Genomic DNA, 56,213 nt, shown 5'->3' on the forward strand with positions numbered 1-56,213 from the left:
GCGCCCCGGCCCCCCCCCCACAAGGCTCCGGCGCCCCCCGAGATCGACACTAATTACTACGTCGCCAGCGTCAGATCTGTATAAGAGCCAGGATGGGGCGCGGCCCGTACCGCCCGCACCGCGCCGCCCCGGTGCGTGCGGCGCTGCGTGCCGCCGCCCGTCTCCGCCGGCGGCAGGGCGTCCCCCGCGCCGCCCATGAGGCCCGCCGTACGGAGTTCGGCCTCGAAGCCGGCCAGCCGTGCCAGGAACTGCCGGGTCGGCGCCGTCAGGTCCGTGCCGCGCGAACTGCGCAGCAGCAGCCCTGCACCGAGACGGAGTTCGAGCCGGTGGATGCGACGGGTGAGAGCCGACTGGCTGATGGACAGGACGGTCGCGGCACGGTTGATGCTGCCGTGGGCGGACACCGCGCGCAGCAGATGGAGGTCCTCCACATCGACCTGGACGGACTCGTCGGGCAGCGCCGGCGGGGCCTGGAGGCTGCGTGCGGCGTCGGTGCGCCGCTCCAGCCCCGCTCGCTGACCGCGTAGCCAGTCGGCCCACCACGGATCGCACAGCATGTCCCCGTGGTGCCGGGTGAACCTGCTCAGGCAGCGGGCGGTGAGCAGCGCGGCCAGCTGCTGGGCCAGGGCGCCGGGGACGACGGTGGGATCGACCAGTAGTCCGGCGGCCCGCCGGGGCCGCTCGACCAGCGAGCGTCGGACCAGCGAGGGGGCGAACACGGCCGGGCAGGCCGGGGAGCCGAGGCCGATGGCGTCCCCGCGCCGCAGCATCCCCCGGGCCACCGACGCTCCGGTGACCTGGATGCGGGCGGGCGGGGTGAGACCTGCGAGCTGGTAGACGCGGCTCACCAGTACCTCGGCCTGGGGCCCGGCCTCGGACACCCAGTTGTCGTCACGCAGATCGGCGAGGGAGACCGTGTCGCGGCCCGCCAGCGGGTGCCCGAGGGGCAGCGTCACCCAGAGCGGGTCGTCCAGGACTTCGTACGTGCGCACGGTGCGCTCGACCGCGTCGGAGAGGGCGTTCAGGCCCCAGGTGTGCGCGGCGTCCACCCGGTACCCGGCGAGCTGACGGAGCACCTGGTGGGGTGTGTCGTGGCTGACGGAGAGGAGGATGCCCAGCGTGTCGGCCGCGTCCTCGACCAGGTCCTCCATGAGCGGTTCGGCGGTGGCGATGTTCAGGATGCGGGGTGCGTTCAGCGCCTCGCTGCCGCGCCCGTAGATCTCGGTCTGCACGGCCTGGTCGACCTGGCGGAAGAACCGCCGGCCCGCCACGAGCACGCGGGCGCCGTCCGGGCTCAGCCGTGCGGTACGCGCGCCGCGCAGCGTCAGCCCCAGGCCGGTGGCCTGGTCCAGCCGGTCGAGCCGGCGCTGGGCGGCTGCCGTTCTCAGTCCCGCCCTGCGGGCGGCTTCGGGGAGGTCACCGCACTGTCCGATCGCGTCCAGCAGCCGAAGATCCGAACGCGAGAGGGGCAACCGCGTCAACCGGTCGGGAACGGAGGGCACGTGTATCGCAGAAGGCACGGACGGCTTCCTTACGGTTATGGATGACGCCTCTTCTTCACCTGTGACGGCCTGTTGCGGCTCACGTTAGGCAGGCGTTCTCTCCTCTCGCTCCCCTCGCCGGAGGCGGCCCCGGACAGCACGACGGCGGGCACCGCGCAGTGCGGCGCCCGCCGGGAGGAGCGTGGTTCAGGCCTGGTCGGTGGGGCGGATGAAGATCTCGTTGACGGTGGCGTGCGGGGGCGCGGTGACGGCGTACAGGACCGCGTCGGCGATGTCCTCGCTCTGCAACTGCCGTATTTTGGCCACGCGTTCGGCGATCGCCGCCTTGGACGGGGCGTGCGTGATGTGGTCGCGCAGTTCGGTCTCCACGGTGCCCGGCTCGATGACCACCACGCGTACTCCGCGCTCGGTGACCTCCTGGCGCAGCCCCTCGCTGAAGCCGTTGACGGCGAACTTGCTGGCGTTGTAGACGGCGCTGCCGCGTCCGACGACGCGGGCGGCGATGGACGAGATCTGGACGATGGTGCCTTGGTTCCTGATCAGTTCCGGGAGGGCCGCGTGCGTCATGTACATCAGGCCCATGACGTTGGTGTCCATCATCCGGACCCAGTCGGTGGTGTCGGCGTTCTCCACCGGTCCCAGCAGCATCAGCCCGGCGTTGTTCACCAGGATGTCGAGTCGGCCGAGCGTGTCGACGGTGGAGCGTACGGCGGCGGCCACGGCCTGCTCGTCGGTGACGTCCAGGTCGAGCACCTGGACCACGGCGCCTTCCGCCTCCAGTTCGCCGCGCAGTGCTTCGAGGCGGTCGACGCGGCGGGCGGCGAGGGCTACCGATGCTCCGGCTGCGGCGAGGGCGCGTGCGGTGGCCCGGCCGATTCCCGAGCCGGCGCCTGTGACGAGTGCGACTTGTCCCTGTAGCGATGAACTCATGTGGTCCTCGTTCTCGGGGTGGTGGGCCGGACCGGCAATCCGGCCGACACAGGGCGTCCGACGGTGCGGCGCGCCGACGGTACCAGGGGGCCGACGCCCGGTGAACGGCTCCCGGTGGCCGTTGTTATGTGCGTTCGTGGCTGGTTATGCGGGTCGGTCCGCCCCGTAGGGGAGGTCGCGGTGCGGGCGGTGAGGATGGGGCCGCTACTTCATGTCGGCATGCCCGTGCAGCGATAGGTGGGACCCATGACGCAGGACGCAGCATCCCCGAAGGTGACGGCCGCGCCGTCCTACCCGATGGAGCGCGTCTCCCCGATCGATCCGCCCCCTCCGCTCGCCCTTCTGAGGTCCGGCCCCGCCGCCAGCCGCATCACGATGTGGGACGGCAGCCAGGTGTGGCTGGTGACGGCGCATCCGCACGTCCGCGCGGTTCTCGCGGACCGCAGGTTCACCGCGGTGACCAGCGCCCCCGGCTTCCCGATGATGACGACCACGTCCGTCCTGGTGCGGGACAAGCCGCACACCGCCTCGTTCATCCGCATGGACGACCCCGACCACACGCGGCTGCGGTCCATGCTCACCCGTGACTTCCTGCACGGCAGGGCCGAGGCGATGCGGCCCGTGCTGCGGGAGCACCTGGACGGGATGCTCGGCGAACTGGTCGGGGGCGAGCGTCCGGTGGACCTGGTGCGCGGGCTGACGATCCCCGTCCCCTCCCGTGTGATCGCCCTGCTCTTCGGCGTGTCCGACGAGCAGCGTGAGCTGATCGAGAACCGCGCGGGGATTCTCATCGACCGCGGGTACCGGCCGGAGCAGGTCGCCGCCGCCCGCGACGAGCTGGACGGCCTCCTGCGCGACGTGGTCGAGGAGCGTATGCGGACGCCCGAGCCGGGCGAGGACCTGCTGAGCCGTCTCGTCGTCGACCAGGTACGCAAGGGCAGTCTGACCGTCGAGGAGATGGTCCCGATGTGCCGGCTGCTGCTGGTCGCCGGGCACGGTACGACGACCAGCCAGGCCAGTCTCGGCCTGCTGAGCCTGGTCACCGACCAGGGCCTGGCCGAGGCGCTGACCAAGGACCCCGAGCTGCTGCCCAAGGCGGTCGAGGAACTGCTGCGGTACCACTCCATCGTGCAGAACGGCCTCGCCCGCGCCGCGCTGGAGGACGTGGAACTCGGCGAGGTGACGATCCGGGCGGGCGAGGGCGTGGTCGTGTCCCTGTCGGCGGGCAACCGCGACGAATCGGTCTTCCCCGACCCCGACACCCTGGACCCGCACCGGGACGCCCGCCGCCACCTGGCCTTCGGCCACGGCATCCACCAGTGCCTCGGCCAGTGGCTGGCCAAGGTGGAGCTGGAGGAGATGCTGGCCGCCGTGCTGCGCTGGATGCCCGGCGCCCGGCTCGCCGTCCCGTTCGACGAACTGGACTTCAGGCACGAGGTGTCCAGCTACGGGCTCGGCTCGCTGCCGGTGACCTGGTGAGCGCCGGTCGGCTGACCGTGGCCGTGGACACGGACGCCTGCTGTGCGATGGGCCGCTGCGCGGCGACGGAACCGCGGGTCTTCGACCAGGACCCGGACACCGGCACCGTGGTCCTGCTGGCGGCCGAACCGCGGCCCGAACTGCACGAGACGGTCCGGCTGTGCGCCGAACTCTGCCCCTGCACGGCCATCACTGTCACCGAGGACTGACACCACCGGTCGGCAACGGCCGTCGAGGAGCGATGATGATCGATCTGCCCGGTTCCGACGGCTCCGTGCACCCGGACGCGCGGGCGGCGCTCGACGGGGACGACACCCCGCTCGGCCGCCGCAGCCGCTGGGCGGTGGAGCTGCTCACCACCTCCGGGGCGCCCCGGGACGAGGACCTGTCCGAGAACTTCGTCCCGGTGTTCCTGGCCCGGCATCCGCAGGGTTTCGCCGCGACGCTCGAACAGTGGCGCGACCTGGGCCCGTTCACGGTCGTCGACTACCAGCCTGTGGCCCACAAGTCGTGGGTGACCCTGGAAGGTCCGCCGGGGGTCCGCTCCACGCTGTCGCTGACGCTCGACTCCACGGGGCTGATCCGGGTCCTGCATCTGGGCCCTGAAGTGGTGACGCCGCCGGTGCGCGCGTGGGACGACCTGGCGCGGGCACTGGAGCAACCAGGAGTGACCTGGTCGGCGCTGGTGACCCGGGTGGCCGGCGGGGTGACGGAGACGCTGTACGCCAAGGACGCGGACCGGCCGATGCCCAACGGCTCCTCGTACAAGTTGTATCTGATGCGGGCACTGGCGGAGGCGGTGGCCGCAGGCACCGTGCGGTGGGACGACGAGGTGACGATCTCCCCTGCCCTGCGGAGCCTGCCCACCGGTGACATGCAGGAGCTGCCGGACGGCTCCCGGGTGTCGGTGCGCGAGACGGCGTACAAGATGATCGCGATGAGCGACAACACCGCCGCCGACCTGATTCAGGACCTGCTGGGCCGGGACGCGGTGGAGCGGGCCGTACTGGACGCCGCGCACGGCGATCCGTCGCTGCTGCGTCCGTTCCTGACGAGCCATGAGGTCTTCGAGATCGGCTGGGGCGCACCGGAGCTGCGGGCCGAGTGGGTCGGCTCCGGTGAGGCGGGCCGCAGGCGTCTGCTGGAGCGGATCGCCGGCCCGATGACCGTGCGCGGCTCCGAGCTCGGGCCTGCTGTGCACCGGTTGGGTCTGGACTGGCACATGAGCGCCTGGGACGTGGCACGGGTCCTGGGCGCACTGGTGGAGGACGGGATACGGGACGCGAGCGGGGTCGTCGATGCCGTCCTGACGGCGTACCCGGGAGTCCCGATCGACTCGGCCCGCTGGCCCCGCGCGGTGTTCAAGGGCGGTTCGTGCCCCGGGGTGATGATGTTCTGCTGGCTGCTGGAGGACGCCGGCGGCGTCCGGTACACGGTCGTGCTCCAGCAGTGTGCCGACGACCAGAAGCTCATCGGCGACGGGCAGTTCCTGCGGGGCATGGGCGGCCGCGTCATCGAATCCGGCCTGCTCTCCGGTACTTCCCGGTGACCCCCCGGGACCGGTCGCTGGCCGTGCTGGTGGCCGTGCTCTGGGGACTGAACTTCCTTGCGGTACGGGTCGGCCTCGACCACTTCCCGCCGTTCTTCCTGGCAGCGCTGCGCTATCTGGTGCTGGCCGTGCCGGTGGTCCTGTTCGTGCCGCGTCCGCAGGTGCGGCTGCGCTGGCTGCTCGGGTACGGACTGGGCTTCGGCGTCGCCCAGTTCGGGCTGCTGTTCCTCGCCATCGAGCAGGGCATGCCGTCGGGTCTGGCGTCCGTGGTGGTGCAGGCGTCGGCACCGTTCACCGTGCTGCTGGGGGCGCTGCTGCTGCGCGAGCGCGTCTCCGGGCGGCAGCTGGCCGGCATCGGTCTGGCGGTGCTGGGGATGGCGGTGATCGCGGTGGACCGGGCGCGGACGGCGCCGCTGCTGCCGCTGGTACTGACGGTCCTCGCGGCGCTCGGCTGGGCGGCCGGCAACCTGGCGAGCCGCCGGGCGAAGCCCCCGTACCCCTTGCGTTTCGCGCTGTGGATGGCGGTGATCCCGCCGCTGCCGCTGCTGGCGCTGTCGGCCGTGATGGAAGGACCGGGCACGGGATGGCGGGCCTTGGGGTCGGCGTTCGGCCCCGACGGCTGGCCGGGCCTGGTCGCGCTCGTCTACATCGCGGTGCTGGGCAGCGTCGTGGGATCCGGGATCTGGACGGCGCTGCTCAAGCGCTACCCGGCCGGTGTGGTGGCGCCGTTCTCGATGCTGGTGCCGGTGGTCGGTATGGCCGGTGCCTGGCTCGCGCTGCACGAGCGGCCCACCGGATGGGCGGTGGCCGGCGGAGTGGCCGTGGTCGCCGGGGTGCTGCTCGGAACGGGCTGGCTGCCGCGCTTCCTGCGCGAGCGTACGGGCGGTACGGCTGCCCCCCGCGTCCACGAGGGGCGCGGGGGGCAGCCACCGGACGGTCAGCCGGCCGGGGCGACCGGTGCCTCCCAGGAGACCCATCGCTCCTGAGGGACGAAACCCATTGCCTCGTTGAGGGCGATCATCGGGTGGTTGTCGTCGGCGTTGGCCGTCTCGATCAGCCGTACCCGGGGCTCGTACTCCCGTACATGGGCGAGGTTGGCGAGCTTGAGCAGCAGACCCAGGTGGTGGCCCCGGTGGGCGGAGGCCACCACCGTCATGCCCTGGAGTGCGTGCTCCGGATTGCCCGTGGTCTTGGAGACGCTGGTGAAGCCGGCCAGTTCGCCTGTCTCCTCGTGGACGGCGCCCACGTGGTAGGCGCGCCGCCCGCGGCCCACCCGCATGCGCTCGAAGCGCCGCACATGACTGGTGCGGACCGCCTCGGGCCCCCGGTCCCAGGTTTCCGGGCCTGCCTCGCCGAGGGACTGGCCGAGTTCGGACACGGCGATCGCGAACGCGTCGGGCGTGACGGTCCCCCACCGCTGGAGCCGGTAGCCGGCCGGGACCTCGGGAAGGTTGTCGGCCGGCGGGTCGTGCGCGTCCAGGTCGAGCCACTGGTGGACGCCCTCCGGGCCGTCGGACGGGGTGGCGCCCAGCGCCGCCGCGAACACGGCCGGGCCCTCGTCCCGGGGCGGCCCGCCGTGCAGCGCCTGGACCAGATCGGCGACCAGGAGTGTGCGGCCGTGCTGTCCGGCCAGGGCACGGGCCCGCCGGAACAGGGCGGTCCCGATCCCCTGGCGGCGCTCCTTCGGTGCGGTCAGCAGTTGGTCGACGACGGCGACGGGCGCCCCGTCCGGGAGCACGAGGCGCAGCGCGCCGACGGCCTGGCCGCCGAGGAGGGCGACCTCGCCGGCCAGGGTGGTGTCCGGCGGTGCGAAGCGCACCGACCCGGTCAGGTCCGCCACGCAGGGCGGTGCGGCGGACAGCGGGACGTCCTCGGCGCTGTCCGTGGTCAGCCGGACCCAGGCGTCGAGTGTGGCCGTGTCACCGGCGTCCAGCGGGACGAAGCGGAGATCCGCTGCTGCGTTGTTCATACGGTGTCGTTCTCCCGGTCGGTGCGGGTATCGGTGACGCCCATGGCCTGGATGTCGTACAGGCCGAAGGCGGGGTGCACATAGACGTTGGTGGCGCGGGGGCCCCGGTAGTGCAGGGTCTTGTCGTGGACCAGCGGGAGGATGACCGCATGGTCCATGACCCGGCGCTCCACCTCGCGCCACAGTTCGGCGCGGGAGGCGGGCTCGGCGGTGTGCAGCCCCGTGTCGATCAGTTCGTTGATCTTCGGGTCGTCGAGTTCGGCGATGTTCCAGTTGCCGCCGCCGGGACGGATCAGCCGGCCGTCCACCAGGGGTGCCAGGAAGCCGTACTCGGTGGGGAAGTCGGCGCCCCAGTCGGTGACGATCAGGCCGAGCCCGTGCTTGCGGATGGTCTCCGGTGAACCCGCGCCCTGGCTGAAGTAGGTGGCGACGTCGAGTTCCTTGACGGTCAGCCGGATGCCTACCCGGGCGACGGACTCCACGACCGCGTCGGCGACCAGCCGGAACTTGCCGCGCTGGGTGCCGATGACCGCGTCGAAACCGTGGGGCAGTCCGGCGGCCCGGAGTTCGGCACGGGCGGCATCGAGGTCTCCGCGCAGATCCGGGCCGGTCGGGTAGCGGTCCAGCGGCTGGTGGGCGGCGAGCCTCGGAGGGAAGAGCGCGGTGGTCAGATCGCCTCCGGTGACGGGCCCGCCGCGTGCCTCCTGGAGAAGGATCTTGTCGGCCGCGTAGTGCACGGCCCGGCGTACGTGCACGTTGTCGAAGGGCGGTATGTGGGGCTGGAGCGAGACGAAGTGCAGGAAGCTCGTTCTCGGGTTGTCGGTGCGTGAGCGCAGTACGGGGTCATCGGCCAGGCGGTGCTGGGCGGCGTGCTGGAGGCCGCGGCCCTCCAGGTTGATGTCGAACTCCCCCGCCGTCAGCCGCTCGTCCATCTCGTCCGGGTCGAGGCCGATGGTGACGTCCACCCGGTCCGGGAGGGCGGGCCGCACGGGGTCGGTGGACCGGTCCCAGTGGGGGTTGCGTTCCAGCAGGAGCCTGCTGCCCGGCCGGTGACGGGCCACACGATAGGGACCGGTGCAGCGCGGGTCCTCGCCGTAGAGGGCGCCGGTGTCGGCCTGTCGGGGCACCGGGGAGACGCAGGGCTGGGCCATCAGATGGTCGAAGTCGGAGAACGGGGTGCGCAGCCGGAAGACGATCGTGCGCGGGTCGGGGGTGAGCACGGCGGGCAGGCCGTCCTCGCTGTCGTCCCGGTAGGGCCCGGAGTACGGGCGGTCCTGGTCGTCCAGGAGCGGCACCAGGTAGGTCGGGCCGCCGGGGAGCACGTCCTGGGCGAAGATCCGTTGGACGGCGTAGCGCACGTCGGCCGAGGTCACCGGGGTGCCGTCGTCGAAGCGGACGCCTTCGCGGAGCCGGTAGGTCCAGGTCCGGTTGCCGTCGCTCGGTACCCCGGGCGCCTCGGCGAGGTCGGGTACGGGGACGAGGCCCGCCGGTCCCGGGTCGGTGGGGTAGGCCATCAGGGTTCGGTTGAGCAGGCGTTGCAGCAGCCACACCCAGACGTAGTAGGTCCGTGCGGGGTCGAGGGAGTCGACGTCGGCGGAGGACACCAGCCGCAGGGTGCCCCCGCGACGGACGGAGGGGCTGACGCTCGCTCCGACGGCGGCGTTCCAGCCGCCGCCTTCCTGGAGGTCGGTCACGGCGCTCATCGTGTGGTCGTCTCCCGGTCGTCGGCGGGCGCGCCCGCGTTGCCTTCGGTACGGGGTATCGGCAGCAGGTAGGAGCGCTGTTCGCTGACCTGGCAGCCGCGGGCGAGCTTCGCCTTGACGCTGCCGATCCCGGCGTGCAGGACGGTGGCGCCCTCCTTGGCGGCGGCGTCCAGCACCTGGTAGTACAGGACGTCGTAGTAGAGCGGCAGCTTGCCCTGGGCCTCGTAGTCGAACCCGGCGCGGTGTCCGTACCACTGCTCCTCGCCGCGGGCCCGGGACCGCAGCACCATGCCGAAGCCGATGATGCTGCCGCGCTGCCGCGCCACGGACACCAGGACGTCGTCGCCCATGATCTCGGCGATCCGTCCGATCATGCGGGCGGAGCCCTCGTCGCTGGCCGGATTCCCGTACTTGCGCAGGAGGTTGGCGTCGAGCTGTCCGAGGCGGGTGCAGAGCGCCTGGGTCAGCGGCTCGACGTTCACCTCGACGCCGGCCTCGGTGAGCGCCCGGCGTTCCAGGCGTACCCGGCGGCGGCGGTGGGCGCTCATCTCCTCGACGAACTGCTCGAAGCCGCCCGGCGGGATGTCCAGCCATGCGTAGTGGTCGGAGGGGTGGTTGCTGTATCCGCGGCGCTCCAGCAGGGCGACCAGAGAGGTGTCACGTACGTCGACGTGCGGGAAGCAGACGGTGGCCGCGTTCCGGTCCGCCGCCATCGTCTCGGCCCTGTCCAGCAGGGCGGCGAGGTCCTCCTCCGTGGCGTCGGCGGAAGCGAGCGTCCGGGTCCGGCCCAGGTGTCGTCCTCCGCACACCAAAGAGGGCAGCAGGGTGTCCGGGCCACCCGCGGCGACATCGCGAAGCACGCCGGCGGCCTCCGGAACGTCCTGTTCCAGGGCGCGCTTCAGCATGGCGTCCGGCCGGGCGAGGAGCCAGGCGACGGAGGTGTCGGCCCATGCGGTCACCAGCCCGGCGACCGGGGTGCCGGCCCGGTCGCGTACGAGGAAGTCCATCGCCGTACCGGAGTTGTGCTCCTGCACGGTGAGCCACCGGGGGGTCTGGAAGAAGTCCTCCGCCCCCAGCAGCGAGTTCCAGCCCGCCGCCTCCAGCCCGTCGGCGTTGACGACCGCGCGTACGCCGTCCGGGCCCGCCGGTGCGACGGGTTCGGTATACGGGCTCACCGAAGGTCTTCCTCGACGACGAAGTCCAGCAGGGCGGCGGCCTTGTCCGCGAGTTCCTGGGCGGCCACCCGGTCGGGGCCGTTGCAGTAGGTGAATCCGACGCAGGAGGAGTTGTCCATGCGCTGGAGCAGGTGGTCGCCCTTCTCCACGTGCAGCAGCACCTGGACGCCCGCCACGGCCGCCGCGGCATCCAGCCCGTCGATGCGCGCGAGGGTCCCGCGCCGGGTGGGGTAGATCATGCGGACGGCGGCGCCGCCGCGGTGGACGACCGGCTCGATCGGCGGGGTGACGCCGATGGTGAGCAGCCAGGCGTCCAGGATCGGGCTGCGGCCGGTGACGTCGGTCACCAGCATGGTCATGCAGCTGGACGGGGTGCGCGGGTTGGCCTCGATGATCCGCCAGCCGGACTCGGTGCGCCGGACCTCGGTGTGGCAGGGGCCGTGCCGGTAGCCGATCATCTCCAGGGTCGTGCGGACCACCCTGTACAGCTCGTCGCGCTCGTCGTCGGGGAGCGGTACGGGAAAGGTGTGCCCGCACTCGATGTACGCGGGGTCGCCGAAGAGGTCCTTGGAGGTGACGCCGAAGACATGGGTGTGCCCGTCCACGGTCATCGTCTCGACGCTGACCTCCTCGCCCTCGACGTACTGCTCGAGCAGGACGTCACCGGAGCGGGGCTGGCCGCGGAGGCTGTGCCGGACGGTGGAGAGTTCCTCCCACGCCTCGATGAGCCCCGCGAGGTCGTCGACCCTGCGCACCCCGTAACTGATCGCTTCGGCCGGGGGCTTGGCGATCATCGGGAAGCCGAGCCTGCGGGCCGCCTCCTCGAGCTGGCCCCGGTGGCTGACCAGCACATGGGGGATGTTGAACGGCTGGTCGCCGAGCGCGATCCGCAGGTGGTCCTTGATGTTGGCGGTGCGCACTGCGTCCGGGTCGGGCCCCGGCAGGCCGAGGCGGCGCGCGGCGTGCGCCGCAAGCTCGGTGTGGTAGTCGGAGAACGAGGTGAGGCCGTCCACCAGGGGCGCACCGTCCTCGCCGGTGGTTGCGGCCAGCACGGCGTCGAGGTCGGTGGTGTCGACGTCGATCACACGGTCCACGATGGACAGCGGGTGGGTGTCCCAGTCGTGTCCATGGGTGTACCAGGACCGGTCACCCGTCAGCAGCCACACTTCGAGGCCGTGTTCCTGAGCCTGCTTCAGGCCCAGGACGAAGGGGTGGTTCTGCATGTGCTCGACGATCGCGATCCGCTTTCCGGCGAACTGAGCGTAGTCGGCCAGAGGTGTTGTCATCGGACGCCTCCCGTGTGGGTGATGTGCAATCGACCGGTTCCGGGTTCTCTGGGTTCAGTTGAACCGCCTCCGGCCGGGCGGTGCCATGCATCGGGCGGCAGGACGCATAGGCGGCGGGCGAGGCGCATAGGAAGGGCCGGGGTGCTCATGACGTGGGGTACGGCCAGGTGCCGGGGCATGACGCCCTGTCAGCGTCTGCTCCCCGGCAGCCCCGGCGGCTTCGCGGGGGGTGATCGCCGGCGCGACGTACGACACCCGCTCGTTCAACCCTCGGTGGGCGTGATCCTTGCCCGCAGAATGGGCGGGTGAACGAAACCGTGATGACTGCCGCCGTTCTGTTCCGGCACGGAGGCCCGGAGGCACTCGAGCTTCGGGCCGACTGGCCGCTCCCCGTCGTGGGGCCCGGGCAGGTGCTGGTGCGCGTGGGCGCGGCGGCTGTCAACAACACTGACGTGTGGACCAGGGAGGGCGCCTACGGGCTTCCTGGTCGTCCCGAGGCGAAGGCCGGCTGGCGCGGAGTCTTGGACTTCCCCCGCATCCAGGGCGGCGACATCGCGGGCGTCATCAGCGAAACAGCCCAGGACGTGCCCGACGCGTGGGTGGGTCGCCGGGTTCTGGTCGATCCAGCCTTCTACGCGGATGAGCGCGACGACGCCGTGCCCGTCGGACTGCTCGGCAGCGAAGCGGACGGCGGCTTCGCCTCCTATGTCGCAGTCGATGCCGCCCGCGTCCACGACATGAGTGCCTCCCCGCTCTCGGACCAGGAACTCGCCGCCCTCCGGTGGCCTACGGCACGGCCTTGGGCATGCTGGAACGCTCCCGCGTCAGGGGCGGGGAGACGGTGCTGGTGACCGGTGCTTCCGGTGGCGTCGGACTCGCGCTCGTCCAGCTCGCCGCGGCACGAGGCGCACGGGTGGTGGCGCTCACCAGCGCGTCCAAAGCGGCCGCGGTGCGGGAGGCAGGCGCCGCGGCCGTCGTCTCCCGGGAGGCAGACCCCGAAGAGCTACGACGCCGGCTGAGGGAGTTGGCGCCCGAGGGACTGGATGCCGTCGCGGACGTGGCCGGCGGACCGTGGCTCGAGCACCTCCTGCCCGCGCTGCGCGATGGTGCCCGCTGGGTCATCGCCGGAGCTGTCGCCGGACCCGTCGTCACCTTCGACCTGCGCCGCCTGTACCTGCACAACCTCAGCCTCATCGGCTCCTCGATGCACACCCGCGCCCACTTCGCCTCCTTGGCCGATCTGGCTCGGGCCGGCACCGTACGGCCGCGTATCGCCGGGAACTACCGACTGACCGAACTCCGTGCCGCCCAGAAGGAATTTCGGCGCGGCACTCACGTAGGGAAGATCACCATCACTCCGTGATGTTCGACGGCACGCCTGCGACACGGCCGGCACTGCCGGGCGGCTTGACCCGAAGCCCGCTGGAATTCGTTGATCGTGCCGCAGAGTGGACCGGAACGGCCGACGGTACCTGCGAGCTGGGTGCGGCGCCCGGGCGCCCAGCGACTGACCGCGTCCTCGGGAAGGCAGGCGAAGAGCGGCGTGCGGGACAGTCCGGGAGCCAGGTGACCACCCTGCTTCCAGGCTCGCGACGTCGGCGGCGATCGGCGGAATCATCCCGAAGATGCTGCCCCTTGGAGTTTCATTTCGCCCCACCACTCGATTCGGTGACATAAAGCCACAACCCACACACGTAGAGTTATGGTGATTCTGCCGGTGAGTGGCTGCGCAATTGGTGTCGTGGCGCCGCCGAATGCAATCAGCTCGTCGTCCATCGTTATGGCTCGCCGTAAGGAATGTTCGTGAAGCTCTCCCTGACCAAATCTCCTCGAGTCGCCGTCGCACTGGCGTCGAGCGCGCTCATCGCCACTGCAATGGCGACCTCCGTGGGTCCGTCCTTTGCAGAATCCGTCCTTGGTCCGGAAGTGCGGCAAGCAGGTGCGAGCTCTGCCCCGCAGTGCGGCTTCTTCCGGTACAGCGTCCGGGAGTCCCAGTTCGCCGCATACAACCACTGCGGTGAGACCACGGTGCTGGTCCATGTCGATGTCAGAGGGGGCGGCAGCGGGAACGACTTCCATCTCTGTGTCAGCCCCGGACCTACGCAACTGCCAGGTGCGGGTCCGAACTACCTCAACGCCTACTACATCGGCGGTGCCGGGTGCCGGAGCGGAGATCGCACCGGACACTCACCTCACTGATGCCGATGTGACTGAGTGCCGCGAACGGCCCGGCGGCGGGCTCCCGGGCTGGACGCAGCCAGTACCTCCAGGCCGTCGAACCCCCGCTATGAAGGGCGAAGAACGGGATCGATCCCTGCCAGGCTCTCGTGCAGCCGACGGGCCCCCCGGGCAACGCGATCGTCCTTGTCGCCCGCCATCTCCTCGTAGATCCGTAGCGCCTCGTCCAGGTCGTCCGAGAAGATGCTGAAGACATCGACGACTGCGGTGTGGATCCAATCGGCATGGTTGTCGTTGGCGACTGCCAGTGCGGACGCGACGATCGTCAGTCCGGCCGTGTCCTTTCGCCGAAGCAAGCCCTCCGCGGTCCGCCGGGTGACGAAGGTGTCACCAGAGTCGAGCACAAGCCCCAGCAGGGGCTCTACGGCCTCCGGCATCTCGGCGAACCCTGCCAGGCTGTGACCGGCGTCCGCCCGGTCACGCCAGTCATCGCTTCGTCCGAGTTCGGCCAGCGCCACGGCAGCCGCGCGCCGCAGGTCAACGTCCACTGACTCGTCCGCCCCTCCACGATTCCGGTCAAAATATCATCGAGGCGCAGGGACGGGTGATCGCCTGGACAAGCCCTAGTAAAGGGACAGGCCGTACACCGACAGCCACTCCACGACCGGCTGGTAGTAGGTGGCGCCTCCTGTCGCACAGTTTCCGGTGATGGCGACGATGACCCCGAGTGCGGTGCTGCCGGCAAACGCGGGGCCACCCACGTCGCCCGGCTCGGAGCAGATGTTCGAGCGGAACAGTCCGCTCACAGCCCCCTCGGGGTAGCTGACCGTGACGTTCACGGCCGTGACCGTGCCGCAGTGGTATCCAGTCACCCGGCCGACGTGGCAGACGGACTGACCGACCGTCGGATGCGCGGCGCCCGTGATGTCCTGCACCCGGCCGACGGTGCCGAGCGAGACCTCGCCGGGGAAGACCACCGACGAACTCGAGTAGCGGACGAGCGCGTAGTCGTTGCCGGGGAAGCTCGCGCTCGCGGTGGTGCCGACGAACACACTCAGGCTCGCGTCCGCGTACCAATTGCCGGCTCCCTGGGCACAGCGACCCGTCACCAGCCCGTAGAGGGTGCTGCCGCTGCGGGCGTTGAAGCCGACGGTGCAGCGCGTTCCGGCGTTGCTGTAGATGACGTCTCCGCCACGTACCTCGAGGGCATTGCCGACCGCCCGGGTGGCCGTGCCGCCCGACTCCTGCGCGTACGCCGCCGATGCGGTGACGGTGAACCAGCCGAGCAGCAGGGCCATCGCGGCAACCGCCGAGGTGGCTGCGCGGAACGCTCCGCGGAATGGTCTACCTGTCCGGTGCGCATTCATGTTCCCTCCCCGTGGTGCGACGACGTCATGTCACTCATGTCATGCGCCTGCCATTGTGGGCGGTCGGGGGAGGGTTCCGTCAGTCGGAAAGGCGCCATTCGAGCTACCCAGGACCGGGACGGAAAGCGGAGGGAAGCGGACGGGCCACGGCTTCGATAGCCCGTCCGGGCTGCCGAAGCGAGACCTGTCAGAACGTTCAAGCCGAACGCCGCCGACGGTGCCATGGTGGATCCATGACTGCAGACCTCTCCGCGGCCACCTCGTTCATGGCCATGCACGCCCGCGTACTCGATCGTCGGCGCTTCGAACTGCTCCTCGGCGAAGCCGACGCCGGCTCCGCACTCGCCGCCGTGGACGGCTACCGCAATCCGGACGGCGGGTACGGCTGGGGGCTCGAACCGGACCTGCGTGCGCCCGAGAGCCAGCCCGCAGGCGCGCTGCACGCGTTCGAGGTGTTCCAGGACATCGCTCCTGTCACCACACCCCACGCGGTTCAATTGTGCGACTGGCTCGCGTCGGTCTCCCTACCCGACGGCGGCCTGCCCTTGGCGCTGCCGGTCAAGGACGCAAGCGGCTGCGCACCGTTCTGGGCGCAGGCCGATCCGAAGGTCTCCACCCTGCAGAGCACCTCGTTCGCAGCCGGCGCGGCCCTGCGGGTGGCCGCGCACGACTCCGACGTCGCCGCCCATCCATGGCTCGACCGTGCGACGCAGTACTGCCTGACCGCAATCGAAGCGATCGGAGACAGCCCCCACGCGGTCGAGTTGTCGTTCGCGATCCGTTTCCTCGACGCCGCGTCCGAGACCCGCCAGGAAGCGGGAGCCCTGCTCGACGGCCTCCGCCGGTTCATCCCCGCCGGCGGCCTGCTGCCCGTCGCGGGCGGTTCCGTGGACGAGGTGATCCGGCCGCTCGACATCGCCCCCGCTCCAGGCCGTCCCGCACGCACGCTGTACGACGCGGACGTCATCGACGCCGAACTGAGCCGCCTGGCTGCCGAACAGCAGGACGACGGCGGCTGGTTGGTCGATTTCGCAAGTTACTCGCCGGCAGCCGCCCTCGAGTGGCGCGGATACCGGACCGTAGCCGCTGTGTCGGTCCTGAAGCAGAACTCCGCAATCTGACGGCGGCCACCGGACGGTGTGCAAACGTACGCAACCGACTGACAGCATGGCCCTCATGGCCGTAGAGGATCTCGGGAAGTTCGCCGTGCGCCGCGCGAGTGAGTTGGACGCGGACGCGCTGCTGCAGATCGACTCGGTGGCAGCGGAGGGCACCGGCGAACGGCACCTGAGTATCGAGCGGTGGTGCCGAAAGGGCCTTGTCGCCATGGCCGAGGACGCGTCGGGAGCCCTGGGCTACTGCGTGGTGGAGTACACATTCTTCGAGCAGGGGTTTGTCACGATGCTCATGGTGGCACCCGACGCCCGTGGCCGGGGCGTGGGTGCCCGCCTGCTGGACCACGCGGCGGCCTCACGCACCACCCCGAAGCTGTTCACCTCGACGAACGTGTCCAACCAGCCGATGCAGCGGCTGCTCCAGCGTGCGGGTTGGAGCCCGGTCGGCCTGCTCCACGGTCTGGACGAGGGCGACCCCGAGCTGTTCTACCTCTGCCCGCGCGACCCGTCCGCTGCTCGCCCCTGACGGCTAGAGGCTGGTGAGCAGGTCGTCGAGCGGGGCGGGTACACGGTCGGGCTCGAGGGCCTCGACGAGGACGTGGCCGTAGCGGATCTTGCGCCCCTTCTTCGTTCCGAGGAAGCGCCGGAACTGCTGCTGCGAGGTGCGGCCCTGCTGTGCGGGCTGGCGCAGGAAGGTCTGCAGGGAACGCAGGTCGCCCTCCGCGCGGACGAGTTCCTCCACCCGTCTCACGCCCAGTGCGCGGATGAGCTCGTCCTCCAGATCAGCGGCGCAGACGAAGAACCCCTCCTGTGCCGCACCCGCCCGCTCCCAGCCCCGTGCGTAGTAGCGGGTCTCCGCCTCGTCACACAGTCCGGTGAGCCGGAGGCCGAGGCCCGGGGGCCCGAGGATCTGTGCGAAGCGCCCGACGCTCATCGCGCCGCCCATCGACAGTACGCAGACTCCTTCGGCTGCCAGGTTCCGGCCGCGGCTCGCGGCCAGCGCGCTGACCGCTGCGACGTCGCTCGGTCCTTCGAGCAGGACGACCGCCCGGACAGCCAGTCCCGCGGCGAGCTCCCGCGCGGGGTCGCCGGGACCACCCGCCGCCCATGCGGTGACCGCCTCCCGGAACAATCCCATGTCAGCCATGGGAGGAGTCTCCGCCCTTTCCGGCTGGCACGGTAGGGAGTTTCAGTCGGCGCGCCGGTCGTCGGCGGGCATTTGGGCACGTCCGACGGGTTCATGGGCGGCGGGCCGCCCAAGTGGTCCGGGTGGTCCGGACAGTGAGGTCTTCACGCCTCAGGACTCCGTGGGGGCCGTCACCGTCGATGACGGCATCAAGTGCGGCCCGGTCATCGGCGGGCAACCGGCCATCGAGGTGCGAGCTCAGCTTCCGCAGGCACACCTGCGCGTAGCGGGCCGTGGCGGCGGGCAGCGGGGCCGGCAGGTTGACGACGAAGGGCCGCTCGGCTTCCAGGACGAATCCCGCACGGGCCAGGTGATCGGTCCAGTCGGCGGCCGGGCCCGGGTTCAGCAGGGTGTGGATGCGCGCTTCCAGGCCCGGGCGGCCTACCCCGATGTCGTCGGGCAGGAAGCGGGGGAAGAAGTCCATCTCGGTGACGGCCAGGAGTCCTCCCGGCCGCAGGCCCGCGAATGCTCCGGCCAGAACGCTGTCGGGGTCCTCCATGTGGTGCAGGGAGGCGGCCGCCCAGACGAGGTCACTGGGGTCGAGCGCCGGCCAGCCCTCGTTCAGATCAGCCTGAACCCCCCGCACCCGGTCGGCGAGCCCGAGCGTGAGCGCTTTGTTCGACAGTCGCCGGAGCATCTGAGGGGACAGGTCCACAGCGGTGACGTCGGCCTGGGCGAAACGCTGCGCCAGTGCGATGGCACCGGTCCCGGTCCCGCTGCCCAGGTCGACGATGTGACCGGGTTCCCGGACGGCCAGTTCCCCGAGCCAGGCGGTCAGCTCCGAGACGTAGCCCTCCAGCACTTCGGCGTCGAGCTCCAGGAGCTCGGCCATCGCGACGGTGCCTGCATCGTCCCCGGCGTGATGCGGGTGCGCGTGCGCGTGAAGGTCGCCGGTGTCGGTGGTGTTCATGCTTCGACGATAGTCGCGCCTTGCGGTAACGGCATATGCTCTTGCGTATGACGCAAGAAAGCGACTTGGACAGCACGGTCCGCATGCGCATCAGGAGCCTGCGGCAGGCACGCGGCTGGTCGCTCGACAGCCTCGCGGAGCGCGCTTTCCTGAGCCCGTCCACCCTGAGCCGCATCGAGACCGGCCACCGGCGCATCGGCCTCGACCAGCTCACCTCACTGGCCCGGGCACTCGGCACCTCGCTCGACCAGCTGGTGGAGACCGTCGATGACGACGACGTCGTGATCAGGCCCCAGCGCGACGAGCAGCGCGGGCTGACCACCTGGCTCCTGAACCGCGGATCCGGTCCGGCCGGAATGACGGTCGCCAAGATGCGCATCACCGACGAAGCGCAAGGCCCGGGAGTCGACCAGCTCGGGGTCCACCCCGGCAAGGACTGGTTCACCGTCCTGTCGGGGACCGTCACGCTGATCCTCGGCGAGCGCGCCATGCGGGTCGAGACAGGCCAGGCAGCCGAGTTCTCCACCATGATCCCCCATGCCATCAAGGCCCACGGCGGACCGGCCGAGATCCTGTGCATCCTCGATCACGACGGGAAGCGCAACCACCTCCACACCCAGACCTGAACCTGGCCGCCACCCGTCATGGTGACCCTGGGCAGTCTCGGAATCGGAAGCACTGCTTGCGACTTCGCACCGCTGCGGGGAAGGGGAACCGGTGCAGGAGTACTCCCATTCCGTTTCGCACAGCCGAAGGCACGCGGAACGCAGCGAACAGGCCCATGCCGTACCGGCGTTCTTCGCCCCCCGCCTTCTGTTTCGGGCAGGCGCGTGCCGGTCGGTCACGGCGCCCCCCCACGTCGGCCGCTCCCGAGCGCAGGGGCGCAGGGCGATACCCGGTGGCTTTCGCGGTCCTTGCACCGCAGAGTGATCGCATGATGCATCCCGCTCCCGAGTTCCTTCCCGGCCTTGAGCTGTCGCGGATCCTCTACGAGGAAGCGGTGCGGCCGATCCTCGATGAGGCGTATCCGGGCCTTCAGCACTCCGCCGCGAGGGTCGGTGCCGGATCGGAGGTGCTTGGTTTTGATACCGCACGGTCGGCGGATCACGAGTGGGGCCCGCGCCTGGATCTCTTCCTCGCACCGAAGGAGGCTGCCGATCTCGGGGCCGACCTGCACAAGCTCCTGGGGGAACGACTGCCCAAGGACGTGCGGGGCTGGCCGACCCATTTCCGTCATGGTGACCCGGCCGACCCGATCGGTCTCATGGAGCGCACGGACGGCCCGGTGGACCACCGTGTCGCGGTGAACGACGTCGGCGCGTGGCTGACCGGTCAGCTCGGCCCCGGTGCGGCGTCCGGCGAACCGACGGTGGGTGACTGGCTGGCGATGCCGCAGCAGAGGCTCGCCGAGGTCACCGGCGGCGCAGTGTTCCACGACGGGCTCGGCACGCTCACGGCAGCCCGTCGGAGGCTGGCCTGGTACCCCGATGAGGTGTGGCGGTACCTGCTGGCCTGCCAGTGGCAGCGGATCTCCCAGGAGGAAGCATTCGTCGGGCGCTGCGCCGAGGTGGGGGACGATCTCGGATCGGCCGTGGTCACCGGGCGGCTGGTGCGTGACCTGATGCGACTGTGCCTGCTCCTCGGCCGACGGTACGCACCCTACGGCAAGTGGCTGGGGAGTGCGTTCGGCCGACTGCCGGTCGCCGAGGGCCTGATGCCGTCCCTGCGGGGTGCGGTGACGGCAACGGAATACCCGGCGCGCGAGCAGCACCTCTGCGACGCCTACGAGATCGTGGCCGCTCTGCAGAACGACACGGGGCTCGCCGAGTACGTGGACCCGACACGGCGGCGGTACCACAGCCGCCCGTTCCAGGTGCTGCACGCCGAACGTTTCGCGCAGGCTCTGGAACGGACGATCACCGATCCGGTTCTGCGGGGCATGCCCCTGTCCGGGAGCGTGGACCAGTGGGCGGACAACACGGATTTCCTCGGTCGCCAAGATCCGGTTCGTGCGGCGATCAACGCCCTCGGGTGAGGGTGAGGGGGAACGCGAAGGGCTCGAGAGACTCCGGGTCCGGCGGGCCGCCCTGAGGAGGCTCTCGAGGGCGTGGGTGCTCCGGCGTGGAGTCGGCGAGTAGCGCCGGATCGGGTGGACGCGAGAATCCGCCGCGGGCGAGCAGGTCGTGCGGCGCTCACGCGACGTCGTGGCGCCCCTCCCCACCCACTTGAGCGCCAGCACACCGACCCCCAACTTGGCCAATATGTCCGTATATTCAGCATGCGCAACCGGGGGTTGACCATTCCATCAAGCGCCTCTAGGTTTCTCGCAGCCCACTGGTACATCGATTAACCACATGGTTAACGTCCTGGTTGGAGACATCCCGCTGTGCGCTCATCCCTGAGTCGGCGCGGTTTCCTCGCAGCAGGCTCCGGCCTCGCCGCCGCTACCGCAATTCCCGCTCTGTCCGGCTGTTCCACACTCGCCTCGGCCGATTCCGACCCCGACACCCTGCTCGTCCACACCCAGCTCGGCACCACCGCACCGGGCTCCCCCACCTACAAGGCCGTCGTGAAGACGTTCGAGGACGAGAACCCCGGCCTCCGGGTCAAGAACCTCGTCAACGGCGACGATCTTCCGCAGGTGTACGAGACCTCCCGGCTGGCCCGCAAGGAGCCGGACGTGGTCATGGTCAATCTCTACGACAAGACGCTGGCCTGGACCGATGTCGGCGCCACCGTCGATGTGAAGGGGTACCTCGACGACTGGGGGCTGCGCGAGCGCGTCCTGCCCGCCGCTCTGGCGGAGTGGACCGACGGCAAGGGCAGGCTGCGCGCCTTCCCGTACTTCGCCACCAACTGGCCCGTCGCCTACAACACCGCCCTGCTGGACCGCGCCGGCGTCGGCTCCGTCCCCACCACCGGGGACCAGCTGATCGGTGCCGCGCGCAGGCTGCGCGCCAAGGGCATAGCCCCGGTCACCGTCGGCGGCAACGACTGGACCGGGCAGAAGCTGCTGGCCCAGATCATCCAGACCTTCCTCACGCCCGACGAGGCCAGGAAGGTCTACACGAGCGGCGACTTCAGCGGCAGCAGGGGCGCCCGCGAGGGCATCGACTACTTCGTCCAGCTGCGCGACGCCGGTGTCTTCGCCGACAAGGCGCAGGGGCTGACCTCCGACACGATGACCACGCAGTACAACACCGAGGCGGCGGCCATCCAGTCCGCGATGTCCTCGGCGCTGGCGAAGGTCGCCCCGAAGCCGGCGAGCCACACCGAGGTCGGCGGCTGGCCGCTGGCCCCCGGCGCCTCTCACAGCAAGCCGACGATCCTGCGCTCGTACACCCTCATCGGCTTCTGGATCAGCCCCAACGGCGTCAAGAAGCTGTCTTCCGTCGAGAAGTTCCTGCGCTTCATGTACCGGCCCGAGGTGGTCTCGCGCTTCATCACCGAGAGCGGGCGGGACATGGCTCTGGTGACGGACACGGTCAGCAAGGACTTCCCGCTGGTGGCCAAGGCACAGCAGCTCGGTGACCGGGTCGGCCAGGTCCTCCTGCCCGACCTGTATGTACCTCCGACGGCCACCCAGCCACTGATCACGGCGACCAGCACCGCATTCACCCGGGGGACGAGCGCGGCCGCCGTGCGCTCCGCCCTGGAATCCGCCTACCGCACGGCCTGATCCGCGCGCCCGAGCCCTCTGCGAGTCCCCTCATGACGTTGCTCTCGTCCGCCCCGGGCGGCGCCTCGGTCCGCCGGCCGGATCCGCCGTCGCCGTCTCCCGCCGCACCTGCGCGCCGCAAGCAGGGCGGGGTCATCCTCGCCGTGCCGGCGCTGGTCTGGTACCTCGTCTTCATGGTCGGCCCGCTGGTCGCCATCTTCGTCATCGCCGCCCTGCACTGGCCCGGCATGCTCCAGCCGGTCTCCTTCGCCGGTCTCGACAACGTGCGCGCCGTACTCGACGACCCGGTCTTCTGGGACGCGGTGGGCAACACGGCCGTCCAGCTCGTCGTCGCACTGCCCGTGATGATCGTGTGCGCGTACATGCTGGGGTACTACGTCGCCCAGAAGCCGCCGGGCCACCGCGTCCTGCGGTACCTGCTCTTCATCCCCGGCCTGATCTCCACCCCGGCCAAGGCCATGGTGTTCTACGCGGTCCTGTCGCCGGACGGTCTGCTCAACGGCGGGCTGGACAAGGTCGGTCTGGGATCGATGGCCGACGCCTGGCTCGCCTCGCCGTCCACCGCCCTCTACTGCCTGATCGTCCTCGACGTATGGAGCGGCATCGGATTCACGGCGGTGCTGTTCGCCGCCCGGCTGGGCAGTGTGCCGGACGAGATCGGTGAGGCCGCCCAGCTCGACGGCGCCGGACACTGGCGTGCCATGTGGCGCATCCACTTCCCCGTCATCCGTGACTTCGTCGGTGTCGTGACGATGCTTCAGTTCCTGTGGACGCTCTTCGGCTCCGCGCAGAACGTGCTGCTGCTCACCCAGGGCGGCCCGGGAAGTTCGTCGACAACGTTGTCCTTCCTCGTGTACCAGAAGGCGTTCATCGCGGCCGACCTGGGTTACAGCCAGACCGTCGGTGTGGTCCTGTTCCTGGTCGGTCTGGCCGGGCTGCTGACCATCCGTCGCGTCTTCCGCCAGAACTACTGATCGGAGCGGTTCCATGAAGTTCGGAAGGTCCTGGCTGCCGGCCCACGTCCTCGCGTGGCTGTACGCGGCGCTGCTGGTGGTCCCCCTCTACTACCTGCTGGTCTCGGCGTTCAAGACGAACGACCAGATCTTCGGGAGCCCGTTCTCCCTGCCGACCTCGTTCTCCCTGCACAATTTCGGGGAGGCCTTCTCGTCCGCGGACCTGGGGCCGGCCGTCGTCAACTCCGTGCTGGTCACGGTGCTGGCGCTGGCTCTCACCCTGGGGCTCGCCATTCCGGCGGCCTTCGCCATCGCCCGTACGGAGGGACGGCTCGGGGCGTTCGTGGAGCGGGTGTTCTCGCTGGGTTTCCTGGTGCCGACGTTCGCGGCGCTCTTCCCCACGTTCCTGCTCGCCGCGGCGACCGGACTGTTCCATACCCGCGCCTTCATGGTGCTGTTCCTGCCGGCCACGGCGATGCCGCTCTCCGTCGTGATCCTGGTTCAGTTCATGCGGACGATCCCGCACGAGATGGAGGAGGCGGCACGCCTGGACGGCGCGTCCACCTTCGCCGTCCTGCGGCACGTGTACACGCCGATGTGCATGCCGGGGATCGCGACCATCCTCCTGCTGAACTTCCTGACCTTCTGGAACGAGTACCTGTACTCCCTCGTCATCATCGGCCCGGACCCCGAGCAGCGCACCGTTCAGGTGGCCCTGCCCACCCTGAAGTCCCTGACCGGCACCGACTACGGCATCCTGACCGCGGGCACGGTACTGACCCTGGTCCCGGTCTGGGTGGTGTACACCCTGCTCCAGAAGCGCATGCAGCAGGCTCTCGTCAGCGGGGCGGTGAAGATGTGAAGGTACGTACCGAGGAGCGTCCCGAGGACGCCGGACATTCCACGAGCACGGCACCCGGGCCCCCGCGCGGTGCCCGCGCGGGATCCGAAGGAGCCGCCCGGCCCACGATCAAGGCTGTGGCCGCAGCGGCCGGCGTCTCCACGGCCGCGGTGTCCCAGGCCGTCAACGGCACCGGCCGGATCTCGGATGCCACGCGCCGCCGGGTCCTGGAGGCGGCCGCCGAACTGGGCTGGTCGCCCAGCGCGTCGGCGTCCGCGCTGCGCCGGGCCCGTACCCGTACGATCGCGCTCGTCGTCCGCCGTCCCACGGACGTGCTCGGCGCCGACCCGCACTTCAGCGAGCTGATCACCGGCCTGGAGGGGGAACTGGCCCCCCGGGGCTACGGTCTGCTGCTCCACCTGGTCGCCGACATGGCCCAGGAGAGCGCGCTGTACGAACGGCTGGTGGCGGAAGGCCGCATCGACGGTGCGGTGCTGACCGACGCACGGGCGGACGACCCGCGCCCCCAGTTGTTGCGGGGCCTCGGGCTGCCTGCCGTCCTGCTGGGTACGCCGGACCCGGCGTCGCCGGTGCCGGGCGTCGGCCTCGGGCAGCAGGACGCCGGTGTCCGTGAGGCTGTCGCGCACCTGCTGGAGCTCGGCCACCGGCGTTTCGCGTACGTCGCGGGTCCGGCCGAGCTGGTGCACACCGGGCTGCGCCGGGCCGCGTTCGAGAGCGCCCTCGCCGAAGCGGGGCTGCGCCCCGTCGCCGTACGGCACACCGATTTCACGGAGCGGGCGGCCGTCGCCGTCACCGAGGAACTGCTCGCGCTCCCCGACCGGCCGACCGCGTTGGTGTTCACCAACGACTCCATGGCCGTCTGCGGCATCGGTACGGCCCAGCGCGGTGGGCTACGGGTGCCTGAGGACGTGTCGGTGGTGGGGTACGACAACCTGCCGCTCGGCCGCTGGCTGCACCCCCGGCTCACGACCGTGGACCAGCAGGTGCAACGGGTCGGTGCGGCCGCCGCCCGCGAGCTGCTCGTCCGGTGCGGTGAGGACGTGTCCCCGCCGGTCCTGGACGGACGCCCGACCCTGGTCGTACGGGAGTCCACCGGTCCCGCACCGTCCGCGCCCTGACTCGTGGGCTCGCCGCCCCGTACCCCACGCGGCCCACCGTGGCTCCCCCGCCCCGGCCCGAACGGGCCGCCGCCTGCCGTACCCGCCCCACCCCCGTACTTCGAAGAGGTCAGAGACAGACCATGCGACGCCACAGCGCCCAGCTCACCCATGACTCCGCCGTTCTCCCTTGGCTCGGCGCCAACTTCTGGTCCCGCACCGGTGGTCCGCTGATGTGGCGGAACTACGAGCCGAAGACGGTCCGCGAGGAGTTGGCCGTCCTGCGGGACCACGGGCTGAACATGACCCGGTCCTTCTTCTACTGGCCCGACTTCCACCCGGAGCCCGGGCGGATCGACGAGGAGCTGTGCGACCGCTTCCGTGACTTCCTGGACGCGCACACCGAGGCCGGGATGGGGACGGTTCCCACCTTCATCGTCGGCCACATGTCGGGCGAGAACTGGGACCCTGCCTGGCGTGGGAACCGCGATCTGTACGAGGACGTGTGGCTCGTCGGGCGGCAGGCGTGGTTCGTCTCCCAGATGACCCGGCGCTTCAAGGACCATCCCGCGGTCACCGGCTGGCTGATCACCAACGAGATGCCGGGCTACGGCCGGATCTACCAGGTCGACCCGCCGTCCAGTGATGTCGTCACCGCCTGGGCGCAGTTCATGTGCGACGCGGTGCGCGCGGCGGGCGGCACCCAGCCCGTCTCGCTCGGGGACGGCGCGTGGGGCATCGAGGTGACGGGCCGCGACAACGGCTTCTCGCTGCGGGACACCGCCGAGTACGTGGACTTCGTGGGGCCGCACGTCTACCGCTCGGACACGGACCGGCCGCGCCAGCACTACCGCGCCGCGTTCGAGTGCGAACTCGCCGCCGTGACCGGACAGCCGGTCGTGCTGGAGGAGTTCGGGCTCTCGACCGACACGGTCTCGGCTGCGAACGCGGGCGTGTTCTACCGGCAGACCCTGCACAACTCACTGCTCGGCGGGGCCACCGGCTGGATCGCCTGGAACAACACGGACTACGACGAGCTGTGGGAGCAGTCGCCGTACGACCACCACCCCTTCGAGATGCACTTCGGGATCACCGACCACACCGGCCGGCCGAAGGAGCCTCTGCGGGAACTGGCCGATTTCGCCGAGGTGTTGAAGCAGGTCGACTTCCCCCGCTGCCGTCGGACGGACGCTGACACCGCCCTGGTCGTGCCCGCCTTCCTGGAGCGCGGCTACCCCTACAGCCGGCCCGCCGACCGGCCGCTCATCTTCACTTCGCTGCACCAGGGGTACGTGGCCGCGCGCGGCGCCGACCTGCCCGTGGCGTTCGCCCGGGAGGCGGACGGGCTGCCGCAGGACGCGGCGCTGTATCTGCTGCCGTCGACGCGGCAGTTGACCACTCGAACGAGGCGGGATCTGGAGCGTCGTGCCCGTGAGGGCGCCACGGTCTACCTGTCGTTCTGCTCGGGCGAGCACCCGGCGACGCGCGGTCCGTGGTTCCACGACCTGGACGGTCTGTTCGGCGTGGAGCTCCAGCTCTCCTACGGTGTCGCGGAGCCGATCGAGGACGACGTCCTGGAGATGACGTTCGCCGAGGACTTCGGTTCCATCGCGGCGGGCGAGACCCTGACCTTCCCGGTCGCCGGCAACGAGGACAGCCGCGCGTACCTGCCGGTCGTCACGGCCGGAGCGCGGGTCGTCGCCACCGACGCGCACGGCCGCCCGGCGCTGCTGTGCCACGAGACGGGAGAGGGACGTACGGTCCTGGCCACCTACCCGCTGGAGCACATGGCCGCTCGCACGGCACGGGCCAATCCGGAGCAGACGCACCGGCTGTACGCCGCGCTCGCCGAACTCGCGGGCGCGGCGAGGCCGGTGACGGTCGATTCGCCGTTCGTCGCCGCCGACACCCTCGTCCGCGAGGACGGTACCCGTTTCGTGTGGCTGGTGAGCCAGTCGGCGCAGGAGCTGACCGTGCGCCCGTCCGCGGACGGGGAGCTGCGCGAGCTGACGGGCGGCGAGCCGGTGCGGGACGTGGTGATCGCCCCGTACGGGGTACGCGTCCTCGAACTGCGCTGACCGGCCGGACCGGCGTACCCACCCGACCCCCAACTGTCCTGACCGTCCCGCCAGTTCCGTGAAAGTGAGCCACCCGATGTCGTCCGAGCCGCTCTTCCGGGACCCTGGGGCGCCCGTCGCCGACCGGGTGCGTGACCTGTTGGCCCGGATGACACTCACCGAGAAGGTGGGCCAGGTCAATCAGCGGATGTACGGGTGGGACGCGTACGAACGCACGTCCTCGGGCCACCGGCTGACCGAGGCGTTCCGTACGGAGGTGGCCGCCCACGGCGGGATGGGTGCGCTCTACGGGTTGCAGCGGGCCGACCCCTGGTCGGGTGTCACGGCGGCCACGGGCATCGGTGCGGCGGACGGTGCACGGGTCTCCGACACCGTGCAGCGGCACGTCGTGGAGAACACCCGGCTGGGTATTCCTGTCCTGCTGGTCGAGGAGATGCCGCACGGCCTCCAGGCGCTGGACGGAACCCTGCTGCCGGTCAACCTCGCGGTCGGTGCCACCTGGAATCCTGAGCTGTACGAGGAGGCCGCCGCCCTTGCCGCCGCGCAACTCCGGTCGCGCGGCGGGCATGTGGCGCTGGTGTCCGCGCTCGACCTGGTGCGGGATCCGCGCTGGGGTCGCGCCGAGGAGTGCTTCGGCGAGGACCCGTACCTGGCGGCGCGGTTCACCGAAGCCCTGGTGCGGGGTGTTCAGGGACCGCCGGAAGCCCGGTTCGGGCCGGACCGGGCCGCTGTCGTGCTCAAGCATTTCGCCGGGCAGGGGGCCACGGCCGGCGGGCGCAACAGCGCGGCCACCGAACTGGGCGCCCGCGAGTTGCACGAGATCCATCTGGAGGCCGCTCTGGCCGGGGTCCGCGCCGGGGCGGCGGGAGTCATGGCGGCGTACAACGAGTTCGACGGCATCCCGTGTGCGGCGAACCGGGATTTGCTGACCGGGATCCTGCGCGAACGGTGGGGGTTCACCGGTCTGGTGATGGCCGACGGGCTCGCGCTCGACCGCCTGGTGCGGCTGGCCGGGGACCCGGTGGCGGCCGGCGCGCTGGCACTGGAGGCGGGTACCGACCTGAGTCTGTGGGACGACTGCTTCCCCCGGCTGGAGCAGGCCGTGCGGGGTGGCTTTGTCGATGAAGGTACTCTCGACATCGCCGTCGGGAGGGTCCTCGCGCTCAAGTTCCGGCTCGGCCTCTTCGAACGCCCGTACACCGGGGAGCGCACGCCGGCTCCGGGGCCGGAGCTGCTGAGCGAGCGCATCGCCCGGGAATCCGTCACGCTGCTCGCGCACGACGGCGAGGTGCTCCCGCTCACCGGCCACGTCCGACGGATCGCGGTCATCGGCCCCAACGCCGACTCCGTACCGCAGCAGATCGGCGACTACACCGCGCCCCAGCGGCCGGGCACGGGCATCAGCGTCCTCGACGGTCTCAGGGCCGCGGCACCGGCCGGCACGGACGTCACGTACGGCCGGGGCAGCGATCTCGTCGGCGGTGACCTGTCGGCCGTACCCGAGGCGGTCGCTCTCGCCGCCGGGGCCGATGTGGCCGTGGTGGTGCTCGGCGGTTCGAGCGCGCGGGCGTCGGGCACGCACTTCGACGCCAACGGAGCGGCGGTCGTCACCTCCGGCAACCCCGTGGAGATGACCTGCGGGGAGGGAGTGGACCTGGCCGAACTCGGGCTTCCGGCGGGCCAGTCGGCCCTGCTCGACGCGGTCGCGGCGACAGGGACTCCTGTCGTCGTGGTACTGGTCCAGGGCCGCCCCCATGCGCTGCCGGATCTCTCCGACCGGGCCGGGGCGGTGCTGAGCGCCTGGTACCCCGGCCCGTGGGGCGGGCGCGCGGTGGCGGACGTGCTGTTCGGTGCGGCGGAACCCGTGGGCCGGCTGCCCGTCTCGGTGCCACGGTCGGCTGCGCAGCTGCCCGTGTTCTACAACGGCAAGGACCACGGCTACCGCGGCTATGTCGACCAGCCCGCCCTGGCGCGCCACGCGTTCGGCCACGGCCTGTCCTATGCGTCGGTCGAGTACGGCGAACCGCGGCTGTCCCGCACGTCCGTCGCCGTGGCGGAGTTCGCGGGGGACGCACGTCCCGGGACCGCGGCGCCGCTCCTGTGCACGGTCGAGGTCCACAACACGGGCGACCGGTCCACGCGGGAGACGGTGCAGCTGTACGTACGCCGAGTGGTCGGCGGAACGTCGTGGCCGCGTGTGAGGGAGCTGCGCGGCTTCGCCCGGGTCGCGCTGGAGCCCGGGGAGCGTGCGGAGGTCTCCTTCCTGGTGGAGGAACGGACCCTGGCCTCCGTCACCCGGTCGTGGGAACGTGCGGTGGAGCCGGGAGAGTTCGCGATCGAGACGGGCCCGTCCTCGGACCGGACCCGCGGCGCCCGCCTCCGTGTGACAGCGCCGGCGAGCGGCACCTTGCGGTAGCACCGGCCGGCCACGGAGATCGCGTACACACAGCGGACAAGAAGTTGTCACACAGGAACCGGAATGCGTGTCCGGCGGCATCCGGTTCGAACTGACATGACTGTAGGAGTAGCACTCCAAGCATCCGGCCCCGACAACCAGATCGATGCCACCGTGCGGCTTGCCGCGGAGGCGGCGGCCGCGGGGCTCCGCTCCGCATGGTTCGGGCAGACCTTCGGCGCCGATTCCCCGCAGCTCGCGGCGATCGTCGGGCGTGAAGTACCGGACCTCCAGGTGGGCACGTCCGCGATCCCCGTCTTCGGCCGCCATCCGTTGCTCGTCTCCAGCCAGGCCCAGACCGCGCAGGCGGCGACCCACGGCCGCTATCACCTCGGGCTGGCGCTCGGGACCAAGCTTCTGACCGAGGCGGGTTTCGGCATTCCCTACGAACGGCCCATCGCCCGACTGCGGGAGTTCCTCACCGCTCTGCGGCAGTTGACCGAGACCGGCACCGCCGACTTCCACGGCGAACTGCTCACCGCCACCACACCGTTCCCGGCACGCGTTCCGGGAGCCGAAGGCGGAGTGCCGATCCTGGTTGCCGCGATGGGACCTCAGGCGCTGCGCGTCAGTGGCGAGTTGGCGGACGGGATCCTTCCGTACCTCGCCGGGCCTCGCGCCCTGTCCGAGCACATCGTGCCGGCCGTGACGGCGGCGGCGGAGGCCGCGGGCCGCCCCGCGCCCAGAATTGTGGCTCTGGTGTACGGCGTGGTCACCGACGATGCCGACGCCGTACGGGCGAAGGCATCCGAACAGCTCGCGTTCTACGAGCAGTTCCCGTCCTATGCGCGGGCCGTCGAACTCTCCGGCGGCAAACGGGCTGTCGACGTGGCGGTGATCGGCGACGAGCGCGCCGTCGCCGACGAGGTGCGGCGCTACCGGGACGCCGGGGCCACGGAGGTGGTGTTCTCGGGGACGGACATCGCTGGGGACACCGACCGCCGCCGCACCTGGGATCTGCTCGGCGAGCTTGCGGAATAGATGGTTCCTGGGTCCGCTCGACGTGGCTGATCGTCACCGGCCCTTGACTTGGAGTGCTCTCCAGCATTTAGCGTCTCGGGCATGACGACACCTCAGCACAAGATCGGATCGGGCTTCGGCGCCCGGAGCACCGCGGACGACGTACTGAGCGGGATCGACCTGTCCGGCAGCACTGCGATCGTCACCGGTGGCTACTCGGGGCTCGGCCTGGAGACGACCCGCGCCCTGGCGGGTGCCGGAGCCCGCGTCATCGTCCCCGCGCGGCGGCGGGCGGCCGCACAGGAGGCGGTCGAGGGCATCGACGGTGTCGAGACCGACGATCTCGACCTGTCCGACCTCGAAAGCGTCCGTGGTTTCGCCGAGCGGTTCCTGGCCTCCGGCCGCGAGGTCGACATCGTGATCAACAACGCCGGGGTCATGGCCTGCCCCGAGACGCGTGTCGGCCCGGGGTGGGAGGCGCAGTTCGCCACCAACCACCTCGGGCACTTCGCGCTGATCAACCATCTCTGGCCGGCGATCGTCCGCGGTGGCGCGCGCGTCATCGCCGTGTCCTCCGGCGCCCACGGCATCACCGGCGTGCGCTGGGACGACGTGCAGTTCGAGCACGGCTACGACAGGTGGCAGGCGTACGGGCAGGCGAAGGCGGCGAACGTCCTGTTCGCCGTGCACCTCGATGCGCTCGGCCGCGACTCCGGAGTCAGGGCGTTCGCTCTGCATCCGGGCAGCATCCTCACCCCGCTGCAGCGCCACCTCGCGAAGTCGGAGATGGTCGACGCGGGCTGGATCGACGAGGACGGCAACCTGGCCGATCCCACCTTCAAGACGCCCCAGCAGGGCGCGGCGACGCAGGTGTGGGCGGCGACCTCCCCCCAACTGGCGGGCCTGGGCGGCGTGTACTGCGAGGACTGCGACGTGGCCGAGCCGGCCGGCGACGGTTCGGAGGGCGGCGTACACGCACACGCGACCGACCCCGAGCAGGCCGCACGCCTGTGGGCGCTGTCGGCCGACCTCACGGGCGTCGACGCTTTCGCGGCGGCACCGTAAGCCCGTGTTCTGTCTTTCGGGAAACGGGCCCTAAGGGAACCAGGCCCTTTGGTCCGCCTGGGCACGGGTGGTTGTGAGAGTTGACTCTCACATAATGTGAGAGGAGACTCTCACGTCATGGACTCCAGGAACCGGCTGGGCGATATCGAGATCACCGATCCGCAGGCGATGCGGGCGTTGGCGCATCCCGTGAGGCTGGCGATCCTCGACCGCCTCCTACGGCACGGGCCGGCGACAGCCACGCAACTCGCACCCGAGGTGGGAGCCACTCCCTCGGTGACCAGCTGGCATCTGCGGCACCTGGCGGGTTTTGGACTGGTCCGTGATGCCGAGGCCGGGGCGGATCGCCGGCAACGGCGGTGGGAGGCGGCGGCCCGTGGCTTCCGGTTCGAGGCGCCGGAGGACGAGGAGGGCAGGTCGGCCGCGCAGGTCCTGTCCCGGGAGATGTTCGTGCGCTACGGGAATCTGCCGGACAGGTGGCTGGCCGAGGTCGAGCCCGGCCTGGAGCCCGCGTGGCAGAGGGCGGGTGGACTGGCCAACACCCGTGTGGTCGTTTCGGCGGAGGAACTCGCGGCGATTCAGGACGGGATCGAGCGGGTGCTAGCGCCTTACGTGACACGCGACCCTGCCGAGCGTCCGGCGGGAAGCCGTGGCGTACGGCTGATGCGTTACGCATTGCCGGAACAGGACGAGGGGCAGACGGACGGTCCCCTGTGAGCGCCCCGACGACGGACGCCCCGATATCCCTGTGGCGCAACCCGCGCTTCCGCCGGTTCTGGGCGGGACAGTCGATATCGGAGTTCGGTGACCGGATCACCGAACTGGCCCTGCCACTGATCGCCGTGACCGTGCTGAGTGCCTCGGCCAACCAGGTGGCGTGGCTGACCGCGCTGATCTGGACGCCGAACCTTCTCGGGATCTTCCTGGGGGCCTGGGTCGACCGACGCGTCCACAAGCGGCGCCTGATGGTTCTGGCCGATCTGGTGCGCGGTGCGGTGCTGCTCAGCCTGCCCGTCGCGTACCTGCTCGATACGGTGAGTCTTGGTCAGCTGTATGCCGTGGCGCTGCTGACCGGCGCGGCGGCCGTGTTGTTCAGCACCGCCTATCCGCCCTTCTTCGTGTCGCTGGTACCTCGCTCCTCCTACGTCGAGGCCAACAGCAAGCTCAGTACCAGCCGGTCGGTGTCGTACGTGGTCGGGCCGGCGGTCGGCGGCGGTCTCGTGCAGGCGTTGACCGCTCCGGTCGCTGTCGTCCTCGATGCGCTGTCGTATCTGGTGTCCGCGTTCCTGATCGGGAGGATCCCTCTCGGTGAACACCTCGCCGCCACCGAGGAGAACGCGGTTCCTCCCCTGCTCCGGCGTGCCCGGGAGGGGATGGCCTTCGTGGGGCGGCACCCGGTACTGCGTGCGGGGCTCTGCTGCGCGGCGACCGTCAACTTCTTCACCTTCGTCGCGGGCAGCGGGCTGATGGTGCTGTTCGCCAGCCGGGTGCTGGGACTGTCCGCCGGAGTCATCGGCCTGGCGCTGGGCATCGGCTCGACCGGCGCTCTCCTCGGTGCCGTCATCGCCCCGAGGGTCTCGCAACGTATCGGTGTGGGCCGCAGCATCGTTGTGGGAGCCGTGCTGTTCCCGGCGCCGATCGCCATCGCAGCGTGCGCGGGCGGCCCGCTCTGGGCGCGTGCCGGGGCGCTGGCCGCGGCGGAGTTCCTCTCCGGAGTCGGCGTCATGCTCTTCGACGTCAATCTCAACTCCCTGCAGACCAGCGTGATCCCCGATGGCATGCGCAGCCGCGTGGCGGGCGCGTACAGCACGCTCAACTACGGCATACGCCCTGTCGGAGCCCTCGTCGGCGGCCTGCTCGCCACCGCCTTCGGCCTGCGGGCGGCACTGCTCGTGGGGGCCGCGGGCGGAGCACTGTCGCTGCTCTGGCTGCTCTCGTCGCCCATACCGCGCATCCACTCCCTGGCTGCCGACGACGTGGCCACGACACGGGGTGATGCGTCACCGGACAAGGTCGGATAGAGGGACGATCTGTTCTGCCGTGCGGGGCGGGGGGGACGTGTCCCCACACCTCCGCGGCGTGCCCGGCCTACCCGGGGGACGTGGGGCGGGCCCGCCACAGGTCGCGGAGCAACGCGATCTCGGCCATGTGGTGGACGAATTCGAGGTTGGCACCCGACAGCACGGCGATGAACGGATCGTCGGGATCGGAGCCGTACGGGTACTGCGACAGACCGACCGTGTCGAGCTGCTCGTCGGTGAGGGTGGCGACGCTGTCGCGCCAGCGGTCGATCAGCGCCCAGAACCGCTCGAGGGCCAGGGCTGCGGAGGGGGTGAAGTCGACGAGCAGTTTCGGGTCCTGCCGGCGTTCCCCGAAGGTCCATTCCCAGCCGCCCGCGAAGCAGGAGTGCAGGTGCGCCAGCCGCCACGCGATGGTGGTGACCGGCGTCGCGTCGGGCTCCGGCGTACCGGTGTGGGCGAGGACCTGCTCGACCCGCTCGGTGCTCACGCTCCAGTCTTCGGCGATCTTGGCGACGGTCATGCCGCCGGCGGCCTGCCGGGCCACCTCCGCGTACTCGCTCGCCGGGATGTCGGGTGCACCTTGGTCGAGCACCCACTCGCCCGGCCCGTACGCCCGGGGCGTGGCCGCCTCGCCCCGGCGCCGGACCGACCAGCAACCGGGCACGGGTTCCCACAGGTACTCCTCGTCGCCGAGGCCCGTAAGCCTCACGTGGGCCATCTCCCTGGCCTGGTCGAACTGATCGAGCAGTACGCCCAAACGGTCGGTCCGCGCGCCCTCGATCGCCATGCCCGGCTCCCCTCGTCGTCCCGTCCCGTATCCCACCGCGCTCAGGCGGAAGCTCGCGGCCCGCCGTACGGCGTGCGACTGATTTCCTCGCCGGGGAAGCCCTGCGGCACGGCACCGAGTGGTGTTCTCAGCCGTCGAGTTGTCTCCAGCCGTCGAGTTGTCTCAGGACGCCGAGACGACGAGGTGAGCGGCGAGTGCGGTGATCAGGCTGCTGGAGACCAAGGTGGTGATGAGCCGCCCACGGCTGCCGGTCAGCGTTCGGCCCAGCAGTGCTCCGCCGCCGACGAGCAACAACTGCCAGCTGGTGGAGGCCGCGCATGCGGCAAGGACGAATGCTGCCTGTTCCAGGGGGTGGGCAGCCACTGCGATATCGCTGCCGAGCACGAGTGCCGCGAAGTAGATCACGGTCATGGGGTTCATCATCGTGATCGCCAGCAACGCCGCATACGCCCGCGCAGGAGTGAGGGGCGCCGTATCCGTCCGGGCCGCCGCGTGCCGTCTGCGGAACTGGCGGATGCCTGTGGCGCCGCCCCAGAGGGCCAGCACGATGAGGACCGAGGCGGAGGCCCACCGCAGGGGAAGCATGACCGGCTCGATGAGGGGAGTGATCGTGGAGCCCCCGACCACCGCGATCAACGCATAGAGGCCGTCAGCGGTCGCGACCCCCAGAGCGGCGCACGCACCGACCTTGGGAGACGTCCGCGCTGTCAGGGCCACCAGGTAGGTCCCGACCGCTCCCACCGGCATGGCGATGCCATAGCCGGCGAGAAGCCCCGCGACCAGAACGGCGCTCACGAGTGCGGGAACGTAGGCCTTCGCAGGCGGCCCGGCTGCTGCTGGACTCGCACCGATCGGGCGGTGGAGGTCAGAAGCATGGCGGCGGTGGTCGTAGTCATGGGCGGATGTTGTCGTCAGCGCAGGCGGTCTTTCAAATCATTTTCCCTTTCTTCCCAGCCGGCGCCACGACCGCGGCGGACCGTGACCTCCTACGAGGTGGTCGGTGACCGTCACCGAGAGCCGCTGTCCACCTGTCGGCACCTCGAAATCCACAAGGCATCCGGTCGAGGTCCAGGCATGATGCCCTCTGTGAACCATGTGCTGTGCGGACTTGCCGCCAATGCGGCTCTGCCGTCCGAGCTGGTCGACCGGCTGATAGCGGTCGCGGACGCCGACATCGCCGTGGACCTCGCCGGTCGCGCGGACCTCAGCCGTGCGCAGGCGGTTGCGTTGGCCTCGCGCGTCGAAGAGAGTGCTCTTCGACTTGCGTACCAGGGCCGGTTGACCGCCGCCGACGTTGATCCCGCGACACAGCCTCGCGCCGCGCTCGCCCTGCTCGAAGAAGGTGTCGGCAACCCGGAGTGGGCTCGCCTCCTTGCGGCCGATCCCGTCGTCGAGCACCGGGAGAAGCTGGCCGCCTGCCCCGGCCTCCCGCCCGATGTGGTGGAGATGCTCGCCACGGACCCGGACGTGCGCGTGGTCACGGAGTTCGCGTTGTGGACCACGCCTGATGTGGCCGCCAGGCTTGCGGAGCATCCGCATGCTCAGGTCCGCCGCGCTGTGGCGGCCAATGAGGCGACGCCCCCGACCGTACTGGCGGCGCTCATCAGCGGCGAAGGGCTGCCTCCCGCGCAGCGGTGCCTGGTCTGCGACCGCGAAGACCCGCCGTTCGTGCACGATCCGCACTGCTCACGGCTGGACTGCGATCTGCTGCCGGGCGCCTCCTGCGACGGCTCCCACGAGTCCACCGTGCACGACTTGCTGCATGCGGCTCTGCAGAACCCGGCCACACCCGTGGAAGCCGTCGTCGGCTTCGCCGACCATCCGTCGATTCTGCTGCGCTGGGCGCTCGCCGCCCGCCCCGACCTTCCCCCCGAGGTGTGCGCTCGGATCGCCGTAGATCCCGCTCCCGGTGTACGCGCCGACCTCGCCGCAAATCCCTCGATCGACGACGCCGTGATCCGCGTACTGGCCGACGACGGTGACCACGACGTGCGGCGACAGCTCGCGCACAACCCACATGTGCCGCTCGACGTGCTGACCCGACTGGCCGGCATGACCACGGTCGGCTCCACCCTGCTGCCGCGGATCGCGTCAGCCTCCCCCTCCGAGGTCAGGGAGCTGGCTCAGTCACCGAACCCGGCCGCGCGGATGCTCGTGGCCCAACGACGGGATCTGCCCGCCGAGATCCGCGACGCGCTGGCCACCGACCCCGACGCGAAGGTGGTCAAGTCCGTCGCTCCGCACCCCGGCCTCCACGAATCGCAGCTGCGCGCCATGGCCGACCGGCACGGAGTCAGGGTCATCGCCAAGGTGGCGGCCAACCCGGACGCGACTCCGGCACTGCTGGAGTACCTGACCCGCCATGAACCACCGGTACAGAAAGCGTTCCGCGAGATCGCCCGGCACCCCAACGCGACGGCCCCGGCGCTGCTCGCCTGCTTGGCGGACCCTCAGGCACGGCCCATGGCCGCCGGTCATCCGGCGCTCCCGCCGCCGGTCGTCGCAGAGCTGCTCACCGATCCGAACGGCCGGGTGGCCGAAGCGGCGGCGGCCAACCCGTCGCTGCCGCTTGCTGTGATGACGGATCTACTGCCCCAGGGCCGGCTCAAGGCGAAGGTCCGCTCGATCACCCAGCGGGCGTAGGGTGCGGCGGCACGGACAGCCTCGCATAGGCTGATCGACTCATCCGACGTACCACGACAAGGGAAATCAGCCCATGGGCAGCAGCACCAGGATCCGTCTGATCGAGCCCGCGGACGCCGCTCCGATAGCTGCGCACAGGGTGCGGGACGTCGAGGCCTTCCGGCCGTGGGAACCGGCCCAATCGGCCGACTTCTTCACCCCGGAGGGCCAGGCGGCGCGCATCGACAGCCTGCTGGCCGGATACCGGGCCGGTACGGTCTGGCCGGGTGTGGTGCTCGCCGACGACCAGGTGATCGGGCAGGTCACCGTCGGAGGCATCCTCCCGCAGCCGCACCTGCGCCGTGGCTCCGTCGGCTACTGGATCGCCAGCACCGCCCAGAATCAAGGGCACGCCGGGCACGCCGTCGGTCTTGCACTCCGGGTGATGACGGACGAACTCGGGTTGCACCGCGCCGAGGCGTCCACCAACCTGGAGAACCTGCCGTCGCAGCGGGTACTGCGCCGCAACGGCTTCACTCCGTACGGCGTCGCGCACTCCTCGATCTTTCTCGATGGGAGCTGGCGGGACGGGCTGCTGTGGGAGCGGATTCTCAGCGACTAGGTTCTGTCCGGCGGATCATGCCCGGCAGCCCATCGGCGCCGAATCCCTTGGCGACCCGCGGGACCTGGAGCAGGTGGAACAGGTGGGCCCGTCGATAAATGCCTCGACATCGGTCGTGGTGATCGGGGACGCTTCGCGCGATGACCAGAATCGACGACACACCGCCTGCGTGGGACGAGCGCACCCAGCTCACCACGTTCCTCGACTACACACGTGACACCGCCCGCGCCAAGTGCGCCGGCGTCTCTGCGGAGAACGCCCATAAGGCGCTCCTGCCGGGCTCACCGCTGATGACCATGAGCGGAGTGGTCAACCATCTCCGCTGGGTCGAGTACTACTGGTTCCAGGTGGTCTTCCTCGGCGAAGAAGACCGGGGTCCCTGGACCGAGGAGGACCCCGACCGCGAGATGCGCATCGCCGTCGAGTTCCCGCTCACGCAGTTGCTCGACGAGTACGCCGAACAGAGCGCCCGCTATCGCGAACTGGTCGCCGGGAACGACTTGGCCACCAAGGCCGAGCGAGCCGTCCGCAAGGGCCTCCACGTCGACCTTCGCTGGATCCTCCTCCACCTCACCGAAGAGACAGCCCGTCACAACGGCCACCTGGACATCCTGCGCGAAATGCTCGACGGCACGACCGGCGGCTGAGAGGTCGTCTCAGTCGGATCGGGGAGCCGTGGTCCCCGCCACCTTCCGACCCGGTTTCGCATCAGTGTCTGGTGCTGTGGTCCAGGATCGCGGCGACGAGCGGCGTGTGCACCTCAGGTGGGAGTGCGTGCCCCATGCCGGGGATCTCGATGATGCGTGCGCCTTGAATCGCCTGGGCGAGGTGGTGGGGATGGGGCGGCGGGGAGACCGGTTCGGCGGGAGCGGAGATGACGAGGGTGGGCACTGTGGCCAGTGCCAGTTGCTCGGTGCGGTCCAGGTCGGACGCGTCGGCGCGGGCATGCGCGGTGCTGGCGGCGTAGTGCCCGGTGTGCTCGATGACCTTTCGCTCCAGGGCGCGGGCGTATTCGGCGTCGAAGGGAAGCTGAGTGCCGCCCAGGATCCGCCAGTGCTCGACCCGCCGTTCCAACTCCGCTTCCAGGCCGAGATCCACAACGGGACGGGACCACATCTCAAGCAGGCGGGGTGCGATACCGGGGAGTTCCTCGGGCGGGATCCGGGTTCCGTCCGGCTGGGTGTACGGGACGGTGCTGAGCGCGCTCGTGCCGATCAGCGTCGCGCTGAGCAACCGGTCGGGATGGTCGGCGATGAGGAGTTGGGCGAGCATGCCGCCAAGTGACATACCCACGATGTGGGCGCGTTCGACGTCGAGGCCGTCCAGCACCGTGAGAGCGTCTTCCGCAAGTTGGCCGAGGGGATAGGGCTGTTGGTCGAAAGCCCAAGTGGAGCGACCGGTGTCGCGGTGGTCGTAGCGGATCACGCGATGGCGGGAGGTGAGCTGGTCCACCAGTTCGTCCGGCCAGCCCAGGCCGGATGCTTGCGCTCCCATGATCAGCAGCATCGGAGGCGCGTCGGTGGCACCCCGGTCTTCCGTCCACAGGCGTACACCGGGTGCTGCGTCGACGAAGCGTTCCATGGTGCTCCTCCAAGGCGAGTCGAACACTAGACGAGACGTATCGTATCGCTTATGGAGCGACGCAGCGATCAGTGCGCAACACTGAGAGGATGTCCTGATCGATTGAGGCGCCGGTAGCAGGTCGGGGCACTGGCCAAGCTGACGGAAGCGTGACAGTGGGCGTATGCGCCAAGGGTGCGGATGGCCTGCGGCGAGGTGCACCAGGCCGAGGGCCGAGCCGGTGTCAGAGAGCGATCAGCCCGGCGGAAGTCCCCCGGAAGCCACAGGCATCCAAATAGAACGAACGCAGATGTTCCTCGAAGTCGACGTGAAGCCACTTACATTCCGCGGCCCGGGCCTCCTTGGCCGCAGCTGCGACAAGCGCGGCGCCGACCCCTCTCGACCGAAGGTGCCGGGCGACCACCGTGTCCAGGATGAAGGCGTGTGCTCCGCCGTCCCAGGCAACGTTGACGAATCCGATCAGAGAGCCGTCTTCCCACGCGCAGACCCAGCCGAGGCTGTGGCGCTCCAGTCGTGCTCGCCAGTCGGTCTGAGTAACCGGGGAGGCGAAGCCCTCGGCGTGCAACTCGTCGAGCGACGAGTCATCGAAATCGCCCCGCCACTCATACGTGATCGCCACGCCCGGATCATAGTGCCCGGGGCAGGACCGGCCGGAATCGACTACTGGGCCCCGCTTGCGGAGAAGTGGAAAAGTCGGCACACCGAACGACTGACGGTTCTGTCGAGCGGGGCCGCCCAGCCCCACTCCAGTGTCAAGAAGATGGCCCTTCAACAGCGTGCAGTCCTGGAACTAGTGACGGTCCGTCGTCGCAGGTCATCAAGGCCTACGGCAGGAAAGTGCCGCAGAAGGAGAGGGGCTCCCGTCCCGCTGCGGGCACCGATCGTTCTCCGACGACTCATGACAAGCCGTCGGACCGGAGACAACGCCTCAGGCGCGGCGGACCCGCCAGAGCCATGCTGCCGTGCCGGCCAGCAGAACGACCATCACCAGGTTGGCCAGGAGGGCCGGGCCGTCGCCCGAGGGACCACCGTTGGACAGGTTCCAGGTGACTATGAGGGCACTCGGCACGACGGCGGCGAGCAGTACGCCGGTGGTCTTCTGGACGGCGGTCCAGTGCACTGAGGTACAGAGAAGTACCGCGCCGGCGATGCGGAACAGCACGCCGAACACCGGCCCGGGGAGGTCGGGGAAGACCATCATGAAGGGCAGCGAAAGGGTGAGCATCAGGAGCGGGACCAGGGGGTGCACCTTGCCACGCCGGGCGGGTGTACCGACGCCGCCCCGGTCCGACGCCGCGGCGGCCCCACTACCCGCCTCGGCCAGCGCCGTCGCCGCGATCGTGCGGGGGTCTCCCAGCTCCGCCAGGACCTCGCCGATGGGGGTGTCGGGGCGTTCGACGCGCGTCACCTCGATGTGCTCGGCAAGGTCGGCGAGGAGTTCCTGGCGACGGTCGGCAGGGAGCGCGGAGGCTTCGCGCTCGACGGCGGAGAGGTAGTCGCGTACGGGGTCGGCAGAGGTCTTCATTCGGAGTCTCCGGTGGAGGGGTGCGGGGTGGTCAGGAAGGCGTCGACGGCGTCGCGGAAGCCGGGCCAGACGCGGGTGAACTCGTCGAGTGCGGCCCGGCCGCTGTCGGTGAGCGCGTAGTAGCGGCGGGGTGGTCCGGATGCGGACTCCTGCCAGGTGGTGGTGACCAGATCGTCGCGGCGGAGCCGGGAGAGCAGCGGATAGACCGTCCCCTGGCTGGTGGCCAGGGCACCGGAGTCCTGCAGGGCATGAAGGAGTTCCACGCCGTAGCGGGGGCGGTCCCGCATCAGAGCGAGTACGCAGTACTCCAGGACACCCTTGCGCAGCTGGGCGGCCGCCCGGGCCTGCCTGGCCGAATCACCTGGTTCCATGCGATGCAAGATACCTGGTGGGGCAAGTAAACGGGAAGGCGGGGCGCGGATCCCTGTGACCCATCAGTCCGGGGTTGCGGGTAGCGGCAGCAACCTCTCCCGGAACGTGGCGGCTTGCCGTGCGCACGCGACGCGACTGGCGGCGGATCAGCCAGGCAGGGCTGCGGCTGCTGAGCTGTCCCGGCGACGCAACGGGCAGCTCGGGGTGCCCGTGGACCGGACGCTCAAGACCGAGCGGCCTGACCGGGCTTCTCGGACAGCCGGTTGAGGCGGTCCCGTTGAGCTGCCGTCAGATTGAGGTCTGCCGAGGCAAGGTTCTCCTCCAGGTGGCCGATCCGCGAGGTACCCGGGATCGGAAGGATGACCGGCGAGTGGCCGAGAAGCCAGGCCAGGGCGACTTGCGTGGGGGTGCCGCCGGTCTCGGCTGCTACTGCAGCGATTTCGGCCCTCTCCCCCGACGCTCCCCACGCGACGGGCCGCCAGGGCAGAAAGGCGATCCCCGCGGCCTCACAGGCGGCGAGCACGGGCTCGTGCTCCCGGTCGAGCAGGTTGTAGCGGTTCTGGACGCTCGAGACGTCGATGATCTCCCGAGCCCGGCCGAGTTCGGCGGTGGTGACCTCGGACAGGCCGATCCGCCCGATCTTCCCTTCGGTCTGCAGCTCCCGCAGCGTGCCGAGCTGGTCGACGAGTGGTGTTTCGGGATCGATGCGGTGCAGTTGCAGCAGCTCGATCCGCTCGACGCGCAGTCGGCGCAGGCCCTGTTCGACCTGCGCGCGCAAAGCGGCCGGTCGGCCGTCCAGCCCCCACTCGCCCGACTCGGGCGACCGGGTCACGCCGACCTTCGTGGTGATGAGCAGCCCCTCCGGGTAGGGATGCAGAGCCTCAGCGAGCAGCTCCTCATTCGCTCCCCCGCCGTACATGTGCGCGGTATCCATCAGGGTGACGCCGAGTTCTACGGCCCGCCGGGCTACCGCGACGGACATGTCCCGGTCCGAAGCGGGCTCGGTCGGCAGGTGCATGGCCCCGAACCCGAGCCGTCGTACGCCCAGGTCCCCACCGATATGAAACGTATTCGATACCATTGCAGGTTTCACCCCTTAATCAACTGGTCACGCTAGCAGCGCAGTTGACTGTGTCGACGGACCGAGGCTGGGAACAGCCGGGTGGTCGGGCGGAGGAAGCCGCACAGCGCGCCTTCAGTTGGGCGAGTCCGCCCATGCGCACAGCTCATCGATGAACCGGCTCGGCACCGAGGGCTTGAACTGGGCTTCGTTCCACTGTTGCCACATGCCCCCTGAGGTGAGGAAGCGGGTGGCGTATTCGGTTCCGGCCCGGCTGTCGATGTGGAGGAGCGCGCTGATGGCCCAGTGCTGGTCGTACTGACAGTCAGGCCGCTGCAGATAGCGTTCCAGGTAGGCGGCCAGGTACAGGGCGTCTTCCTCCGCGCAGAAGCGTGCGAGAGCGAAGCAACAGCCCTGACCGGAGAAGCACAACTGGCTGGCCAGAAGCATGTCCCCGAGCACATCTCGGAAGTACTCACGGCGGCCCACGCCGATCAGCCAGGCAGCCGTGAGGCGGGAGCGCCACTCGCTCTCCAGGAGGATCTCGAGTTCCTCGTCGGTGATCGCCTCGGCGGCCGAACGCAGGGACTGCAGGAAGGGTGCGCGTTCGCTCTCGTCGTCGTGCAGGAAGTTGCCGTGGAGCAGATGGAGGTAGCGCCCGATGCCGTTGGTCGTGGGATTGACGTAGCGATCGATGACGTCGAGGAGCTCGGGGTCCGAGGAACGAGGAAAGCGCATGACGGCATCTTCCCGTTCGCCTGCCGGCCAGCCGACTTCGGGCGCCTGCACGCGCCGTGTCGAAGCCTCAGCGAGGCCGTGTCGATTGTGGCTGGACGACCAGGAATTGGAGGCCTCCGCTCGGCCCTGAGCGGGGTCGTCCGCAGCCTCGACGGGTCCCCTGGCGCATTGGGGAGGCTGTCCGCGACGTCTCGGTCAACCGCTGGGGGGCGGGCTCGCACGTGCCCACCCCAACCCTCAGCAAACTGCCTCTGACCTGGCCATTCTCAAAGATTCGCGTAGCGTGGAGAGTCCTGCCGGGCACCAGAGGAGGGGGACTCCGTGAGTGGGACAGCCGGCGGATACGACGCCACGAACATCACTGTCCTGGAGGGACGTGAAGCCATTCGGAAGAGGCCTGGGATGTACGTCGGCTCGACCGGCATACGCGGCCTGCACCAGCTGTTGTTCGAAGTCATCGGTCGGTCGGTGAACGACGTACTGGCCTGCGGAGGCGGCTGTGTCGACGTCACCCTCACACACGACGGCGGCGTCCGTGTCACCGACGACGGTCCAGGCGTCCCCGTCGAAGCGGCCGGAGACACCAGCAGCGCTTGCCTCGAAACCCTCCTGACCCGCACGCACCCCGGGGCCGGGCCCGGCAACCGCCACACCGCGAGCTGGAGTGTCTACGGCATGGGCCCATGTGTCACCAATGCCCTGTCGAGCCGCCTCATGGCCGAGGTACGGCGCGGGCATACGCTCTGGGTCCAGGAGTACAAACACGGCGCCGCCGTCGCCCCGCCCGCAGCCACGGGACCGGCGACCGGCGGTGGGACCTCCATCGCCTTCTGGCCCGATGCCGGCATCTTCGACACGACCGATTACTCGTTCGGCGTGCTGGCCAAGCGCTTCCGGGAAGTGGCCCTGTTGAACCGGGGCCTGAGCATCTCACTGACCGACGAACGCCCACCGGGCGGAGTCCGTTCAGTGCAATTCCAGTACCCCGACGGACCAAGGGATTTCGTCGCCTTCCTCGACGCCGAAACCGGGGCGCACGTTACCCCGGACATCATCGCCTTCGATCGGGACGACGCGCGGATGGCGGGAACTGTGGAGGTGGCCCTGAACTGGTGCGGCCGGCGCGAGGAAGGGGTCCGTTCCTTCGCCAACAGTGTGCCCACCCCTGAGGGCGGCACGCACGCGGACGGATTCCGCACAGGGGTGACAGCTGCCGTCAATACACATGCGCGTCAGCGAGGGCTGCTGACGACAGCGGATCCCGACCTGACCACCGACCAAGTCAGTAGGGGCGTGACAGCGGTGGTCTCGGTAAAACTGGACAGCCCCGAATACGAGGGCGCCACCCGCGGCAGACTCGGCGGCGCCACCGTGCACGACTGCGTCGAGCAGGCCGTACGGGAGCACCTCGGCACATGGCTGGCCCGACACCCGGAACAGGCCGCTGCCATCATCGACCGCATCGTCCAAGAAGCGTCTCGGAACTGACCTGTGGCGGACCGTCTCCGCGGGCCCGACCGGCAACGGGCCCGCGAAGGCGGTCCGCAGGTGTTCACGGCGTGGGAAGCGTGATCCTCAGTGGAGACCTCAAGCGTTCGCTTCCACCGGCCGGTGTCATCGGCGCCCAGCCGGATACCGCGGACCCCTCAGCCCCTCGGGACTACGAGACAGCAGGATCACGTCCGTTCGCTAAGGTCTGCGGCCATGACTGAGAACACAGCCGAAGCATGGCCGGAGCCTCCACTTGCCGGCACCGAGGCAGAAGCGATCCTCGGCGCCCTTGAACGCCAGCGGGCAACGCTGGCCTGGAAGTGCTCCGGCCTGGATGCGTCAGGGCTTCAAGCCACGGTCGGCGCATCGACCATCACTCTGGGCGGCCTACTCAAACACCTGGCGCACGTGGAAGACAGCCACTTCGCCCGGCTGTGGCTCGCCTCTGCCGCCGGCCCTCCCTGGGACACCGTCGACTGGGAAAGCACTCCCGACTGGGACTACCGCTCTGCTGCCGAGGACACCCCCGAGCGGCTGCTCGCGCTCTGGCAGGAATCAGTTGCCCGCTCCCGTGCGATCGTTGACAAGGCACTCGGCGCGGGCGGCCTGGACCAGCTCGGTGCCTACACCACCCGAAGCGGCGAGCGCCCCAATCTCCGTCGTATCCTCCTGGACCTCATCGAGGAGTACGCCCGCCACGCGGGCCACGCCGACCTCATCCGCGAATCCGTCGACGGCCTCACGGGCGAGGACCCACCGAGGTGAATCGCTTCCACGACGCAGCCGACGTTGAGCAGGGGGAGACCGTGAACCGACCGCTGCTGTTCCTCGATGTGGACGGGCCGCTCAACCCCTATGCGGCCAAGCCGGAGAAGCGTCCCGACGGCTACACCACACTCAGGGTGCCCCGAGACAGCGGGACCCCAATGGAACACGGACGACTCTCGTTCCAGCGGCGGCCCCTGCGGGTCTGGCTCAACCCTGAGCACGGGCCGGCCTTGCTTCGGCTCGACTACGAGCTGTGCTGGGCCACCACATGGATGGACAACGCCAACCGGTGGATAGCGCCGGTGCTCGGTCTTCCCGAACTCCCCTTCGTCGACTTCGGCGACGCCCTGCTCCAGGAACGCCCTGACGGGGTCCACTGGAAGACTGCTCCGCTGGTCGACTACGCCAACAGCCGCCCCTTCGCCTGGGTGGACGACGAGCAGAGCGGTCTCGACGACGTGTACGTCACCGCCCACCATCGGGCTCCTGGGCTTCTGCACCATGTCAACCCCCGAATCGGTCTGCGCGAGGACGACTTCGGAAGGCTTGCTGATTTCGCTCGGTCGCTGGACACCCCTCAAGACATGGGTTAGCACGTCACCACTCCGTCAGACAGCTCTGCGCACGCCCGCGAACATTGCGGAACAAGCATTGGTGGCGGAATGTCCGGCACCCGCGTGGTCACTCGATCTCGAGGGGCCCGATGCCCAGATCCTTACGCATGAGAAGACGCATCTGAGCCATGGCCTTGCGCCGCCGCACTATCAGGGGTGCTTCCTCGGCGGATCCGACAGTCATCCCCTGGGCATAGGCGTCACGTATGGTCCGCCAGCTGTGAAACGCCTCATTCCCTGCCGCCACGACCTGGGGCGGACCCACGAGCCAGAGGCGCTCACTTGCCGTGTAGATCCCGGTGCCACGGAAGGCTTCCCGCACGGCGGCATCACGCGCGGAGTCGGACATGTGATCGCCCAAGGCAACGGCGCGTATCTCTTCACCTGCGGTTTTGAGGGCGGAAACGAACTCGCTGTAGACCTCGCGCCGTACCTCCAGCGCGTGCCTGGCTTCCTCCCGCCGCCACCGGTTACGATCCGCGATCAAAGTGGCCGAGATGCCGATGACGGCACCGACCAGTGTGGAGAGCAGAGGCATCCAGTTCATGTGCCGCAGCTTGTCTGACCCCGTCCGCCGGCACCAGTGGTTTCGCTGCGGACGCAGCACAGCCTGGCGAAGCCCCTCAGTGCGGGAAGCGGCGGGGCGGACGGGTCACTATGGATTCTCGGAACTCAGCAATCCGCGAGTGGACTTGGCGCATCAGGTGCGTGTCCTCAATCCGATCCAGGTACAGGCAGCGGTCTGCCAGGCCCGGGAGGTCGAAGGCGAAGTACAGGGACATCAGCGGGTTCACGAACAACTCGCTGCCCCGGGTGCGGTCAGTGAACCGGACATCGCCGAACGAGCCGCGTACGGCTGCCGCGATGGAACCGTTCACGATACTGGGATGCTCGGGGGTGTGGTGCTGAGCGTGAGCCACCGCGTCGAGATAGAGAGCCCCCTCACGCGTGGCGCGCGGTATCGAGAACGCGCCGAGGTACGCGCCGTCGCGGTCCAACGCGGCGATGTTCTCCAAGACCTGCACGTGGTTCACTCCGTGGTAAGCGTCCACACCGAAGCCGACCGACACGACGAGCCGGGTCGGTATCTCGTCCAGGGCGGCCAGCGCCGCCACGCTCGTCAGGTCCTCCTCCGGAGTCCCGAGCCCGGCTTCGTCACCGCGCATCAGGATGTCCGTACCGCCGTCCACCAACACCACAGCGTCGATTCCGTGCAACGCGATCAGGGCCTCGTAGGCGGCACGCAGGGGACGCACCCCGGTCTGGGGGAAGGCGTACACGGTGGAGGGGTAGCCGTGCTGACGCAGCCACTGAGAGAGGGTCCGTTCCGGGAAATAGCTCTGGTGCAGACCCGAGTCGGGTGTGACAGCGGCCAGATCGGGAGCGACCCAGTCTTCGAGCGGGAGACCGGCCAGTGCGCTGAACGAAAGGTTCGCGAGATGCACCTGCTTGCCTTGGTGCAGGAGGGAGAGAGCCAGTGGCAGGCCGGAGTAGATGTCGAAGCCGCCGCCCGCACCCGCGACAAGGATCCGTTCGGCATCGGCGAGCCGGGTGAAGAGTGGGTTGGAGTGGAGGAGCGTCATGACGATCATTGTCCGGGGCCCTGTCCCCGAGCGCTCCCCATTTCTCAACCTGTCGACATAGCCACCTGAGCAACCGGAATCAGGCTGGGCGAGCGAGCAGTGACGGGTTGTTGTTCAGAACGTCCAGCAGCGCGATGGCCACCCGGCGAAACGAGCCCGCCGGGCCGGCAATCAGCCCTCCGTTCGGACGGGGCGCCGGACACCGGGACGCCGGGAACCGGTCGTACAGGCCGTGAACTTCCCAGCGCCCGGCGTCCCGCAGTGTCAGTTCAGTGCGACGGGAGGCGGCGTGCCGTAGAAGGTGAGCGGCGGCCAGCCCTTGGACTGGGCCAGCGCGGACAGCGCCTGGGCCACCTCCAGGGGTGTGATGTCCTGAGCGGACGGATAGCCGTTCGGCTTGTCGACGCGCACCTTGAAGGACATGTCCATCATCAGGTCGCTCTCGGCCATGTTCGCGTCCGCACGGAACTCGGTTCCGTCCATGAACTCGACCGTCGCTGTCGCCGTCGTCTCGTCCGTCTCCGCGGCCTCGGCCGTTGTGGTGGACGCGAACACGGCCCCCGCCGCGGCTGTCCCCGAGTACCCCAGCAGCTTGCGTCTCGATATGTCCGACATGGCCCCTCCTCCTGTCGATCTCCCGGGCGTCCGGGAGCCAGAATCGATCATAGGAACGAGAAACCCGTTTCGAAGGGACATCGCGGTCTTTGCCACCATCCGGCAGCCGCGGACGACCTCGATCCTCACCGACGGCAGGTCCTTGAGAACGCCCCTGCCAGGACGGGGAGTTCGCGGTACCCGGTAGGTCGCGGGGTGCTGGCACCCACGGCGCCCGGGGTGTCCGGCAGGCGCCCAGGACGCGTCGGCGGTGGGCCGGATGCCGAGCGGATGGGACGCGTCGCACGCGAACACCGGGTCGGACAGGCGCTGCAGGCCGTGCTCGATGATGTCGGGCTTGGCGTCGCGCTCCGGGACCGGGGACTCCCCGGTGCGCGGAAAGCGATCCTGCGTGATCGTTCGCAGGGCGCGCGTCCCCTCTCCCCCGCCCCCGTTCTCCTACGCGTTCTGAATCGCGTTCACCAGTCCGGCAACGAGGTTCGCCCTCTCCGTCATGGCGTCGATCACCAGGTACTCGTGGTCCGCGTGGGCTCCTCCCCCGACTGCGCCGAGGCCGTCGAGTGTCGGAACCCCCAGTGCGGCGGTGAAGTTGCCGTCGCTTCCGCCTCCGACCGACATGCCGGCGATGCCGGGAAGGAGCCGCTGCGCCACGGCAAAGAGCTCGGTCGATGCCGACTCGGGCATCGGGGGTCGGCCGACAGCTCCCTGAACCGAGATCTCCGCCTCGTCCAGATGCGGAGCCAGTGCTGCGAACGCGGATTCGATGCGTTCCTTCTCGTCGGCCGACTCGACCCGTACGTCGACGACGACGGTCGCCTCTGCGGGAACGACGTTGTCCAGGGTTCCTGCGGAGGCGACGGTCGGGGTGACCGTCGTGCCGATTTCGGGTCGGCCGAGGGCCGCGATGTCCAGCACCTGGTGTGCTGCCTCGATCAGGGCGTTGACTCCGGCCGCGGGCTCGAGGCCTGCGTGCGACGCCCGGCCCGTCACGGAGACCTGGAACGTGCCGCAGCCCTTGCGGCCGGTCTTCAGGCCTCCCCCGTCGGCGGCGCCTTCGACGACAAGGACAGCGCCGCAAGCCAGCGCTCGTTCCTCGATGAGGGCCCGGGAGGAGTGGGAGCCGACCTCTTCGTCGGCGGTCACCAGGATCTCGACGCCTGACTTGTCGTCGAGCGTCGCCACGCCGTGAACGGCCTGCACCAGACCGCCGAGCATGTCAAAGACCCCGGGCCCGGTCGCATGCCCGTCCTGGACCATGAAGGGGCGGCGTTCAAGGGTGCCGAGCGGAAACACCGTGTCGTGGTGACCGAGGATCAGGACCTTCGGATCGCCGCCGGCCGACCAGTGGACGTGCGGCCCCGCCGCGCTCTCGACGAGGACGGCATGGCCACCGAGGCGGCTCTCGAGGACCGCGGCGACAGCTTTGGCCGATGCCCGCAGGGCGTCGGCATCGCGCGACGGCGACTCGATCTCGACGAGTGTCCTGAGGTCCTCGATCATCGCGTCGACGTTCGCGTCGACGGTCTGGTGCATGGTCATTTCGCAAGGCTACTGGTGAGCCGGCTGTCGACCGGGCCCGGGTGGTGACGGCGGGCCCACCAGGAGGGCATGTGTCGGGCGGCGGGCCTGCCTCGGCTCCCGCGAGGTCAGCCCAGGTGCTGCGGGAAGCAGGTGGCCGCTGCGGTCCCGACCATGACGCGGGCCGCAGGGTCAGCGGGTTCGGAACGCTCTCCCCCAACCAGTGGCGAGTCGCCGCGCACCGAAGCATTCGGGCCGGTTCCTGGGGCAGGACTGCCCCTGCCCCAGGAACCGGCAGTGCCGTCGAGGTCAGCTCACGCTGGTGATGGCCTTCCAGCCGGTGCCGATCTTGACACCGGATCCGACGCCGCCGGTGCCGTTGCCGGCGTACCGGTAGAGGTCGCCGGTGGTCGTGCGGCCGAGGATGTCGTCCTTGCCGTCACCGGTGAGGTCGCCGATGCCGACGAAGTCGGCCATGCCGCCCCAGCCGGAGCCGATCTTGGCGCCGGATCCGATGGTTCCGGTGCCGCTTCCGTAGTAGCGGTAGAGGTCGCCGGTCGTGGTTCGGGCGAGGATGTCGCCGACCTTGTCGCCGTTGAGGTCCCCGGCACCGACGATGGTCAGGGACTTCCAGCTGGTGCCGACCCTGCCCACGCGGGTGAGGGTGCCGGTCTTCGTCCCGGTGAACAGGTACAGGTCCCCCGAGGAGATCTGACGGGCAATCAGGTCGGGGATGCCGTCACGGTTGAAGTCTCCGGAGTAGGCGAAGCCGTCGAAGGCGTTCCAGCCGGAGCCCAGTGACAGGGATGGGGACTCGGGAGTGACGGGGAAGCCGCACTGGGCGGTGTGACGGTGCATCTGGCCGCTGCTGTCGCGCACGAGCGTGTCGTTGCAGCCGTCCCCGTTGAGGTCCCCGAACGGGACGAGCGTGGACGTGGTGGGCCAGGTGCCGCCCTCGATCTTCGCGGAGACGGTCTGGGACGCGTTGCCCTTGTAGATGAGCAGACCGCCGGTGGACGTCCGCGCATACAGGTCGGGGAACCCGTCCGCGCCGACGTAGTCACGGCGTGCGGCGGGGGCCGGGGTGGGCGGCGGTGTGGTCGGCAGCCCGGTACCTGCGGTCCACAGCTGCTCGTCCTGGGCCCAGACGGCGGTGGCGTTGCCGTCGGGGGCTACCGAGACGGCACCGGCCGCGTAGCCGGACGGGGCCTTGCTCAGTTCGGTGGCGGTGGTCCAGACACCGTTGTCACGGGCGGCGGTGAAGAAGACCCGGGAGCCCTCCTCGGCTGTCGCGTCGTCCTGTGCCCAGCCCACCTGGACGGTGCCGTCGGCGCCGATGTTCGCGTCGAACTGCTCGGGCACGTACCCGCTGGACAGCGTCTTGACCACGGACCAGGCGCCGGTCGCCGCCGAGCGGGTGGAGGTGCGGACGCCGATGGCGCTGGCGCTGGCGCTGTAGTCGATCCAGACGAGGGTGACGTCACCGTTCGGTCCGACCAGCGTGGACCCGAGCTGGGCGGAGGACGCGGACGGGATGGTGTGGAGTGCACCCCACTGGCCGCTGCCGGCGGGCCGCACCGCCGAGACGATGTCGGGTTCGCCGGCACCTTCCCTGTGCGCCACCCATGCGACGGCAGTGGTCCCGTCAGGCCCCGAGGACAGGACCGGGGCACCGCCTTCATAGGGTGCGGAGACCGCGCTGGGGGCCGTCCAACCGGTGGCGCCGGCCGCCTTGCTGACGGTGTTCACCGTCATGCCTTCGGCAACGTTGTCGGCCCAGGCGACCGTGATGGTGCCGTCGGCGGCCACTGCGGCCTGCGGCCAGTACGCGTCCGCGGCCACCAGCACGGCGGGCGCCGACCAGGCGCCGTTCGTGCCCGAGCGCTCGGAGACGTACAGCAGACTGTTGCGTCCCTCGCTCTTGCGCCACACAGCCACACTCGTGCCGGAAGGCCTGCCGGCGAAGACCAGTTCGCCGATGGCGGCGGCTGACGCGATGTCCACCGGAGCGGACAAGGACGCCGCCCCCTTGGCGAGGGTGGCCGTGCGGATGGTGGAACTGCTCTCCGTGGCATTCACCCACGTGACGGTGGCCGAACCGTCGGACGACGGCACCAGCGTGACCCCCTCCCGCCCCTCGGGCAGGGTGTCCAGGACCTGGGCAGGTCCCCACACGGCGCTCCCGGCGGAGCGGACCGCGACCCGCAGCTCCAGCTGCCGGGTGGTGGCGATCGTGCGGTACCAGACGGCGACCGTGGTGCCGTCGGTCGTCGTCTGCACGTCGACGACCTCTGCGATGTCCGCCGCGTCGGTGAATGCCGTCGGCACGCTCCACGGCCCGGACTGATCCGCCGCCGCCACGGACGCGGTCGCCAGGACCGTGGTGGCGGTGGTCCCCAGGCCGACAACCCCCAGGGTCAGCGTGGGCACCAATGCGGCGGTGATGAATCTGCTGCTCTTGCGCAACGCGGGTCCTCCCCCTCGTACATGTGTGCGTGAGATTAGCCGACCCGCGAAGTGCCCCAGCAGGCACCTCCGGCTAATGATGATCTTCAGGGCGGAGCAGTGCGGGCAGCTTCGAAGGTTGCCAACCGGCACCCGGCGCCCACCTGTTCACTGCACCCCGCGGGGCCGGAACTGGATGCTGATACGTCCACCCGCGGCCCGCGCGGATTTCGGGATGGAGTGCTCCCAGGTCCGCTGACAGGAACCGCCCATCACGATCAGATCGCCGTGCCCGAGGGGGCGCCGGACGACATCACCACCGCGGCGCGGGCGCAGCAGCAGGTCGCGGGGCGCCCCCACGGACAGGATGGCGACCATGGTGTCCTCGCTCGCCCCCCGGCCGATGCGGTCGCCGTGCCAGGCCACACTGTCGCGCCCGTCGCGGTAGTGACACAGTCCGGCTGTCGTAAAGGGTTCACCGAGCTCAGCGGCGTAGTGCGCGGAGAGTGCCTGGCGCGCTTCATCGAGGACGGGGTGCGGCAGCGGCTCGCCGGACCGGTAGAAGGCGAGCAGGCGCGGGACGTCGACGAGCCGCTCGTACATCTGCCGCCGCTCGGCCTTCCAGGGAACATCCGTGGCCAGCTGTTCGAAAAGGACGTCTGCGCCACCCAGCCAGCCGGGCAGCAGGTCGATCCAGGCACCGTCGCCGAGTCCGGTCCTGCGCAGCCCGTCCAGCGGACGGAGGCGCACGTCTTCACTCTGATCGAACAGGGACCCCTGGACTTGATGCGATGCCATGCTTCCAGAGTACCTCGTAATCGAACACATGAACCATTATCGTGGGCTCTACGAATCTGCCGACGACCGACCTGCCTGCTCGTGACCAGGCACTCACGATCCGAGTGCCGGCCGGGCGCGTAGGGTGCCTGGATGATCGGGACACCAGAGGCGTTCTCGCGGAGCACCATCGCGCGCGAAGGAGAACCCGGAGCGGCGTGGCTCGCCGTCCTGCCCACCGTCGTCGACGAGTTGCTCGCACGCTGGGAGTGCGTGCAGGACGGCGAGGTGATGCACGGGGGCGTCGGGATCATCGTTCCCGTGCTGCGGCGGGACGGCGGGACCGCCGTGTTGAAGGTGTCCTTCCCCCACCCCGGCAACGTCCACGAGCCGGACGCGTTCGCGGCCTGGGGCGGGCGCGGAGCCGTACTGCTGCACGAACGGCATGACGAGTCCTTCGCCATGCTGCTGGAGCGGGTCCGGGCATCGACCCTCGCGGAGGTCGAGGACGACGACGAGGTGGTGACGGTCGCCGGAAGGATCAACCATCGGCTGGCGGTCCCCGCGCCGCCCGGCCTGCCCCGGCTGCGGGAGCAGGCCGAATCCTGGGAGGAGGGGCTGCGCAAGGATGCCGAGGAGCTGACGCACACGATGTCGCCCTACGTGGTGGACGCGGCAGTGGCGACCGTCCGGGAACTGGGCCGGGTCCAGCCCGACACCGTCGTACACGGCGACCTGCACGGCGGGAACATCCTGCGCGCCGACCGTGAGCCGTGGCTGGCGGTCGATCCCAAGGGGTACGCGGGAGATCCCGCCTACGACGGCGGCACACTGCTCAAATCGCGCGCACTCACCATGCTCGGAGCGGACGACCTGCGCCGGGCAGTCCACCGCGCTCTCGACGTCTTCGCCGAGGCCGCGGAACTCGATCGCGTACGCGTCCGGCGATGGGCTCAATTTCATGCCGTCCAGGCCGCGTTCTGGGGCCGGCGACACGGATTCCGCAGGGCCCGCAGCGGGCCACGACTGGACTGGCTCACCAAGTTCGCCGACCACCTGGCGACACTGCTCGCGGAGCGCGGACAGGGCTCGTCGCCCGGCTGACACGGGGGCGGCCGGTGACTGAGCCGTGCGCGGCACTCCGGCGGAACAGGCCTCGTGAAGGGTGTGCCCGCAGCCTTGCCCGTACGGCGTACCGGCCGGCGTGAGCAGGGTGCCCACGCCGGCCGGCCGAGGGCCAGGACGCCGGATCAAGCGGTGGCGCAGGCGGTCCCGCTGAGCTTGAACCCGGTCGCGGCGGAGTTGGTCGTGCCCCGGGCGGCGTTGAAGCCGACCGTGACCGAACCGCCGGCGGGTATAGCGGACGTGTACGAGGCGGGGACCACAGTCACCGCGCCGCCGTTCTGCGTGACGGACCCGCCCCAGGCGTGGCTCACGGTCTGGCCGTCGGCGAACGAGAAGGCCAGCGTCCAGCCGTTGATCGCGGTGGCGGCGGTGTTGCGGATGATGATCTCGCCCTGGAAGCCACCGGGCCAGTCACCGACGACTCGGTAGCCGACGGAGCAGCCCGCTCCGGGTGTGCCGGTCCCCTCGTCGGTGACGACAGCCACCGTCGCCGAGCGGGCCGAGCGGTTCCCGGCCGCGTCCCGGGCGTAGACGGCAAAGGTGTACGCCGTTTCGGCGGTGAGGCCGCTCACCGTGACGCTGTTGGTCGCGGAAGCGGCGACCGTGGTCTCGGATCCGCCGCTGACACGGACGACGTCGTAGCCCGCGACGCCGACGTTGTCGGTGGCGGCCGTCCAGCTGAGGGTGGCGGATGTGGCCGTCACGGCCGAGGCGCTCGGGGTGCCGGGGGCTCCCGGGGCCTGGGTGTCGCCCGGTTCACCGCCGCCGAAGACGGTCGCCTCCCGGGACGTCTGGGCGATGCCGTTCACGCCGTTGAAGATGCGCTCGCCCCAGGTGCTGAGCCGGGTGGGGTCGAAGTCGATCGTCAGGTCGAGGATCGGGTCGGTGTTGCCGCTCCAGGACCAGGCCAGGTAGCCGAGCTTGAGCTGCTGGGCGGTGGCCATCATCGTGTTCTCGTCCGGGTCACCGTACTGGTCGGCGGGTCCCCCGAACTCGCCGATCAGGATCGGCAGGCCGGCGTTCACGAACGCGTTCAGGTAGTCGGTGACCTTGTCTGCGGTGTTGTAGACGCTGTACATGTGGATCGAGAAGATCAGGTTGCCGGTGGGGTCCGCGTCGTAGACAGTCTGGGCGTTGGCACGCATGACGCCCTGCCAGTCCTGGCCCCAGTTCGGCGCGTCCACCATGATCGTGTGCTCGAACCCGGCGCTGCGCAGCTTCTTGACGGCCGAGGTGGTGGGCGCGGTCCAGCCCTCGGGGTTGGTGTTGCCCCAGGGCTCGTTGCCGATGTTGATGATGACGTAGTTCTCTTCACCGGTGAGCACGCTCTTCAGGCCGAGCCAGTAATCGGCGGCGTGGTCGAGCGTTCCTGCCGCGGAGTCCTCGCCGTAACCGGTGGTGTCGTGCACCTCCAGCACACAGATCAGCCGGTTCGCCTTGCACTGGCCGACGATGCTCGCAACGTCCTCCGGGCTGTTCTTGCTCCAGCGGTGTCCGTCGGAGAGAACCACGCGGACCGTGTTGGCGCCCGTGGCCTTGATGTCGGCCAGCGACTGCGTCTCGCCGGGGTACCAGGTGTGGGCGTGATTGACGCCGCGCATGACGAAGTCGTTGCCGTTGGCCTCGAGCAGACGGCCGTCGCTGATATGGAGGCCGGTGGCGAGCGCGCCGGCCTCGTGGGCCTGCGCCCGGGGCTGGGCGGCGGCCGGGCCCGGGATCCCGACAACGACAAGCCCGAGTAAGGCTGCCAGAGCGGTCAGCAGAACGGTGACCGGGCTCTTGCGTTTCGTACTTCCAGTTGTTCTCACTACGACTCCAGAGGATGAGCGCCAGGAAACATCAGCCAGGAAGGTGGGAGCGCTCCCATAAAGCCATCATGCCAGGGGCACGTCAAGACGTCGCGCACGCTCCGACCCGTGAACGACCGTCATGCAGGCGCCGATCCGGCGTACGCGAAACGGATGACGAGGACATCACCCGGCAAATCCCGCCGGCCGGGGGCGGGCGAGGTGGGCGAGGCGGGCGAGGCGGGCGCGCGGACTTCCCGACCGCACACCCGCCCCCCGGCACCCGGCACCCGGCACCCGGCACCCGGCACCGAACGGATCGTCAGGCGTTCGGGTCGAACGGGATGCCGACCGGCTTGGCCTTCTCGAGGTGATTGTTGAAGTTGCCGTCCTTGAGACCGAAGACGGCGCTTCCGAAGTCGGCCTGGGTCAGCTTGTCCCGCAGACCCGCCGGGTAGCCGTTCCAGCCGACGAGCTTGGGGAACTGCCATCCGTGGTAGTGGTTCTCGGGCGGCTCGTCGTTGGAATTCGCGGGGCGGAAGCAGTGGGTGCTCACGCCGTCCTTGTGGTACACGATCTTGGGATGCGTTCCGTCCCACCGGATCTGGTCGCGGCCGTAGACGTCGAAGTTGCCGTGCGCTGACGTGGATACGTAGCGGGCCTC

Annotated in this window: 52 protein-coding genes and 1 pseudogene (1 of these 53 running past the window's edge); 27 read left to right on the top strand and 26 right to left on the bottom strand. The window is 70.0% G+C overall.

From position 1 onward, the window contains the following. Nucleotides 1-56: 56 nt before the first annotated feature. Together ACFQ6X_RS25210 and ACFQ6X_RS25215 are read right to left on the bottom strand one after the other, a co-directional pair. A complete protein-coding gene (locus tag ACFQ6X_RS25210; RefSeq protein ID WP_383184630.1) occupies nucleotides 57-1,520 on the bottom strand; it encodes a LysR family transcriptional regulator in 1,464 nt (487 codons plus the stop codon). A gap of 168 nt (nucleotides 1,521-1,688) precedes the next feature. Further along, nucleotides 1,689-2,432 carry an SDR family NAD(P)-dependent oxidoreductase gene (locus tag ACFQ6X_RS25215; protein ID WP_383184631.1) on the bottom strand — a complete coding sequence of 248 codons (744 nt, stop codon included), beginning with the start codon at nucleotides 2,430-2,432 and terminating at the stop codon, nucleotides 1,689-1,691. 246 nt (nucleotides 2,433-2,678) lie between these two features. Here ACFQ6X_RS25215 and ACFQ6X_RS25220 point away from each other — a divergent pair, with 246 nt between their 5' ends. The 4 genes from ACFQ6X_RS25220 to ACFQ6X_RS25235 are packed head-to-tail and all read left to right on the top strand — an operon-like array spanning nucleotide 2,679 to nucleotide 6,446. Next, nucleotides 2,679-3,911: a cytochrome P450 gene (locus ACFQ6X_RS25220; RefSeq protein WP_383184632.1), complete on the top strand. Its 1,233-nt coding sequence runs from the start codon at nucleotides 2,679-2,681 to the stop codon at nucleotides 3,909-3,911. Beyond that, nucleotides 3,908-4,120, top strand: a complete 213-nt coding sequence (locus ACFQ6X_RS25225; RefSeq protein ID WP_383184633.1) for a ferredoxin — start codon at nucleotides 3,908-3,910, stop codon at nucleotides 4,118-4,120. Before ACFQ6X_RS25220 ends, ACFQ6X_RS25225 begins: the two co-directional genes overlap by 4 nt. Before the next feature lie 35 nt (nucleotides 4,121-4,155). Next, on the top strand, nucleotides 4,156-5,460 hold the full coding sequence (locus tag ACFQ6X_RS25230) for a Cpe/LpqF family protein (protein ID WP_383184634.1): 1,305 nt from the start codon (nucleotides 4,156-4,158) through the stop codon (nucleotides 5,458-5,460). Next, nucleotides 5,457-6,446, top strand: coding sequence for an EamA family transporter (locus ACFQ6X_RS25235; protein WP_383184635.1), 990 nt, complete (start codon nucleotides 5,457-5,459; stop codon nucleotides 6,444-6,446). Before ACFQ6X_RS25230 ends, ACFQ6X_RS25235 begins: the two co-directional genes overlap by 4 nt. Here ACFQ6X_RS25235 and ACFQ6X_RS25240 read toward each other — a convergent pair. From ACFQ6X_RS25240 to ACFQ6X_RS25255, 4 genes are read right to left on the bottom strand one after another with little or no spacing between them, the layout of a single operon-like run. Next, nucleotides 6,398-7,429, bottom strand: coding sequence for a GNAT family N-acetyltransferase (locus ACFQ6X_RS25240; RefSeq protein ID WP_383184636.1), 1,032 nt, complete (start codon nucleotides 7,427-7,429; stop codon nucleotides 6,398-6,400). The two genes, ACFQ6X_RS25235 and ACFQ6X_RS25240, sit on opposite strands and share 49 nt — an antisense overlap. Beyond that, nucleotides 7,426-9,132, bottom strand: a complete 1,707-nt coding sequence (locus ACFQ6X_RS25245) for an ABC transporter substrate-binding protein (RefSeq protein WP_383184637.1) — start codon at nucleotides 9,130-9,132, stop codon at nucleotides 7,426-7,428. The genes ACFQ6X_RS25240 and ACFQ6X_RS25245 overlap by 4 nt, the downstream gene beginning before the upstream one ends. Next, nucleotides 9,129-10,307: a GNAT family N-acetyltransferase gene (locus ACFQ6X_RS25250; protein ID WP_383184638.1), complete on the bottom strand. Its 1,179-nt coding sequence runs from the start codon at nucleotides 10,305-10,307 to the stop codon at nucleotides 9,129-9,131. The genes ACFQ6X_RS25245 and ACFQ6X_RS25250 overlap by 4 nt, the downstream gene beginning before the upstream one ends. After that, the gene (locus ACFQ6X_RS25255) at nucleotides 10,304-11,593 is read right to left on the bottom strand and encodes an ATP-grasp domain-containing protein (protein ID WP_383184639.1); all 1,290 of its coding nucleotides are present in this window, start codon (nucleotides 11,591-11,593) and stop codon (nucleotides 10,304-10,306) included. The genes ACFQ6X_RS25250 and ACFQ6X_RS25255 overlap by 4 nt, the downstream gene beginning before the upstream one ends. A 320-nt stretch (nucleotides 11,594-11,913) precedes the next feature. Between ACFQ6X_RS25255 and ACFQ6X_RS25260 the strand changes: the two are divergent. Both ACFQ6X_RS25260 and ACFQ6X_RS25265 read left to right on the top strand, forming a co-directional pair. Then, a pseudogene (locus ACFQ6X_RS25260) lies at nucleotides 11,914-12,956 on the top strand (zinc-binding dehydrogenase). A gap of 512 nt (nucleotides 12,957-13,468) precedes the next feature. Then, nucleotides 13,469-13,792, top strand: coding sequence for a DUF6355 family natural product biosynthesis protein (locus ACFQ6X_RS25265; RefSeq protein WP_383184748.1), 324 nt, complete (start codon nucleotides 13,469-13,471; stop codon nucleotides 13,790-13,792). 86 nt (nucleotides 13,793-13,878) lie between these two features. Here ACFQ6X_RS25265 and ACFQ6X_RS25270 read toward each other — a convergent pair whose 3' ends face one another. Both ACFQ6X_RS25270 and ACFQ6X_RS25275 read right to left on the bottom strand, forming a co-directional pair. Beyond that, the gene (locus ACFQ6X_RS25270) at nucleotides 13,879-14,319 is read right to left on the bottom strand and encodes a hypothetical protein (RefSeq protein ID WP_383184640.1); all 441 of its coding nucleotides are present in this window, start codon (nucleotides 14,317-14,319) and stop codon (nucleotides 13,879-13,881) included. 75 nt (nucleotides 14,320-14,394) lie between these two features. After that, entirely contained in the window at nucleotides 14,395-15,069 is a 675-nt protein-coding gene (locus ACFQ6X_RS25275; RefSeq protein WP_383184641.1) for a S1 family peptidase, read from the bottom strand. A 302-nt stretch (nucleotides 15,070-15,371) separates the two neighbouring features. On the opposite strand from ACFQ6X_RS25275, the gene ACFQ6X_RS25280 reads away from it, so the two are divergent. Further along, entirely contained in the window at nucleotides 15,372-16,259 is an 888-nt protein-coding gene (locus ACFQ6X_RS25280; RefSeq protein WP_383184642.1) for a hypothetical protein, read from the top strand. A gap of 55 nt (nucleotides 16,260-16,314) precedes the next feature. Then, nucleotides 16,315-16,779, top strand: a complete 465-nt coding sequence (locus ACFQ6X_RS25285) for a GNAT family N-acetyltransferase (protein WP_383184643.1) — start codon at nucleotides 16,315-16,317, stop codon at nucleotides 16,777-16,779. Between the two features lie 3 nt (nucleotides 16,780-16,782). Here ACFQ6X_RS25285 and ACFQ6X_RS25290 read toward each other — a convergent pair whose 3' ends face one another. Beyond that, a complete protein-coding gene (locus ACFQ6X_RS25290) occupies nucleotides 16,783-17,400 on the bottom strand; it encodes a TOPRIM nucleotidyl transferase/hydrolase domain-containing protein (RefSeq protein WP_383184644.1) in 618 nt (205 codons plus the stop codon). A 91-nt stretch (nucleotides 17,401-17,491) separates the two neighbouring features. Then, complete coding sequence (locus tag ACFQ6X_RS25295) at nucleotides 17,492-18,349, bottom strand: class I SAM-dependent methyltransferase (protein ID WP_383184645.1); 858 nt, start codon at nucleotides 18,347-18,349, stop codon at nucleotides 17,492-17,494. A gap of 47 nt (nucleotides 18,350-18,396) precedes the next feature. Here ACFQ6X_RS25295 and ACFQ6X_RS25300 point away from each other — a divergent pair, with 47 nt between their 5' ends. From ACFQ6X_RS25300 to ACFQ6X_RS25355, 12 genes are all read left to right on the top strand, one after another. Continuing rightward, a complete protein-coding gene (locus ACFQ6X_RS25300) occupies nucleotides 18,397-18,975 on the top strand; it encodes a helix-turn-helix domain-containing protein (RefSeq protein WP_383184646.1) in 579 nt (192 codons plus the stop codon). Nucleotides 18,976-19,283: 308 nt separating this feature from the next. Then, entirely contained in the window at nucleotides 19,284-20,384 is a 1,101-nt protein-coding gene (locus ACFQ6X_RS25305; protein ID WP_383184647.1) for a DUF4037 domain-containing protein, read from the top strand. 351 nt (nucleotides 20,385-20,735) lie between these two features. Next, nucleotides 20,736-22,028, top strand: coding sequence for an ABC transporter substrate-binding protein (locus ACFQ6X_RS25310; protein WP_383184648.1), 1,293 nt, complete (start codon nucleotides 20,736-20,738; stop codon nucleotides 22,026-22,028). Nucleotides 22,029-22,060: 32 nt separating this feature from the next. Next, nucleotides 22,061-23,002 (top strand): carbohydrate ABC transporter permease, encoded by a 942-nt coding sequence (locus tag ACFQ6X_RS25315; RefSeq protein ID WP_383184649.1) that lies wholly within the window; start codon nucleotides 22,061-22,063, stop codon nucleotides 23,000-23,002. Nucleotides 23,003-23,015: 13 nt separating this feature from the next. Further along, a complete protein-coding gene (locus ACFQ6X_RS25320) occupies nucleotides 23,016-23,843 on the top strand; it encodes a carbohydrate ABC transporter permease (RefSeq protein ID WP_329214588.1) in 828 nt (275 codons plus the stop codon). 116 nt (nucleotides 23,844-23,959) lie between these two features. Further along, entirely contained in the window at nucleotides 23,960-24,961 is a 1,002-nt protein-coding gene (locus ACFQ6X_RS25325; RefSeq protein ID WP_383184749.1) for a LacI family DNA-binding transcriptional regulator, read from the top strand. Between the two features lie 122 nt (nucleotides 24,962-25,083). Beyond that, nucleotides 25,084-27,018 carry a cellulase family glycosylhydrolase gene (locus tag ACFQ6X_RS25330; RefSeq protein ID WP_383184650.1) on the top strand — a complete coding sequence of 645 codons (1,935 nt, stop codon included), beginning with the start codon at nucleotides 25,084-25,086 and terminating at the stop codon, nucleotides 27,016-27,018. Between the two features lie 76 nt (nucleotides 27,019-27,094). Further along, the gene (locus tag ACFQ6X_RS25335; protein ID WP_383184651.1) at nucleotides 27,095-29,434 is read left to right on the top strand and encodes a glycoside hydrolase family 3 N-terminal domain-containing protein; all 2,340 of its coding nucleotides are present in this window, start codon (nucleotides 27,095-27,097) and stop codon (nucleotides 29,432-29,434) included. Nucleotides 29,435-29,530: 96 nt separating this feature from the next. Continuing rightward, entirely contained in the window at nucleotides 29,531-30,454 is a 924-nt protein-coding gene (locus ACFQ6X_RS25340; protein ID WP_383184652.1) for an LLM class F420-dependent oxidoreductase, read from the top strand. 81 nt (nucleotides 30,455-30,535) lie between these two features. Beyond that, nucleotides 30,536-31,498, top strand: a complete 963-nt coding sequence (locus tag ACFQ6X_RS25345; RefSeq protein ID WP_383184653.1) for an SDR family NAD(P)-dependent oxidoreductase — start codon at nucleotides 30,536-30,538, stop codon at nucleotides 31,496-31,498. Between the two features lie 117 nt (nucleotides 31,499-31,615). Then, on the top strand, nucleotides 31,616-32,215 hold the full coding sequence (locus ACFQ6X_RS25350) for an ArsR/SmtB family transcription factor (RefSeq protein WP_383184654.1): 600 nt from the start codon (nucleotides 31,616-31,618) through the stop codon (nucleotides 32,213-32,215). Next, nucleotides 32,212-33,519, top strand: a complete 1,308-nt coding sequence (locus ACFQ6X_RS25355; RefSeq protein ID WP_383184655.1) for an MFS transporter — start codon at nucleotides 32,212-32,214, stop codon at nucleotides 33,517-33,519. The genes ACFQ6X_RS25350 and ACFQ6X_RS25355 overlap by 4 nt, the downstream gene beginning before the upstream one ends. A 67-nt stretch (nucleotides 33,520-33,586) precedes the next feature. Here the strand turns inward: ACFQ6X_RS25355 and ACFQ6X_RS25360 are convergent, their stop codons facing one another. Beyond that, nucleotides 33,587-34,306, bottom strand: coding sequence for a DinB family protein (locus ACFQ6X_RS25360; RefSeq protein WP_383184656.1), 720 nt, complete (start codon nucleotides 34,304-34,306; stop codon nucleotides 33,587-33,589). A 162-nt stretch (nucleotides 34,307-34,468) separates the two neighbouring features. Next, nucleotides 34,469-35,101: a LysE family transporter gene (locus ACFQ6X_RS25365; RefSeq protein ID WP_383184657.1), complete on the bottom strand. Its 633-nt coding sequence runs from the start codon at nucleotides 35,099-35,101 to the stop codon at nucleotides 34,469-34,471. A gap of 291 nt (nucleotides 35,102-35,392) precedes the next feature. Between ACFQ6X_RS25365 and ACFQ6X_RS25370 the strand changes: the two genes are divergently transcribed. The 3 genes from ACFQ6X_RS25370 (at nucleotide 35,393) to ACFQ6X_RS25380 (ending at nucleotide 38,197) form a co-directional block, all read left to right on the top strand. Continuing rightward, the gene (locus tag ACFQ6X_RS25370) at nucleotides 35,393-36,949 is read left to right on the top strand and encodes a hypothetical protein (protein ID WP_383184658.1); all 1,557 of its coding nucleotides are present in this window, start codon (nucleotides 35,393-35,395) and stop codon (nucleotides 36,947-36,949) included. A 73-nt stretch (nucleotides 36,950-37,022) separates the two neighbouring features. Beyond that, nucleotides 37,023-37,550, top strand: coding sequence for a GNAT family N-acetyltransferase (locus ACFQ6X_RS25375; protein ID WP_383184659.1), 528 nt, complete (start codon nucleotides 37,023-37,025; stop codon nucleotides 37,548-37,550). Between the two features lie 140 nt (nucleotides 37,551-37,690). Then, nucleotides 37,691-38,197, top strand: coding sequence for a DinB family protein (locus ACFQ6X_RS25380; RefSeq protein ID WP_383184660.1), 507 nt, complete (start codon nucleotides 37,691-37,693; stop codon nucleotides 38,195-38,197). 61 nt (nucleotides 38,198-38,258) lie between these two features. Here the strand turns inward: ACFQ6X_RS25380 and ACFQ6X_RS25385 are convergent, their stop codons facing one another. The 6 genes from ACFQ6X_RS25385 to ACFQ6X_RS25410 form a co-directional block, all read right to left on the bottom strand. Continuing rightward, entirely contained in the window at nucleotides 38,259-39,131 is an 873-nt protein-coding gene (locus tag ACFQ6X_RS25385) for an alpha/beta fold hydrolase (RefSeq protein ID WP_383184661.1), read from the bottom strand. Between the two features lie 223 nt (nucleotides 39,132-39,354). Next, the gene (locus ACFQ6X_RS25390; protein ID WP_383184662.1) at nucleotides 39,355-39,750 is read right to left on the bottom strand and encodes a GNAT family N-acetyltransferase; all 396 of its coding nucleotides are present in this window, start codon (nucleotides 39,748-39,750) and stop codon (nucleotides 39,355-39,357) included. A 309-nt stretch (nucleotides 39,751-40,059) separates the two neighbouring features. Continuing rightward, nucleotides 40,060-40,656, bottom strand: a complete 597-nt coding sequence (locus tag ACFQ6X_RS25395) for an HAAS signaling domain-containing protein (RefSeq protein WP_383184663.1) — start codon at nucleotides 40,654-40,656, stop codon at nucleotides 40,060-40,062. Continuing rightward, on the bottom strand, nucleotides 40,653-41,027 hold the full coding sequence (locus tag ACFQ6X_RS25400) for a PadR family transcriptional regulator (protein WP_383184664.1): 375 nt from the start codon (nucleotides 41,025-41,027) through the stop codon (nucleotides 40,653-40,655). Before ACFQ6X_RS25400 ends, ACFQ6X_RS25395 begins: the two co-directional genes overlap by 4 nt. A gap of 224 nt (nucleotides 41,028-41,251) precedes the next feature. Beyond that, nucleotides 41,252-42,109, bottom strand: a complete 858-nt coding sequence (locus ACFQ6X_RS25405; RefSeq protein WP_383184665.1) for an aldo/keto reductase — start codon at nucleotides 42,107-42,109, stop codon at nucleotides 41,252-41,254. Nucleotides 42,110-42,223: 114 nt separating this feature from the next. Next, nucleotides 42,224-42,826: a DUF6000 family protein gene (locus tag ACFQ6X_RS25410; RefSeq protein WP_383184666.1), complete on the bottom strand. Its 603-nt coding sequence runs from the start codon at nucleotides 42,824-42,826 to the stop codon at nucleotides 42,224-42,226. Between the two features lie 321 nt (nucleotides 42,827-43,147). On the opposite strand from ACFQ6X_RS25410, the gene ACFQ6X_RS25415 reads away from it, so the two are divergent. From ACFQ6X_RS25415 to ACFQ6X_RS25425, 3 genes are all read left to right on the top strand, one after another. Continuing rightward, the gene (locus tag ACFQ6X_RS25415) at nucleotides 43,148-44,314 is read left to right on the top strand and encodes a DNA gyrase subunit B (RefSeq protein ID WP_383184667.1); all 1,167 of its coding nucleotides are present in this window, start codon (nucleotides 43,148-43,150) and stop codon (nucleotides 44,312-44,314) included. Between the two features lie 216 nt (nucleotides 44,315-44,530). Then, a complete protein-coding gene (locus ACFQ6X_RS25420) occupies nucleotides 44,531-45,082 on the top strand; it encodes a DinB family protein (RefSeq protein ID WP_383184668.1) in 552 nt (183 codons plus the stop codon). A gap of 41 nt (nucleotides 45,083-45,123) precedes the next feature. Further along, complete coding sequence (locus ACFQ6X_RS25425) at nucleotides 45,124-45,678, top strand: hypothetical protein (protein WP_383184669.1); 555 nt, start codon at nucleotides 45,124-45,126, stop codon at nucleotides 45,676-45,678. An 88-nt stretch (nucleotides 45,679-45,766) separates the two neighbouring features. On the opposite strand, the gene ACFQ6X_RS25430 is transcribed toward ACFQ6X_RS25425, so the two are convergent. From ACFQ6X_RS25430 to ACFQ6X_RS25455, 6 genes are all read right to left on the bottom strand, one after another. Next, a complete protein-coding gene (locus ACFQ6X_RS25430) occupies nucleotides 45,767-46,246 on the bottom strand; it encodes a hypothetical protein (RefSeq protein ID WP_383184670.1) in 480 nt (159 codons plus the stop codon). A 76-nt stretch (nucleotides 46,247-46,322) separates the two neighbouring features. Continuing rightward, nucleotides 46,323-47,282, bottom strand: coding sequence for a DUF1152 domain-containing protein (locus tag ACFQ6X_RS25435; protein WP_383184671.1), 960 nt, complete (start codon nucleotides 47,280-47,282; stop codon nucleotides 46,323-46,325). Nucleotides 47,283-47,546: 264 nt separating this feature from the next. Beyond that, complete coding sequence (locus ACFQ6X_RS25440) at nucleotides 47,547-47,897, bottom strand: hypothetical protein (protein WP_383184672.1); 351 nt, start codon at nucleotides 47,895-47,897, stop codon at nucleotides 47,547-47,549. Nucleotides 47,898-48,335: 438 nt separating this feature from the next. Continuing rightward, complete coding sequence (locus ACFQ6X_RS25445; protein WP_383184673.1) at nucleotides 48,336-49,436, bottom strand: M20 family metallopeptidase; 1,101 nt, start codon at nucleotides 49,434-49,436, stop codon at nucleotides 48,336-48,338. 288 nt (nucleotides 49,437-49,724) lie between these two features. Next, nucleotides 49,725-51,881, bottom strand: coding sequence for an FG-GAP repeat domain-containing protein (locus tag ACFQ6X_RS25450; RefSeq protein ID WP_383184674.1), 2,157 nt, complete (start codon nucleotides 51,879-51,881; stop codon nucleotides 49,725-49,727). Between the two features lie 147 nt (nucleotides 51,882-52,028). Next, nucleotides 52,029-52,658: an alpha-ketoglutarate-dependent dioxygenase AlkB gene (locus ACFQ6X_RS25455; protein ID WP_383184675.1), complete on the bottom strand. Its 630-nt coding sequence runs from the start codon at nucleotides 52,656-52,658 to the stop codon at nucleotides 52,029-52,031. Nucleotides 52,659-52,790: 132 nt separating this feature from the next. Between ACFQ6X_RS25455 and ACFQ6X_RS25460 the strand changes: the two genes are divergently transcribed. Then, entirely contained in the window at nucleotides 52,791-53,741 is a 951-nt protein-coding gene (locus ACFQ6X_RS25460; RefSeq protein WP_383184676.1) for an aminoglycoside phosphotransferase family protein, read from the top strand. Nucleotides 53,742-53,887: 146 nt separating this feature from the next. On the opposite strand, the gene ACFQ6X_RS25465 is transcribed toward ACFQ6X_RS25460, so the two are convergent. Both ACFQ6X_RS25465 and ACFQ6X_RS25470 read right to left on the bottom strand, forming a co-directional pair. Beyond that, nucleotides 53,888-55,570 (bottom strand): cellulase family glycosylhydrolase, encoded by a 1,683-nt coding sequence (locus tag ACFQ6X_RS25465; RefSeq protein ID WP_383184677.1) that lies wholly within the window; start codon nucleotides 55,568-55,570, stop codon nucleotides 53,888-53,890. 301 nt (nucleotides 55,571-55,871) lie between these two features. Further along, nucleotides 55,872-56,213, bottom strand: partial view of an NPP1 family protein gene (locus ACFQ6X_RS25470; RefSeq protein WP_383184750.1) — the 3' end only. Its footprint extends 369 nt past the window's final position; only the last 342 of its 711 coding nucleotides appear in the window; its start codon lies beyond the right edge, outside the window; it ends in the stop codon at nucleotides 55,872-55,874.

The sequence above is a fragment of the Streptomyces sp. NPDC056452 genome (genome assembly GCF_042796085.1).
Taxonomy (GTDB): domain Bacteria; phylum Actinomycetota; class Actinomycetes; order Streptomycetales; family Streptomycetaceae; genus Streptomyces.

Bases quoted from the DNA above. Each gene is read 5' to 3' on its own strand.
- ACFQ6X_RS25215 (WP_383184631.1), bottom strand. From the start codon at position 2,432: ATGAGTTCATCGCTACAGGGACAAGTCGCACTCGTCACAGGCGCCGGC.
- ACFQ6X_RS25220 (WP_383184632.1), top strand. From the start codon at position 2,679: ATGACGCAGGACGCAGCATCCCCGAAGGTGACGGCCGCGCCGTCCTAC.
- ACFQ6X_RS25230 (WP_383184634.1), top strand. From the start codon at position 4,156: ATGATCGATCTGCCCGGTTCCGACGGCTCCGTGCACCCGGACGCGCGG.
- ACFQ6X_RS25240 (WP_383184636.1), bottom strand. From the start codon at position 7,429: ATGAACAACGCAGCAGCGGATCTCCGCTTCGTCCCGCTGGACGCCGGT.
- ACFQ6X_RS25245 (WP_383184637.1), bottom strand. From the start codon at position 9,132: ATGAGCGCCGTGACCGACCTCCAGGAAGGCGGCGGCTGGAACGCCGCC.
- ACFQ6X_RS25255 (WP_383184639.1), bottom strand. From the start codon at position 11,593: ATGACAACACCTCTGGCCGACTACGCTCAGTTCGCCGGAAAGCGGATC.
- ACFQ6X_RS25265 (WP_383184748.1), top strand. From the start codon at position 13,469: ATGGCGACCTCCGTGGGTCCGTCCTTTGCAGAATCCGTCCTTGGTCCG.
- ACFQ6X_RS25275 (WP_383184641.1), bottom strand. From the start codon at position 15,069: ATGGCCCTGCTGCTCGGCTGGTTCACCGTCACCGCATCGGCGGCGTAC.
- ACFQ6X_RS25280 (WP_383184642.1), top strand. From the start codon at position 15,372: ATGACTGCAGACCTCTCCGCGGCCACCTCGTTCATGGCCATGCACGCC.
- ACFQ6X_RS25285 (WP_383184643.1), top strand. From the start codon at position 16,315: ATGGCCGTAGAGGATCTCGGGAAGTTCGCCGTGCGCCGCGCGAGTGAG.
- ACFQ6X_RS25290 (WP_383184644.1), bottom strand. From the start codon at position 17,400: ATGGCTGACATGGGATTGTTCCGGGAGGCGGTCACCGCATGGGCGGCG.
- ACFQ6X_RS25295 (WP_383184645.1), bottom strand. From the start codon at position 18,349: ATGAACACCACCGACACCGGCGACCTTCACGCGCACGCGCACCCGCAT.
- ACFQ6X_RS25300 (WP_383184646.1), top strand. From the start codon at position 18,397: ATGACGCAAGAAAGCGACTTGGACAGCACGGTCCGCATGCGCATCAGG.
- ACFQ6X_RS25305 (WP_383184647.1), top strand. From the start codon at position 19,284: ATGATGCATCCCGCTCCCGAGTTCCTTCCCGGCCTTGAGCTGTCGCGG.
- ACFQ6X_RS25315 (WP_383184649.1), top strand. From the start codon at position 22,061: ATGACGTTGCTCTCGTCCGCCCCGGGCGGCGCCTCGGTCCGCCGGCCG.
- ACFQ6X_RS25320 (WP_329214588.1), top strand. From the start codon at position 23,016: ATGAAGTTCGGAAGGTCCTGGCTGCCGGCCCACGTCCTCGCGTGGCTG.
- ACFQ6X_RS25330 (WP_383184650.1), top strand. From the start codon at position 25,084: ATGCGACGCCACAGCGCCCAGCTCACCCATGACTCCGCCGTTCTCCCT.
- ACFQ6X_RS25335 (WP_383184651.1), top strand. From the start codon at position 27,095: ATGTCGTCCGAGCCGCTCTTCCGGGACCCTGGGGCGCCCGTCGCCGAC.
- ACFQ6X_RS25340 (WP_383184652.1), top strand. From the start codon at position 29,531: ATGACTGTAGGAGTAGCACTCCAAGCATCCGGCCCCGACAACCAGATC.
- ACFQ6X_RS25345 (WP_383184653.1), top strand. From the start codon at position 30,536: ATGACGACACCTCAGCACAAGATCGGATCGGGCTTCGGCGCCCGGAGC.
- ACFQ6X_RS25350 (WP_383184654.1), top strand. From the start codon at position 31,616: ATGGACTCCAGGAACCGGCTGGGCGATATCGAGATCACCGATCCGCAG.
- ACFQ6X_RS25360 (WP_383184656.1), bottom strand. From the start codon at position 34,306: ATGGCGATCGAGGGCGCGCGGACCGACCGTTTGGGCGTACTGCTCGAT.
- ACFQ6X_RS25375 (WP_383184659.1), top strand. From the start codon at position 37,023: ATGGGCAGCAGCACCAGGATCCGTCTGATCGAGCCCGCGGACGCCGCT.
- ACFQ6X_RS25380 (WP_383184660.1), top strand. From the start codon at position 37,691: ATGACCAGAATCGACGACACACCGCCTGCGTGGGACGAGCGCACCCAG.
- ACFQ6X_RS25385 (WP_383184661.1), bottom strand. From the start codon at position 39,131: ATGGAACGCTTCGTCGACGCAGCACCCGGTGTACGCCTGTGGACGGAA.
- ACFQ6X_RS25395 (WP_383184663.1), bottom strand. From the start codon at position 40,656: ATGAAGACCTCTGCCGACCCCGTACGCGACTACCTCTCCGCCGTCGAG.
- ACFQ6X_RS25400 (WP_383184664.1), bottom strand. From the start codon at position 41,027: ATGGAACCAGGTGATTCGGCCAGGCAGGCCCGGGCGGCCGCCCAGCTG.
- ACFQ6X_RS25405 (WP_383184665.1), bottom strand. From the start codon at position 42,109: ATGGTATCGAATACGTTTCATATCGGTGGGGACCTGGGCGTACGACGG.
- ACFQ6X_RS25410 (WP_383184666.1), bottom strand. From the start codon at position 42,826: ATGCGCTTTCCTCGTTCCTCGGACCCCGAGCTCCTCGACGTCATCGAT.
- ACFQ6X_RS25420 (WP_383184668.1), top strand. From the start codon at position 44,531: ATGACTGAGAACACAGCCGAAGCATGGCCGGAGCCTCCACTTGCCGGC.
- ACFQ6X_RS25430 (WP_383184670.1), bottom strand. From the start codon at position 46,246: ATGAACTGGATGCCTCTGCTCTCCACACTGGTCGGTGCCGTCATCGGC.
- ACFQ6X_RS25435 (WP_383184671.1), bottom strand. From the start codon at position 47,282: ATGACGCTCCTCCACTCCAACCCACTCTTCACCCGGCTCGCCGATGCC.
- ACFQ6X_RS25440 (WP_383184672.1), bottom strand. From the start codon at position 47,897: ATGTCGGACATATCGAGACGCAAGCTGCTGGGGTACTCGGGGACAGCC.
- ACFQ6X_RS25445 (WP_383184673.1), bottom strand. From the start codon at position 49,436: ATGACCATGCACCAGACCGTCGACGCGAACGTCGACGCGATGATCGAG.
- ACFQ6X_RS25455 (WP_383184675.1), bottom strand. From the start codon at position 52,658: ATGGCATCGCATCAAGTCCAGGGGTCCCTGTTCGATCAGAGTGAAGAC.
- ACFQ6X_RS25460 (WP_383184676.1), top strand. From the start codon at position 52,791: ATGATCGGGACACCAGAGGCGTTCTCGCGGAGCACCATCGCGCGCGAA.